Here is a 56508-nt window from a genome sequence, read left to right on the forward strand (position 1 = left end):
ATGGCGGATCTGCTCGGCCGCGAGGGCTACGCCGAGACGGCCGACGAGGCCGAAGCCGATCTCGTCATCCTCAACACCTGCCACATCCGCGAGAAGGCGGCCGAGAAAATCTATTCGGAGCTCGGCAAGCTGGCGCAGGAAAAGCGGGCGCGCGAGGAGTCAGGGCGCGAGCTGAAAATCGTCGTCGCGGGGTGCGTGGCGCAGGCGGAGGGCGAGGAAGTGCTCAAGCGCCAGCGGGCGGTCGATCTCGTCGTCGGGCCGCAGAGCTATCACCGCCTGCCGGCTCTGCTGAAACAGGCGAAGGACGGACGCCGCCTCACCGACACCGAATTCGCGGTCGAGGACAAGTTCGACGCCCTGCCCCAGCCGAGCCGCGCGCAAATCCGCGCCCGCGGCGTTTCCGCCTTCGTCACCGTGCAGGAAGGCTGCGACAAGTTCTGCTCTTTCTGCGTCGTGCCCTATACGCGCGGCGCCGAGATTTCGCGGCCGGTGGCCGATATCCTTGCCGAGACGCGCCGGCTCGTCGACGCCGGCGTTCGGGAGATCACGCTCATCGGCCAGAACGTCAACGCCTATCGGGCCGCGGACGAAAAGGGACGGGAATGGAGCCTCGCCCGTCTGCTCGCCTGCCTCGCCGATTGGGAAGGGATAGACCGGCTGCGCTACACCACCAGTCATCCTGTCGACATGGCCCAGGATTTGATTGACGCGCATGGGTCGATTCCGAAACTCATGCCCTATGTCCATCTTCCCGTGCAATCGGGCTCCGACCGCGTGCTGAAGGCCATGAACCGCAAGCATAGGGCCGCCGACTATCTCGACATCGTCGCCAGGCTGCGGAAAGCGCGGCCGGACGTGGCGATGTCGTCGGATTTCATCGTCGGCTTCCCGGGCGAAACGGACGGGGATTTCGAGGAGACGATGGCGCTGGTGCAGGAAATCGGCTTCGCCTCGAGCTTCTCCTTCAAATATTCGGCCCGGCCCGGCACACCCGGCGCCGAGCGGGACGACCAGATCGACGAAGAGGTCAAGCGCACGCGCCTCGCGGCGTTGCAGGCGCTGCTCGAGGAACAGCGTCAGGCGTTCAACGCGGCGACCGTTGGCCGCGACGTCGAGGTGCTTTTTGAAAAACCCGGCCGCCACGAGGGTCAAATCGCTGGCAAGAGCCCTTATATGCAGGCTGTGCATGTCAGCGGCCCCGCTGACATGATCGGCAGCGTGGCGCGGGTCGCAATTGTCGCGGCGGGCTCCAATTCGCTGGCCGGCCGGCTATCGGGCGAAGGCGAGGAGGCGAAGGCTTGACGACGATTGACGACTTGCGGCTCGGACGCCGGGACGAGGCGGCCGAACCCGACGCGGAAATCACCCTCGCCTTCGAAAACAACAAATACGCATCCCTTGTCTTCGGCCATTACGACCAGAACCTCGCCAAGATCGAACGGCGTTTGAAGATCGCCTCCTTCGCCAACGGCAATCACGTGACGCTGAAGGGCAAGTCCGAGGCCTGCGAGCACGCGCGCCGCGTGCTGGAGGCGCTCTATGAGCGCATCTCCAAGGGGCAAACCGTGGCGCTTGGCGACGTCGACGGCGCCATCGAGGAAACCGCCGGCCAGCGCAGCCTCTTTCCCGACGCGGAGCCCGCGCGCGGCGCCTTCGAGCAGATCATCACCCGAAAGCGCGGCCTCGTGCGCGCCCGCAACGCCGCGCAGGACCAGTATTTGCGCGCGCTGAAGCGCTATGAGCTGGTGTTCGGCGAAGGTCCCGCCGGCACGGGCAAGACCTGGCTCGCCGTCGGCCATGCGGTGCAGCTCATGGAGCAAGGCGCGGTCGAGCGGCTTATCCTGTCGCGCCCCGCCGTCGAGGCCGGCGAGCGGCTCGGCTTCCTCCCCGGCGACATGCGCGAGAAGGTCGACCCCTATCTGCGCCCGATCTACGACGCGCTGCACGACTTCATGGATTCGCGCATGGTCGAGCGCGGGATGCAGACCGGCATCATCGAGGTGGCGCCGCTCGCCTTCATGCGCGGCCGCACGCTCACCCGCGCCTGCATCCTGCTGGACGAGGCGCAGAACGCGACCTCGATGCAAATGAAGATGTTCCTCACCCGCATCGGCGAGGGCTCGCGCATGATCGTGACGGGCGACCCATCGCAGACCGACCTGCCGCCGGGTCAGACCTCGGGCCTCTCGGAAGCCGTCGCGCTTCTCTCCGAGATCGACAGCGTCGGCCGGGTGAAATTCTCGGAAGGCGATGTGGTGCGTCACGATCTCGTGCGCCAGATCGTCGGCGCCTATGACCGCGCCGCCCGGGCCAGATCGAAGCCGCGCGGCGACGCATGAGCCCGGAAATCGACATCATCATTTCCGCCGAGGCCTGGGAGGGCGTCGACGGGCTGGAGACGCTCACGCGCGCCTGCGTCGATGCGAGCCTCGCGGAGAGCGGCGCGGCCCTCGTCGACGGCTGCGAAGTCAGCATCGCCTTCTGCGACGACGCGGAGATCCAGACGCTCAACGCCCAGTGGCGAGGCAAGGACGAGCCGACCAACGTTCTCTCCTTCCCCACGCCCGGTCCCCTCCCGGCGCGGCCGCTCCTCGGCGATATCGTCATCGCCTACGAGACTGTGGCCCGGGAGGCCGGGGAACAGGAAAAAACGTTGCATGAACATACCGCTCACATGGTCATCCATGGATTTCTGCATCTGATCGGCTATGATCACGAGACTGCCGCCGAGGCCGAAGCGATGGAGGGCCTCGAAAGACGGATCGCGTCGCGGTTGGGCTTGCCCGACCCCTATGCCGGCGAATCGGCCGGCGAAGGGGATGGCGCGGGCGAACTGAACGAAGGTCATGTCGACACGATCTGAAAACGCCGAGGAGTCATTAAGACGCAGCCATGAACCGCGTCTGACGCTGCTCGACCGGCTGCGCGGCCTGCTGGGCCTTGCCCCCGCCTCCGTTCGCGAGGACATCGAGGACGCGCTGGAGGAGGCCGCCGGCGACGTCACGCCGCACGAACGCGCGCTGCTCAAGAATGTGCTGGGCCTGCATGATCTGCGCGTCGAGGACGCCATGATCCCGCGCGCCGACATCATCGCGATCTCGATCGACTCGTCGCTGCGCGACGCGCTGAAAATCTTCCGCGACGCAGGCCATTCGCGGCTGCCGGTCTATGCGGGCACGCTCGACGATCCGCGCGGCATGGTTCACATTCGGGACTTCGTGAACCACCTCGCCCTTTGCGCCGAGAAGCGCGCCGCAGCTCAGGAAGCCGGCGGCGCCGAGCCGAAGAAAGTGGATTTCGACACGCCCCTGTCAGCGGCCGATCTGCTCAAGCCGGTGCTGTTCGTGCCGCGCTCCATGCCCGCGCTCGATCTGCTCATCAGGATGCAGACGACGCGCACGCATCTCGCGCTGGTAATCGACGAATATGGCGGCACCGACGGGCTCGTAACCATCGAAGACATCATGGAAATGATCGTCGGAGACATCGAGGACGAGCACGACGTCGCCGAACCGCCGGAAATCGAGGAACTCGACAACGGCGACTTCCTGATCGACGCGCGCGCCGACCTCGATGAGGTGACCACGCGACTTGGCGTCGATTTCCGGCTGGACGACACCCCGGAAGAAGTGACGACCATCGGCGGCCTCGTCGCCTGGCTCGCGGGCCGGGTGCCGATGCGCGGCGAAATCATCGGAACGCCGGTCGAGCAGTTCGAATTCGAGATCGTCGAAGCCGATCCCCGCCGGGTCGGAAAGCTGCGGGTGCGGGCGCGCCAGCATCTCTGAAGCGTATTCCGGGCTTTGCGCCGCCCGGATTCCGAATAAAGTCGAACCGCCGATTCGCGGGAGACTCCGATACGATGGCGCCAGGTGCCGAATTGTCCGCCGCGCGGGCGGAGCTGTCGTCTCTCCCCCAGCGCGTCATTCTCGCCGACGGCTGGACGCGCCGCATGATCGCCTTTGCCGCGGGCGCGGCCGGCGCGCTGGCGCTGCCGCCTTTCGACTTCGCGCCCGCCATGGCCGTCCCGCTGACGACGGCCGTCTGGCTGATCGACGGCGCGGCGGTTCGGGGCGCGCGCTTCAGCTTCGCGCCCCTGCGCGCCGCCGCGGGCGCGGGCTGGTGGCTCGGCTTCGGCTATTTTCTCGCCGGACTGTGGTGGCTCGGCGCCGCCATGCTCGTCGAAGCGGATCAGTTCGCCTGGGCGATCCCGCTGGCCGTCATCGGGTTGCCGGGGGCGCTCGCGCTGTTTCCTGCTTTCGGCTTCGCTCTGTCGCGGCTTCTGTGGTCCTCCGGCAGTCTGCGGATTTTCGCGCTGGCCGCCGGGCTCGGCGCCTCTGAATGGCTTCGCGGCCACATCTTTACCGGCTTTCCCTGGAACGACGTCGGCATGGCGCTCGCGCAGGCCGGGCCGATCGGCCAGGCCGGCGCGCTCGTCGGCCTGCACGGGCTCGATCTCTTCGCCATCGTCATTTTCGCCGCGCCGGCGACAATCGTGGATCGGCGCCCCGGCGAGCGCTTTCTCTCCAATGCAGCGGCCTGGGCCGCCGCTTTTCTTCTCCTGACGCTGTCCGCCTATGGCGCATTGCGGCTCGCGGCGAACGACACCGAATATGTCGACGGCGTCAAACTTCGGCTGATGCAGCCAAATCTGCCGCAGGACGCGAAATTCCGTCCGGAGAACGGGCAGGAAATCCTGCGCCATTACCTGGCGCTCTCGGACCGCGCGACGGGACCGGACCGGACCGGCGTCGCCGACGTCACCCATCTGGTCTGGCCGGAGTCGGCGTTCCCCTACATTCTCTCCCGCGAACCGCAGGCGCTTTCAGCCATCGCGCGCGCGCTACAGGGCAAGATCCTCATCACCGGCGCGGCGCGCGTGGAGGGCGAGGGCGGCGGGCGCCGCGGCAAAATCTTCAACTCGATCGAGGTGTTGCAGGGCGATCGCATACTGGCCTTCTACGACAAGACGCATCTTGTTCCTTTCGGCGAATATCTACCCCTTGACGGGCTCCTGAGGCCGCTGGGCGCAATGCATCTCGTGCCGGGCACGTGGGATCAGGGCCAGGGTCCGAGAAGCCTGTCCGCCCCCGGACTGCCGTCCATCGCGCCGCTCATCTGCTACGAGGCGATTTTTCCCGGAGAAGCGGCCGTCAGGGACCGCGCGGGCAAGCGGCCCCAGATGCTGCTCAACCTGACGAACGACGGCTGGTTCGGAAGAACGAACGGCCCCTACCAGCACTTCGCCCAGGCGCGTCTGCGGTCGATCGAGGAGGGGTTGCCGCTCGTGCGGGTCGCCAACACCGGCATATCAGCCATTGTCGACGCTTACGGACGCACGATCGCCTCCCTGCCGCTCGGCGAAGAAGGGATCATCGACGGCCGTCTCCCCAAACCTGCGCCGGATACTCTGTTCTCGAGGTTCGGCGGCGCAATTTTTCCGGCGCTTTGGGCGTCTTTCTTTTTCCTCGCCCTCTTCGGGCGCTGGCGCGGCTGATTTCCATCGCCCGCGACCGTTCCCCCGCCCGGTATTTTTTACGCAACCAACTTCAGGAGGTTGAGTCTGATTTTTGCCCACATCTTGCGCGAACCGGCCTCCTCGCAGAGGGAGTTTAGTTTTCCCATTCGTTTCTTTCTTGTATTTCATAGAGGTAATAATAAAGGATGTTTGCAATTGGACGGCGTTAGGCTAAAACGCGGCAGGAGGGTTCGCTGTGAAAAAAACGCCAGACCCGATCGACAGACATGTCGGCAGCCGCGTACGGATGCAGCGCATCTTGATGAAGATGAGCCAGGAAAAACTTGGCGAGGCGCTAGGGCTCACTTTTCAGCAGATTCAAAAATATGAGAAGGGGCTGAACCGTATCGGCGCGAGTCGGCTGCAGCAGATTTCCAAGACCCTCAACGTTCCCCCCTCCTTCTTCTTCGAAGGCGCGCCGGGCGTCGGAGCGGCGGAGGGCAACGGTTTCGCCGAGGAGTCCTCATCACAATATGTCGTCGACTTCCTCTCTACGGCCGAAGGCCTGCACCTCAACCGCGCCTTCGCCCGGATAAAGGATCCGAAGGTTCGCAAGCGCGTGCTCGATCTCGTGGCCGCTTTGGCGGAGCAGGACGGAAGCGCCGAATAGCGACGGCACATATTCGTTGATCCGTCCGGTTCTCTAAAACGAACGGTTTTCCGCATTTTGGCTTGACGTAACGAACGCCGACTGGCAGATGACGGCGCGAGCGGCGCAAAGTCGCATGCTTGTCCTGCATCCGGCGGCCATTGGGAGATTCCGAAAGTGACCCGGAAAAATTTTCTTTTCACGAGCGAGTCCGTTTCCGAGGGCCATCCCGACAAGGTCTGCGACCGCATTTCGGATGAAGTCGTCGACGCCTTCTACCGCGAGGGCGCGAAGGAAGGTTTGGATCCGTGGATCATCCGCGCCGCCTGCGAAACCATGGCCACGACCAATCGCGTCATCATCGCCGGCGAGTCGCGCGGCCCGAAGGGCGTCACCGTCCAGATGATCCAGGAGCTGGCGCGCAAGGCGATCCGCGACATCGGCTATGAGCAGGAAGGCTTCCATTGGGCCAACTGCAACATCGAGGTGCTGCTGCACGGCCAGTCGGCCGACATCGCGGCGGGCGTCGACGCCAAGCAGCCGACCAATCAGGAAGAAGGCGCGGGCGACCAAGGCATCATGTTCGGCTACGCCTGCAACGAGACACCGGAACTCATGCCGGCGCCGATCTATTACGCCCACAAGATCCTCTTCGACCTTGCCCAGGCCCGCAAGTCCGGGAAAGGCGACGGCGCCAAGCTCGGCCCCGATTCGAAGAGTCAGGTGACGGTCCGCTATGTCGACGGCAAGCCGGTCGGCGTCACCGAGATCGTGGTGTCGCATCAGCACGTCATCAAGGAACTGTCCTCGGGTCAGGTGCGCGAGATCGTCGAGCCTTACGTGCTCAAGGCGCTGCCTGAAGGCTGGGTGACGAAAGACACCATCTGGCACGTCAACCCGACTGGCGCCTTCTACATCGGCGGTCCCGATGGCGATTGCGGTCTCACCGGCCGCAAGATCATCGTCGACACCTACGGCGGCGCGGCTCCGCATGGCGGCGGCGCCTTCTCGGGCAAGGATCCAACGAAAGTCGACCGTTCGGCGGCTTATGCCGCGCGCTATCTCGCCAAGAACGTCGTCGCCTCCGGCGCGGCGGACCGCTGCACCATCCAGCTGTCCTACGCCATCGGCGTCGCGCGCCCGCTGTCGATCTATGTCGATACGCATGGCACCGGCAAGGTCGATGAAGCCAAGATCGAAGCCGTGCTAAGCGAGGCGATGGATCTCTCGCCGCGCGGCATTCGCGAGCGTCTTGATCTAAACCGCCCGATCTACGCGCGCACCTCCGCCTACGGCCATTTCGGCCGCGCGCCGGAGACGGATGGCGGCTTCTCCTGGGAGAAGACCGACCTCGCGGACAAGCTGAAATTGTGGCTCGCCTGACCGATTTCGCAAGCATCGCATTCAATGGCCGGGCATGTCCCGGCCATTGGCGTTACGCGACGGGAATATGACCGAAGCGGCTAAACCCACACGGCGCCTTTACGGCCGCTCGAAGGGCAAGGCGCTGCGCCCGCATCAGTCCGCTCTGATGGCGGAGCTTCTGCCCAAGCTCGCGATCGACCTCTCAGCGCCGCTTCTACGGCTCGACCGCGAGACGAGGCTCGAGATCGGCTTCGGCGGCGGCGAGCACCTGATCGAAGCCGCCGCGCGCGCGCCGCAGGCGGACTTCATCGGCTGCGAGCCTTTTGTCAACGGGATGGCGAAACTGCTGTCGCGCATCGAGGAGCGCGGGCTGACCAATGTGCGCCTCTATCGGGGCGACGCGGCGGAGGTTCTCGACCGGCTGCCGGACGCGAGCCTGTCGCGGGTCTACATTTTCTATCCCGACCCTTGGCCGAAGCGCCGCCATCGCAAGCGCCGCTTCGTCTCGGAAGAAAACCTGGCCCGCCTCGCCCGCGTCATGCGGCAGGGCGCGGAACTGCGCTTCGCGACGGACATCGACGATTACGCCGCCTGGACCCTCGCGCGGCTGCGCGCCTGCGACGATTTCCGCTGGCGGGCCGAGACGGCGGAGGATTGGCGCGCCCCTTGGGAAGGCTGGACGCAGACCAAATATGAGGCCAAAGCGATGGCGGCGGGCCGTCGTCCGGTCTATCTGACGTTCGTCAGGCGGGCCGGCTAGGAATCGAGAGGGGAGCGGCGAATGGTCGATACGACGAATACGGCGATCGGGGCGACGGCGCCGATCGAGACGACGGTGGCGCGGTTTCGCGGAGACGTCATCGAACCCTCCATGCGCAAACCGGTGCTCGTGGATTTCTGGGCGCCGTGGTGCGGGCCCTGCAAGCAATTGGCGCCGGTGATCGAAAGGCTCGTCGCCGCGACGGGCGGAAAGATCGCGCTCGTCAAAATGAACATTGATCAGGAACCCGAGATCGCCGATCAACTCGGCATCAAGTCCATTCCGGCGGTCGTCGCCTTCCAGCGCGGGCGGCCGGTGGACGGATTCGTTGGCGCGCTGCCCGAAAGCCAGATCAAGGGGTTCCTCGAGCGTCTCGTCGGCCCGATCGAAGACGCGGGCGATCCGCTGGAGGTCGCGCAGGCGCTGCTGGCGGAGGGCGACGTCTCGGGCGCGCATGAACTGCTGTCCGAACTCGCGGCGCAGGAATCGCCAAACCCCAAGGCGATCGCGCTCCTCGCGCGGCTTTACGTCGAGGCGGGGCAGATCGAGCCGGCCCGCGCGCTGATCGAGCGGCTGCCTGAATCCGCGCACAAGGACGTGGACGTGGCGGCGTCGATGGCGGCCATCGTCAACGCGGAGGCGGCGCAGGATCTGGGCGAGATCGAGGATCTCAAGACGCGCATCAATTTCGATCCGAACGACCTTCAGGCCTATTTCGATCTTGCGCTGGCGCTCAACGCCAAGAACAGGCGCGAGGAAGCGGCGAACGCCCTCCTTGAAATCATCCGGCGGGACCGTAGTTGGAACGATGACGGGGCCAGAAAGCAGCTTGTCAAGTTCTTCGAAGCGTGGGGGCCGATGGACGCGGCGGCCGTCGCCGCGCGCCGGCGCCTCTCCACGCTGATCTTCTCCTGAAGGGAGGCGTTTCCGCCGTTCGCCATGAGCCTCAATCGCCCTTATTCGGACATCAGCGAGTTGCCGGGGAGCCTGCCGCTCTTTCCGCTGACGGGCGCGGTGCTCCTGCCGCGCGGCGAACTGCCGCTCAACATCTTCGAGCCGCGTTATCTGGCGATGATCGACGACGCGCTGGCGGGAAGCCGGCTGATCGGCATGATCCAGCCGCTGCCGGGCGGGCCGTCGGCGGCCTTGGCCTCGGATCTCTTCCAGATCGGCTGCGCCGGGCGCCTCACCCGTTTCGCGGAGACGGGAGACGGCCGCTACCTCATCACGCTCACGGGCGTCGCGCGCTTCCGCATTCGCGAAGAGCTCGACGTTATGACGCCCTATCGTCAATTTCGCGTGAATTACGACGGCTTCGACGCGGACTTGTCGCCCGGCGCGGGCGAGAACGCCGTGGATCGCGACAGCATGGTCACGATGTTGCGCAACTTCGCGGAATATTCGAAACTCGAAGTCGACTGGGCGAGCATCGACGCCGCGCCGACGGAGACGCTGGTCAACGCGCTGGCGATGATGTCGCCCTTCGGCGCCAATGAAAAACAGGCGCTGGTCGAAGCGATCGACCTAAAAACGCGGGCGGAGACGCTCGTAGCTCTCGCCAAGCTCGACATGGCCGAGCGGTCGGGCGATAGACAGCAATGGCATTGAGTCATCCACATCGAGGACAGGATCGGGAAGATGAACGAGAATATCGAGGCGGGCGGCGATCAGACGGAAACCAGCGCTGCCGAGGGGACGAAGATCGACCCGCGCCTTCTCGAAATCTTGGTCTGCCCGCTGACCAAGACGACTCTGGAATATGATCGCGCCCGGCAGGAGCTGATCTCCCGCTCCGCCCGTCTCGCCTACCCCATTCGCGACGGCATTCCGATCATGCTGCCGGAGGAAGCGCGGCAGATCGACTGACCGCGCGCTCCGCCATGGAGACGCCCGCCGGCGACCTGCTCGCGCTTCTCGACCTCGAAACCATCGGGGAAGATCGCTTTCTCGGCCACAGTCCGACGTCGGCGGGGCGGCATCTTTATGGCGGACAGGTGGTCGCGCAAGCGCTCGTCGCCGCGACGCGCACCGTTCCCACGGATCGTCCGGTCCATTCGCTGCACGCCTATTTCGTGCTCGCGGGCAATCCCCAAATTCCCATCGACTTCGCCGTGGAGCGCATTCGCGACGGGCGCAGTTTCACGACCCGCCGCTGCGTCGCGACCCAAGAGGGAAGGACCATTTTCTCTCTGGAGGCGTCTTTTCAGGCGCGCGAGGACGGTTTCGAGCATTCGGTCGACATGCCCGCGACCCCGGCTCCCGAAAGTCTAGAGCCGATCGGCGATCTCGTCGACAGGTTCCGCGGGTTTCTGCCCGCGCCCTCCGAGCACTGGATGAAACGCGCCAGCGGGCTCGACATGCGCATCGTCGCGCCGGAGACCCTGCTCGCGCCCAACCGCGCCGGGCAATTGATCTGGTTTCGGGTCGAGGGCCCCCTGCCCGACGATCAGGCGATCCATACGGCCCTACTCGCCTATCTTTCGGACATGACGCTGCTGAACACGGCGCTCACAGTCCATGGCCGCAATATTTTCGATCCTCGCATTCAGGTGGCGAGCCTCGATCATGCGCTCTGGATCCACCGCGCCTTTCAAGTCGACGACTGGCTGCTTTATGTCCAGGACAGCCCGGCCGCCTCGCACGCTCGCGGACTCACCTTCGGCAAGATTTTTTCACGCGACGGACGCCTGCTCGCCTCGGTCGCTCAGGAAGGCCTGATCCGCCTGCGCACTAATATTTAGGCGCCTGTTTATTTTGTAGGCGCCACAGCGCATCTTGCGATGACGCCTAATTCGCAAGCAATTTGCCGCGACTCGTCAGCAAATCCGCGCATTCCCGCTGAAATTCGCACGCTGCGGCGCAGCGCGGCCATCGCGCTCATGCGCGCCCAGTTTGTGGTGGTCCCATAGGATTTCCAACACCTTCGCCGCGGTGGCACGGCATTTGAAGGCAATGGCGCGCGAGCACGCCAGTGCTCGCTCCAGCGACCGCGGCGCTGCGGCGTCCGGCTTTCGAGGAAGCGGCGCCCGTCCAAGGGGTCGGTAACAAACAGGATTGGCAGATGAAAATCGTGACAGCGATCATCAAGCCGTTCAAGCTCGACGAGGTGCGCGACGCGCTGACCAACATCGGCGTGCACGGCCTCACGGTGACGGAAGTCAAGGGCTACGGACGGCAGAAGGGGCATACGGAAATTTACCGCGGCGCGGAATACGCCATCAGCTTTTTGCCGAAACTCAAGATCGAAGTCGCGGTCGCAGCGGATCTGGTCGACAAGGTCATCGACGCGATCACCGCCACCGCCCGCACGGGCCAGATCGGCGATGGCAAGATTTTCGTCAGCCCGCTCGAGCGCGCCATCCGCATCCGCACCGGCGAATCCGACGCCGACGCGCTCTGATCGTCCTCTCCCCGAACATATGGAGCCTTGCTGCATGAAACTTCCTTCGCCTCGGAGCGCGTTCGCGGCTTCGACTCTCGCGGGAGCGGCGCTCGTCGCGCTGGCCGGGCCGGCGCTCGCCGGCAACGATCCCGTACCCAACCCGGGCGACATCGCCTGGATGCTGACGTCGACGCTGCTCGTGCTGATGATGTCGATCCCTGGCCTCGCGCTGTTTTACGGCGGCCTCGTGCGCACGAAGAACATGCTGTCGCTCCTCACGCAGGTGTTCGCCATCGTCTGCCTCGTGGGAGTGATCTGGACCATCTACGGCTATTCCCTCGCCTTCGGCGACGGCGGCTCCCTCAGCCCCTATGTCGGCGGCCTGAACAAACTGTTCCTGAAGGGCGTCGATTCCTCGTCCGTTTCGCCGACTTTCACGCCCGGCAAGGTCATTCCCGAATACGTCTATCTGGTCTTCCAGATGACCTTCGCGATGATCACCCCGGCGCTGATCGTGGGCGCTTTCGCCGAACGCATGAAGTTTTCGGCGGTCATGCTCTTCACGACGCTCTGGGTGACCTTCATCTACTTCCCGATCGCCCATTGGGTCTGGGGCGCGCCTGATCCGAACGCGCTCGTCGATGCGGCGACGAAGCTCGCGGCCGCGGACAGCGAAGAGGCGAAAACCGCCGCACAGGCGACGATCGACTCGCTCGGCGCGAGCGCGGGGTGGCTCTTCGCCAAGGGCGCGCTGGACTTCGCGGGCGGCACGGTCGTCCACATCAACGCCGGCATAGCGGGCCTCGTCGGCGCGATCATGGTGGGCAAGCGCATCGGCTACGGCAAGGAAGTGCTCGCGCCCCACTCGCTGACGATGTCGATGATCGGCGCCTCGCTGCTGTGGGTCGGCTGGTTCGGCTTCAACGCGGGCTCGAACCTCGAAGCCAATGGCGGCACCGCCCTGGCCTTCGTCAACACCATGGTCGCGACCGCCGCGGCCGGCCTGTCGTGGATGCTGGTGGAATGGCTGCTCAAAGGCAAGCCCTCGCTTCTGGGCCTCATCACCGGCGCGGTGGCGGGTCTTGTCGCCGTGACCCCGGCGGCCGGCTTCTCCGGCCCTGTAGGCGCGCTGATCCTCGGCTTCGTCGTGTCGCCGATCTGCCTCTTCTTCGTGGATGTGATCAAGAAGAAGATCGGCTATGACGACGCGCTGGACGTCTTCGGCGTGCACTGCATCGGCGGCATCACCGGCGCGCTGGCCACGGGCCTGCTCGTCAACCCGGCCTTCGGCGGCGCCGGCATCGTCGATTACACCAATCTCGACGGCTTCGCCGGCACATACGACATGATGACCCAGATGAAGGCGCAGGGTATTGCGGTCGTCGCCACGCTGCTCTTCTCCGGGATCGGTTCGGCGATCCTCTACAAGGTCGTCGACGTCATCGTGGGCCTGCGCCCGGCGCCCGATCAGGAGCGCGAGGGCCTCGACATCGCGGATCACGGCGAACGCGCCTACAACTACTGAGCTGTATCCCCCGAGCAAGACGAAACGGCGCCCACGGGCGCCGTTTCATTTGGCGGGCGGACGAACCTCAGCCTCTGTATTGCTCTCGTCACGCTTACGCGCCAACATGCCGGCGTGACTCTCACCCGCGCCATCGTCATCCTCATCCTCCTCGCGCTCCCCGCTTCCGCCGCGGAGCGGGTCGTCGACGTCACCCTCGACGTCTTCAGCGACATCTACGAAATGTCGGAGAAGGACGGGCGCGGGGGCTTCGCCCGCGTCGCAGGCGCGTTGAACGCCGAACGCGCCAGAGCGAAAAACGTCATCGTGGCGCATGCGGGCGACACGATTTCGCCCTCGCTGATGTCGAGCCTCGACAAGGGCGCCCATATCATCGACCTCCTCAACCGCGTGAGGATCGACGTCTTCACGCCCGGCAATCACGAATTCGACTTCGGCGAGGACGTCTTCCGCAAGCGCATGTCGGAATTGCAGGCGACGCGCCTGGCCGCCAACCTGCGCGACGCCGCCGGAAAGCCCTTGCCCGGCTTCGCCGACAACAGGATCTTCGACATCGACGGCGTGAAGATCGGCGTCTTCGGCCTCACCGACGATGAGGCGGCGAAGCGCTCCAATTCTGGTTCGCTGCGATTCTCGCCGACGATCGAGACCGCGCGCTTGCAGGCGCAACGGCTGCGCGAATCGGGCGCCGATCTCGTGGTCGCGGTCACACATTCGGAATGGCAGGACGATCTCCGCCTCGCCAGGACCGGGCTCATCGACGTCGTGCTCTCTGGTCACGACCACAATCTCTTCGTCGCCTATGACGGCCGCGCGGCCATCGGCGAAACGCAGGCCGACGGGGCGCAGATTGTCGCGGTCGATCTCGAGATTACGATCGACGACAGCGGTAGGCGAAAAACGACCTGGACGCCCAAGTTCCGCGTGATCGACACCGCGGACGCGACGCCCGATCCCGCGGTCGCCGCGCGGGTCGCGGAATATCAGGCGAGTCTGGACAAGGATCTCGATACGGTCGTCGGCGTCACGAAAACGCAGCTCGACAGCCGCAAGGCGATGGTGCGCGGACAGGAGACCGCCATCGGTAATTTCTTCGCCGACGCGATGCGGGCGGCGAGCGGGGCCGACGTCGCCGTCCTCAACGGCGGCTCGATCCGCGGCGAGGCGATCATTGCGCCGGGATCGCCGCTAACGCGCAAGACGGTCCTCGCAGCGCTCCCCTTCGCCAACAAGCTCGTCACGCTGGAAATGAGCGGCGCCGATCTGCGCGCAGCTTTCGAAAGCGCGCTGTGGAGCCTGGGCAAGGATGCGGGGCGTTTCGCGCAGATTTCCGGCGCCCGCATCGTTGCGCGGCGCGACGCGGTCCCGGGGTCGCGGCTCGTGTCCGTCGAGATTGGCGGCAAGCCGCTCGACGACGCGCGGCGCTACAAGGTCGCGACCAATGATTTTCTCGCGCGCGGAAAGGACGGCTACGAAGCCTTCTCGCGCGCCAGGCCGATCGTCGGCGAGACGGATGCGCCGTTGTTGACGACAGTGGTGATCGACGCGATTCAGAAGGATGGCGTCATCGCGCCGGCGATCGACGGGCGCATAACGCTGCGCTGATTACGCCGGCCGCGCGAGACGCGCCCGCAGCTCCGTTTCAGCCCGCGTCAGATTTTCGCGCGCGGGCGTCAGCCACAAGGCGCGCGTTTCAGGCAGGCGATAGAGCCCGTCCCCTGCGCCAAGAAAGCTCTCCAGCATTTGAACGCGGCCGAGATAGAAGGCGCGTTCCGGCGCCCAGCCGAATTCGAAATGAATATCGTCGAGATTTTTCTCGAAAACCGGCCAGGGCGCGGCGAGCGACGACAGGTCGAGGTCGAGAAAGAAATCCAGATCGCGCGCGAAGCCCGCGTAATGCTCCTGCATCGCCTTCGACTTCATGTGGTTCGCGGTCGCCATGATCATGTCGTAGACCGCCCGCTCGTCGGGCTCGCCGAACTTCCCGTGGAACTCGAAAAGAACCGCGCTGGCGCGGACGTTTTCCGGATCGGTCCGCGGCCGTCCGTCGGGGTCGCGCGTGAGATAGACGGAATCGTGCCAGAAGATGGCGGCGGCGACGAGATCGGGACGCACGGCCAGATGCGAAAGCCGGTCGAGCTTCGTCAGCAGATCGATGATATGGCCCCAGGCGTGATAGGCGCGCTGCGGCTCGCGATAGGCCGAGTCGAGAGTCGCGAAAGCGTCGGCGTCATGGCGCGCGGCGAGCAAGCCCCAATATTTCTCGACGATAGCTTGTGTCATGCGCTGGCGGCGGTCCTTAGGTGAGGCCAATGAGGAGTCCGGAGGGTCGCAGACGGCGGTCGGGGGGTCACTTGCTCTGGAGATTCCATATCGAAGACCAGCCCTCTTGCAAGCCCTCGCGGGCGAGCCCCGAATATCGTTTCTCCAGCGCCACATAGAGAGAAGCCCAGGCGCCGGGGACCGACTGCGCGAGAGCCGAGGCGCGTGCGGCGGCGGCGGCGAATCGACCCATTTCATATTCCTCCCGCATCTCGTCATGCGCTGTGCGCCAGCGCACATACGTGTCGGATTGCGTAAATTCAGCGTCTCCAGCGAGCGCGAAAACATGCGTGGCCTCGCTGCGTCCTACGACGACGATGCGTCCGAGATCGAGCCACGCCATGTCGGGAACGACGTCACGAATGGCGCTCGAGACGATGATGTCCGTCGCGAAAGCCTTGCTGGCCCCTTCGAGACGCGAGGCGAGATTGACGTTGTCGCCGAGGATCGAATAATCGAAACGGCGGATCGAGCCCATATTGCCGACGCTGCACGGCCCGAAATGCAGGCCGAGACCCATCGCCGCCTCGACGTGGCTCCGGCACTCGGCTCTGGCGGCGCGGGCGCGCGTTTCGTTGAGGCGCGCGAGCGCGGCGCGCATCGCCAGAGCGGCGCGAACCGCCTTGCGCGGGTGATCGGCGATATCGAGCGGCGCGTTCCAGAAGGCGAGAATGGCGTCGCCCATATACTTGTCGACCGTGCCCTCGCATTCGAGAATGGCGTCGGTCATGGGCGTCAGATAATCGTTCATGAACTGCGTGAGCTCACGCGCGCTCATCCCCTCGGAAATGCCTGAGAAATTGCGCAGATCCGAGAAGAGCACGGTGAGTTCCCGCGTCTCGCCGCCCAGCACGAGACGCTCCGGGTGCTCGGCGAGCCGGTCGACGACGGCCGGCGCGACGAATTTGCCGAAGGCGCGCCGCACCTGACGGCGCGCCAGCGTTTCCGCGCGCCATAGCGTCACTGCGCCCACGACATAGGATCCCACGACGACGAGGCTCGGATAGGCGGGATCGAGAAGCAGCCCCTGCTTCTCGAAAAAATAAAATGACGCGCCGAACAGTCCGGCGATCGCGAGCGGCGGGAACGCGGCGGAAACGAACGGCGGCGCCACAAACAGCAGCGGCATGGTGAGCACGAACGCCGCGAAGGCGACGAAGAATTCGAGCCCCGGCGCCCAGTCCGGCCGCGACAGCAGAGCCCCGGTCGTCAGCGACTCGACGATCTGGGCGTGGACGTCGACGCCCGGCACGACCGCCTCGAGCGGCGTGGCGCGCACGTCGCCGAGGCCCACCGCGAGGGCGCCGACGAAGATGATGCGTCCCTCGATCTCACTGCGCGGCACGCGCCGTTCCAGCACTGCCCTCGCGGAAATGTCGCGCGCCGGATTGCTGAAGCTGTATCGCGGGCGCACATCGGCGGCGGGGCCGGTCGCGATCTGAAAGGCGCCGACCTTGATCGCGTTAACCCCCGTCTTGGCGCCGTAAGCGGTTTCTCCGCTGGCGTTGGACGAGCGGACGACGAAGCTCTGCTCGCCCTGCGCGACGCGCAGCGCCTCCAGAGCGAGCGAGGGCGCCAGCGATTGTCCCACGCGCGTGAGGAGCGGCACGCGACGCACGACGAGATCACGATCCGGCAACCAGTTGGTCGCCCCGAGCCCCTGCGCATTTTCGACAAGGCTTGGGAGGGGGAGCACGGCGGCAGGGAAAGACACCAGAAAAGGCGCCGGATCGTCGCCAGCCGAGACAAAACCCGCCTTGGCGGGAAAATTCCTCGCGCCTTCGAGCGCCAGCGTGGCGCCGAGCGCCACGGGCGCCCTGCGCAGCGCGGCGGCGAGAACGGCGTCGCTGTCCGGCGCTTTGGCCGCGAGTCGGGAAATCTCCGCGCGCAGACGCAAATCCGGCACCGCGTCGACCAGCGCGCGGGCGCTCGCCCTGTCCGCCTCCGAAAAAATGAAGTCGAAAGCGATCGCCGCCGCGCCGAGATCGCGCAGCCGTTCCACGAGTTCGGCGACGCGCGTCCTCGGCCATGGCCACTGGCCATAGGCTTTCAGGCTCTCCTCGTCGACGCCGACGACGCGGGCCGGCGTCTCGGGGTCGTAGACGCGCGGGGAAATGCGCTGGAAATTGTCGAAGACATGATTGCGCAGGTCTTCCAGCGGGCGCGGCTGAAGAAGGCCCCATGGGAGAACCAGCGCAGCGGCGACGATTGTCGCGATAATGAAGACTCGCCGTCGGCTCAGCATCCCCGATCCGCTTCGCGACGCGCGCCGGGCGCCGCCGCCCGACCCGTCTCTATCGCCGTCACTCGCCCTAATCGAGCGGCCCGTCGCGATACTCCTGCTGCGGCGGGGTCGCGACCGGGGCGGGCTGGTTCACGATATTGGCGGAACTCTGCACGAGCGCATTGCCCGACCACATGGGAGCCAGCGCTTCGAGCCCGGGCGGCGCCTCGACGCTCGCCGCGCGGTCGTTCCCGAGCGCGAGATTCGCTTCCTCGTTTTCGGGCTGGCGTTTGGCGCCGCCCCTCTGGCCGCCCCGGCTCGCCATCTGAGCCATCATGGCGGCGATGGTCTCGGCGGGCACGCGGAAGGGCTCCGAGATCCCGGCGCGCCGGGCGCAGACGCCGAACCCGGCGCGATTGAGGATTTGCGAGTCCCCCGCCCCGCCGGCAATCTCGATCACGCCATATTGGTGCACGACGAGCGTTTCGCATTCGCCGCCGACGCGCACCATGGCCGAGCCGCCGCGCACGCCGATGGAGGCCGTGGGAGTCTTGAGATTGGCGCCCGATCCATGGCTGACGCCGCCGCCGACGAAGCGCATCACGCCCTTGGCGATCGAAACGCCCTGACTGCCGCTTTCGCCGTTGTAAACGAAGTCGTCGATCACGATCGAGCTGTTGCGCCCGACCGTCATCGTCGACGTGTCGTTGAAGACGATCTGGGCGCTGCCGTCCGCGGAAGTCTCGATGCGCTCACGCTTTTCGACGCCGAGACCGACCGTGAGCGCCCGTTTCGCCGCGCCGGGCGGCGTGCCGTGCGCGGCGACATTGACGGCGCCGACATTGCCGACTTTCTCGGCCAGGGCGGGAAAGGCCGCGAGCGACAGGACGGCGGCGGGAAGGAAAATCCGGATCATGCGCGCCCCTCCCTCAGAATTTCGCGGTCGGGCCGAAAGACACGGAAACGTTCTGCGTCTTGAAGTTCGGCAGGTTCGAGTCGTTGCGCGCGAATTCGAGATGGCCGGCGAAGCCGAAGGTTTCGGTCACGGGAGAGTCCAGCATGATCCCATATGTCCAGACGGCGTCCCGGCGCGCGACGAAGGGGTTGACCAGAAGATTGGCGGCGTCGAAAGCAAGCTGCGTGAAGCGCGCATAAGGCGCGATCGTCCAGCGCCGCGCGATCATCGGATGCGGCGGATCGACCTCCACCCGCAGCATCGCCTGCACGTCGACCTGATCGGAGCTCTGCGCCGCGTAGCCGGCGTTGGCGCGCGAATAGCCGACGCGGCCGTCGAAGCGCACATCGTCGAAGATCCGGTAGGAGCCGCTCAGATAGCCCGTGATCACGTCGCCCGTCGCGAGGGTCGAGAGCGTCGCGTAGGGGTTGAAGCCCAGAAAACCGCGGGCGGGATCGACCCAAAGCCCGCGCCATTCGGCGCCGGGTTCGAGCCAGATGTCCGGACCGAATTCGGCGCGGAAGCTCGCGCCGGCGCCGCCGGTGTTGAGATAGTTGTTCGAGCCGAGCATCGTCACGGCGCCCGTCAGATAAGGGCGAACGGAGAAGCTGTGAAAGATGTCCTGCGGCACAAAGAAGCGGGGGCCGATCGCGCCCGAGAAGAGCGCGACGCTGTATTGCGGCAGTTGGAATTGCTGCGTGGCGTATGCGGTGACGCGCGTCTCGAGACGATCGCCGCGCTGGTTCCCAAACTCGTAGTCATGCGCCGCCTGCACGAGCTGGAAGGTATTCACGTCGTCCCGCTTGCCGCCGGCCGGCGCGACGCCGACGCCGCCAGCCTGGATCAGGCTGTTGACGGGGAAGAAATTGGCGTTTGACTGCGCGCGAACACCAAAATGCATCCGCACCGAGAGACGGCTTGTTTGCGTGCGTTTCTCAATGTCAGGCAGTTGCGCGTCGATCTGCGCCATCTGCACAGGATCGAGATCGCCGGCGGCGCGGGCGGCGCGCAAATGTTGGGCGGCGAGTTCCCACGCGCCCAGCCGGGCGTAAAGGAAACCCAGCTCCTTTTCGGCGCGGGAAAGCTTCGGGTTGAACATCAAAAGCCGTTCGAGCGCGCCGACGCCGGCTTCATAATCCCGCAACTCGGTCGTCACCCGGACAAAGCGATAGGTGGCGTCGAAATCCTCGGGATGGCTCTGGATATGCGCCGCAAGCTGGTCGCGTTCGGCTTCCGTATCCAACGCCGGCGCCGGAGTCGCCAGCGCGACAGTCGCGCACAGCGCCCCGACAATCTTCCATGAAAGATCAGAAAGCGACATTAAAACGCGCCCCTCGTTGAAATTTCCGGCCCGCCCACCGCGCCGAAGCTGACTCAAAGCCCGCGCCGCCGCAAGCAGCCGGAAAACGCCGCCCTTTTGCAGTCTTTGGCCGTAAGGCTCTGAATCTCAATCGACTGGCTAAATTGATTCGCCGGCTTGCAATTCGGGCGACTGTTTTAAAATCGACAAACAATTCCTGACTGTGGCGTTCAAACAACAGGGTCGGCCGCGCCATTCGCGGGCCTTGAAGGGAAGGGAATCACCTTTGCGCCGCTTGCCGTCGGAACCCGCGTCTTCGAGAGCCCGGCGCGCCAGACGCTCCTCTCGCGCGACGCGCCCCTCCGCCGCCGCGTTCCCGGCGCGCGGCGCCCGCGCTCACGGCCCGGCGAATGTCGGCGACGAGCTTCACGCGCGCCGCCGCCCGGGAGCGGCGGGAGCGGTATCGCTTCAACAGCCGTTCATGCTTTTCCGAGGGGGTCACTCCGACCACGATCTCGTGCGGCCGCAGCCCCGCGACCTCCGAGCAGCGGTCGATCGGCGTCATCAGGCGGAACATCTGCCTTGCCTCCATCGTTCCGCTCGCCGGGTCTTTTGCCCCATTTGCGAGCAGGGCGATGGTAGGAGCCGTTTACCAAGAGGTTTGTGCGCGCCCGCACAGGCGTCATTCGGCCTCGTTCATCGCGTCGCGCACGCGCTTCTCCAGCACGCCCGGACGCATCAGCACGAGGCCGCCGCGCACTTTCTCGGCCAGGCCCTCGTCGACCATGGCGCCGAGTTCGCGGCTGACCTGCTCGCGGCGGCAGCCGATCCGGGCCGCGAGGTCGTGCTGGAACGGCGGCGGCGACACGATCGCCTGCCCGTCATGGCCCTTGCGCGGCGCCGACATGCGCAGAAGCTCGGCGTAGAGCCGGTGGCGCAGATCGAGCACGGAACGCTCGAAGAGGCGCATGTTGAGCTCGCGGACGCGAGAGGTGAGCAGGCGCAGCAGACGCTCGCAAATGTCCGGCGAGTGGAGCACGATCTCGCGAAAAACTGAGGGCGGAACGAGCAGAAGCTCGGCGTTGGTGAGCGCGGTGACGTTCGCGGATCGCTTGGCGCCGTCGATCGCCGCCATTTCGCCGAAGAATTTGCCCGCCCCGAAATCGCCGAGGATCATCTCCTTGCCCGCCGCCGTGCGAATGAGCACGCGCACGTCGCCGCTCACGATGAAATAGACGTCCGTCGAGGGGTCGTCGAAATCGAGAACGAGTTCGTGCTCGTTGAACCTCTTGCGGATGCACTGACGCGCGAAGGTCTCCGCGCGCGCGGGATCAAGCCCGGCGAAGAAGGGTATGCCCTCGAAAACGGACACTGACGAGCGCTCCAGGATCGGTAAAGAAAATCGCGAAGATAGTGACCCCAAAAACCTCCAGCGTCGAGTCGCGGGCATTCGAATCGAGCCCCGCGGCGTAAGAAATTTGCCGCGCCTTTGGCTTTGCCGGACAGTCTGGCGCGACATGGCGAACCGCGCGAAGATTGAGGATGGACTTCCGGCTCGCCACCTTCAATTTGGAAAATCTTAACTGGGCCGCGACGCGGCAGGCGGAATTCGACCGCCGCCGCGCCGCGCTCCTGCCCTTGCTCGACGCGCTCGACGCAGACGTGCTCTGCCTTCAGGAGGTCGGGGCGCAGAAGCCGCGCAAGCACGGCGCGCGCGACTATCTCGCGCTCGACCGCCTGCTCGCGGGCACGGCCTACGCCGGCTTCCAGCGGGCCGCGACGGTTCGGCCCGGCGCCAACGCGCCCTCCGACGTGCACAATCTCGTCATCCTCAGCCGCTGGCCGATCCGCGCGCGACGGCAGCTCCATCACGACATCGTCGATCGCTGGAGCTGGCCGCCGCCTCGCGAGGGAGACGCGCGGCCGGAGCCGATCGTCATCGAATGGGACCGGCCAGCGCTCTATGCGGCCATCGAGCCCCCGTCCGGCCCCCTGCTCCATGTCGTCGACCTCCACCTGCGGGCGCCGCGGCCCGCGCCCGTCGCGACGGCGCGCGGCGAAGGCTCCAGCAAGGCGCAGATCGAAGGGCAATTCGTCGCCGCGCAGAAACGCGAGGGTCAGGCGCTGGAGACGCGGCTCTTCGTCGAAACCCTGTTCGACGCGGAACCGGAGGCGCGCATCGCCATCTGCGGCGACTTCAACGCGGATGAACACGACGCGCCGACCCGTCTCCTGCGCGGCGGCGACAATGAATTGCAGCAGGGCGCGCGCGCGCTCACGCCGCTCGAAGCGCGCGTCGCGCCGGCGCAGCGCTATACGGTGCTGCACGCCGGCGCGCCGAAACTGATCGACCACCTGCTCGCCTCGAACGCGCTCGCGGCGGCTTGGCGCGAGACGCGCATTCTGAACGAGGGATTGCAGGACGAGGTCTTCGCGCAGGACCCCATTCTCGGATCGCTGCACGCGCCGATCGTGGCGACTTTCACGTTTTGACGGCGCTGGCTTGCCCCCGAAACGTTACGCTGCAGGCAATCGCCGCCCGTCCATTCCGATGCGGTGCATGAGATAGCACAGGCAGTCTTGCTTCACCGCCTGCGGATCGACCGTGAGCATGGCCGGGATCGCCGCGCGGGTCAAAATGATTTCCCCGCCCGAATAGTCGAAATATTCGCCGGGCGCGCTGTCGTCCCCGTCGCCCGGCAGAATGTCGAGCTTCATGCCCGCGCGCGCGACGCCGAAAGACGCGCCGGGCGCGAGTTCGCTGAAATTCATGTGGTCGATGTCGGCGCGGAACATGAAATCGGCCGGCGCGCCGTCGAAAGAGAAGGTCGCCTCCGCCGGGGGCTTCACGATGGCGTAGGTGCGCAGCAGATCGACGTCGTGCGGCGGGGGCGCATGGTCCGGCAAATGGGAGATGGACAGCGCCGCCTCGACCAGTTCGATCGCGTGCTGCGTCGCCGAACCCGCGCCCGCCTTGCCGCATTCGACGGTGATCGCGGGACAAAGATCCGCGAAAGCCGCCGCATGCGTGCCCACCGGCCGCTGAAAATGCACCACGATGCGCGAGAACAGCTGCGCCAGCGCGATGAATTTCGGCTCGAGTTTCGTCACGCAACTATAGTGCGGATTGAAGCCCGTGTTGTTGTGGATGTCGACGCTCGCGAAAAGGCCGCGCCGTGCGGCGTAGTCGTAAACCCAGCGCGCCAGCTCCGCCTGCTTCTCCCCTGGATAGAGCGTGCCGGGCCAGACGCGGTTGTAGTCGCGTTCGCCGGGCAGCGTACGGACATTGGCGGCCGCCGCGCGAATATTGCCGACGAAGAACATCAGCGCGCGGGGCAAGCCCCGCGCCGCGTGACGGCGCAGCACCGCCTGCATGGCGTCGAGCCCGCTGTATTCGTTGCCATGCAGCAGCGTCGAGACGAAAAGCGGATTCGGGTCGCGGCCCGGCAGCTCGAACAGCGTCGGGCCGGGCAGCAGGTCGACAAGCCTGTCGGCGGGGCAGTCGAGAAACCCCTCCGGGAGCCTGTCCATCACGGCGCAGGGCGCGTCGATCGTCTCCATCGTCATGCTTCCCATTCGTGCACGGGCGCGCCGCTGCGTTGCGCCTCACAATAGGCGGCCATCAGCGCATAGAGATCGCCGCCGCAAGCGGCGAGCGCCTTGCGCTGCCACGCCGCGCCGGTCTGCCGCGTGCGCACGCGCGCCTCCAGAACGTCGAGATAGCCGCGCGGATCGGCGGCGCCGAAATCGGCGAGCCCTTCGCGCGCCGCGGGAATGATCCGCTCCAGCAACAGCCGGTCCGCGGCCATCTCGCCGACGCTCGGCCAATCGAGCACGGCATCGAGGCCAAATCGCGCCGCTGCGTAGAAATTCCGCAGGGCGTCCTCGAAGGAAAGGCCGATCGTTCCGTCCTCGCTCCCCAGCGCGAGCGTGCGCGCCAGACCGATGTAGAGGGCGGCGTTGGCCATCATGTCGACGAAACTCGGCCCGGCGGGCAGGATGCGGTGCTCGATGCGCAGATGCGGCGCGCCGTCGTCGTCGAAACCGATCAGCGGCCGGTTCCAGCGCCAGATCACGCCATTGTGCAGGCGCAGGTGGCGCATCGCCTCCGGAGCGTCGTCGAAGCCGATGGGGAGCAGCGCGTCATAGTCGCGCAAATTCTCCTCGAACACGTCGAGAAGCGACCGCGCATAGCCGGAGCCCATGGAGACGCGGGCCGGCCCCGGCACGTCGACGGCCTGCTCGAACAGCGGAATGCGCGTCTCCTCCCAGAGAGATTTGCCGAAGAGGAACGGCGCGTTGCCGCAGGCGGCGAGGATCGGCCCGGAGGCGGCGATGGAGGCGTTGTAATAGCGGTGCGCGAGATCGGCAGGCGCCTTGAGATGCACCTGGAAGGAGGTCGTCGCCGCCTCCAGCATCACGTCGCGATGCTCGGACACGAGATGGTCGCGGCCGAGAATGTCGACCCGCAGGGGCCGCCCGCCGCGCAGACGGAGAACCTCGCTGTTCAGCGCATAATACCGGTTGAGCGGCGACATATTGGCGAGGGTGAGGTCGTCGTCGCGGATCGTCGGCAAAGTGCCGATGAGGACCAGATTGGCGTCGAGCCGGTGGGCGACTGCGTTGCAGGCCGCCCAAACCTCCGCGAGCGCGTCATGCGCGCGGCCGACAACGTCGCCCTGAAGCGGCAGCGGATCGCAATTGAGCTCGAGATTGAAGCGCGACAATTCCGGCACGACGAGCGGATTGTCGAGCGCTTCGAGAAGCTGTTGATTGATCGAGGCGGGGAAATAATTGTGATCGAGAATCCAGGTTTCGATTTCGAACCCGATCATATGGCCCGCACGGGAGAATTTCTCGCCCGAGAAGAGCGCCCGGGCGACGTCCGTTTCCCGCGCCAGACGCTCGGCGAAACGCGCCTTGTCCGCGCCCGTGAAGCCCGTCGCCCCGATTTCCTCGCCCATGTCGCTCCCGGCCGCCCCGCCCCGTCCGTCCGGTTTTATTACGGGGCGGGATCGCGCGAAAGCGGCGAAGGGTCGCGCCCGAGCGCGTTTCTCGCTAAAGAGCCCCCGACATCCCGCCCGGAGCGCTTCCCTTGCCCGACATCGCCTATGTCAACGGCGTCTTCACCCCGATCGACGACGCCAGAATCTCCATCCTCGACCGTGGCTTCCTGTTCGCGGACGGCGTCTACGAAGTCGCCGCCGTCATCGACGGGCGGCTCGTCGACAACGACGCCCACATCGCCCGACTCGCACGCTCGCTGAAGGAGCTGCGCCTCGAGAGCCCCCTCCCGATGGCCGGGATCGTCGACATCGAAAAGGCGCTCGTCGCCCGCAACGAGGTGCGCGAGGGCATGGTCTATCTCCAGATCACGCGCGGCGCGGCGGAGCGGGATTTCTCTTTTCCGAAGAGCGTAAAGCCGACGTTGATCGGTTTTACGCAAAAGAAAGGCATTCTGGCGTCGCCCTACGCAGAAAAGGGCGTCAAGGTCAGGACCCTGCCCGACATGCGCTGGGCGCGCCGCGACATCAAGAGCGTCGCCCTGCTCGCGCAGGTGCTCGCCAAGCAGGCGGCGACGGAGGCCGGCTGCCAGGAAGCCTGGATGGTCGACGCCGACGGCTTCGTGACGGAGGGCTCTTCCTCAACCGCCTTCATTCTCAACAAGGCGGGCGCGATCGTGACCCGCCCCAATTCCAGCGCGATCCTGCCCGGCTGCACACGCCAAGCCATACTCGCGCTCGCCGCGCGGGAGAAACTGGCTATCGAGGAGCGCCCCTTCACCGTGGACGAAGCAAAGGCGGCCGCCGAGGCGTTCCTCACGAGCGCGTCAAATCTGGTTCTGCCGGTGGTCGCGATCGACGGCCGTCCTGTCGGCGAGGGCGTGCCCGGACCTTGCGCCAGGCGGCTGCGCGCGCTTTATCTCGAATTCGCGCGCGCAACCGCGATTTGATCAACCTTGCGCCTGCACGCTGTCCATATCGGCGCTCCGCTCGCTCTCAATCGCGAGCGCGAGCATCACGCTGAAGACGGCCGCCGCCAGGCACCAGAGCGAGTACCAGGCCGGCCGGTTCTCGACGAGCGCGAAGACGAATGTGCCGAACACCGCCCATCCGAAAAGCGCGACGCCGCGCCGCTGGCTGAATATGAGCGGCACGACCGTGAGCAGCACATAGAGGAAATGCACGACCAGCGGCGGCCGGTCGAATTGCGGCTCATAGGCCAGGGAATGCCTGACGATCGTCAGGTCGATCCCGTCCGCGACCGCCAGCTTGAAGATGAGATAGAGGGCGAGGACGATCCCCACGCCGCCCATCGTCCGCCACAGACGCTGTCGTTCGGCATCCGTCTCAGCATAGGCGGCTGCAAAGGGCGTGAGCACGGGCCAGACCACGAAAGCGATGAACGTATAGAGATATCTGAACGGCTGGCCGGCCTGCCGATCGCCGACCGTCCACCACACGCCGGCTTCCGAGAACTGGTGCAATGCGAATACGAGCGGAAAGGCCGCGAAGACCAGCATCCGGCGGTCGACCTTTCGAGCCTTCGACAACATGCCCAGCCCCGCCGTCCCGAGGCCGATCCCAGCAATGACGCTTGCTTCGAGTGAGTAGCACATGGATCGAACGCCCTCCCTAAGATGACGATTTATTTTCAACCCAACGGACGATTTTTACCGTCGCGCGACCCGCGGGCAAGACCCCGGCGCCGCGCGGTCGATTGGCCGGGTTCGGGACGGTAAGGCGGGGAAAAGTCGCGTCAGAAAAATTCTGTTGAACAACAACTTTCGATGCCCGCGCCAGCGACTCTTCGCCGTCACGGCGCGTGATTGGCGTTGAGCGCGCCGCCTTCGAAATGTTTCCAGGTTGACGATGCGCCGGCGCCGCTGGCGAGAGAAGGCCGGATTTGACGAACGTCCGATCGTGGAAGGGGTCGGCGAAACCCGCCGCCGGGAGAACGCCCTGGTTTGCCGGCCCTCCCGAATCAGGGGATGTCGGCGAGCGCCGAAAGCCACGCCTCCGGCGAGGAGTCGCTCGGCGCGCGCCAGTCGCCACGCGGCGAGAGCGAACCGCCGGAGCTGACCTTCGGGCCGTTGGGGAGCGCCGAACGCTTGAACTGGCTCGTTGCGAAAAAGCGGCGCAGGAACACCGTCAGCCAGTGTTTGATCTCGGGAAGATCATAGGCGACCCGGTCGCTTTCCGCGATGACAGAGGGCCATCTGCCGTGGCTCGCATCGCGCCACGCGCGCCATGAGAGGAAGGCGACCTTTGCGGGCGCGAACCCATAGCGGGTCGTGTAAAACAGGTTGAAATCCTGCAACGCATAAGGACCGACGAAGGCCTCGGTGCGCTGCGCCGTGTCGCCGGGAACGAGCTCCGGCGAGATTTCCGTTGCGAGAATATCCGTCAGCACCGCAACCGTTTGAGCCCCGAAGCGGGCGTCGCGCGCGCACCAGCGGATGAGATGCTGAATGAGCGTCTTCGGCACGGAGGCGTTGACGTTGTAATGCGCCATCTGATCGCCGACGCCATAGGTGCACCAGCCGAGCGCGAGCTCCGACAGGTCGCCGGTGCCGACAACGATCGCGTCGTGAAGATTGGCGAGGCGGAAGAGCAGAGACGTGCGCGCCCCCGCCTGGACGTTCTCATAGGTCGCGTCATAGACCGCTTCGCCCCGCGCGGCGGGATGTCCGATGTCTGCGAGCATCTGCCGGCAGGCGGCGGAGACGTCGATTTCCTGCGCCGAGACGCCGAGCGCGCGCATCAGCCGCCAGGCGTTGGCCTTCGTGCGGTCCGTCGTCGCAAAGGCGGGGAGCGTATAGGCGAGGATGTTGGCGCGCGGCAGGCCGAGCCTGTCCAGCGCCGTAACGGCGACGAGCAGCGCTTGCGTGGAGTCGAGTCCGCCGGAAACGCCGATGACGACTTTTTCCATCCGCGCGGCGCGCAGTCTCTGCCCCAGCCCGTGCGCCTGAATGTTGAAGGCCTCGAAGCAGAGCTCCGCCAGCCGCGCCTCGTCGTTCGGCACGAAGGGAAACCGCGGGACGTCGCGCATGAGGCCCAGATCCGCGTCGCGGGGCGCGGCGAGTTCAAAGGTCGCGCGGCGATAGCGCGCTCCGGCCGCCTCGACGTCGGCGCAATCGCCGAAAGTTCCCTGCCGCCCGCGCTCCGCTCTCAGGCGCCCGAGGTCGACGTCCGCCAGGACGAGTTGCGGCTCGTCGGAGAAGCGCGGCGCCTTGGCGAGCAGATCGCCGCATTCGTGAATCATCGCTTCGCCGTCCCAGGCGAGATCGGTCGTCGATTCCCCCTGCCCCGCGGCCGAATAGAGATAAGCGGCGAGGCACCGCGCCGAGTGGGTGGCGCACAGCGTCCGCCGGTAATCCGATTTGCCCACGATCGCGTTGGAGGCGGACAGATTGAGGAGCACCGTCGCCCCCGCGAGCGCCGCCCGCGACGATGGCGGAATCGGCGCCCAGACGTCCTCGCAAACCTCCATGTGGATCACGAGCCCGTCGAAGTCGCTTGCCGCAAGCAGAATGTCGGACCCGAACGGCGCGGTCTGGCCCGCAAGGGAGATCTCCTCGCCTGCGATATGGGCGCCGGAAGCGAAGTGGCGGCGCTCGTAGAACTCTCGGTAGTTGGGCAGATAGGTTTTCGGCGTCACGGCCAGGACGCGCCCGCGCAGGATCGCGACGCCGCAGTTGTAGAGCCGTCCGCGATGACGCAGCGGCGCGCCGACGACGACCAGCGGATGCAGCGCGCGCGAGGCCTCGATCAAGTCGCTCAGCGCCATCTCGACCGCGCCGAGGAGCGCGTCCTGCTGCAGGAGATCGTCGATCGCATAAGCGGAAATTCCCAATTCTGGAAACAGGACGAGCGACGCCCCGCGCTCATGCGCCTGGCTCGCCATGTCGATCGTGCGGGCGACGTTGAAGGCCGGATCGGCCACGCGCACGCGCGGACAGGCGACGGCGGCGCGGATGAAACCATGGGTGTGGAGCGAAAAGAACGGGTGGGTCATGTCAGCCCGAAAACGTCCGGCGTGGCGGGGAGATCGAAAACGGCCTCGATCGGCGGAAGGGGATAATGCCGAGACCCGAAGACGATGTCATTCCTGCCCACGGCCGGGGATTGCGGCGCAGGAGCCCAGGCGGCGACGGGCACAATCCATTTGTTTAATCTATGGGTGAAATTGAGTTTTTCTATGCACTCCAGTGACTTCCGCGCGCTACATTCCTTTTTTGAAATGTTCTAAAGCGAGGCTGGACGCCCCGAAAATCGGCACTAGGCTTACCGGTTGGGCAAAATCCGGTCGGGCGAATGAAGTTAACCGAGGGGGAAAGGACTTTCGACATGTGGTCCGAAATACGCGGCCTCAAGGACGATATCGACTACGGCACGCCGCCGCGCGACGGCGCGCCCGTCAGGCTGGAGATCGACCGCGTCACCGTTACGGTTCCTGCGGGCAGCTCCGTCATGCTGGCGGCGGCGGCCGCCGGCCGGCCGATCCCGAAGCTCTGCGCGACCGATATGCTCGAAGCCTTCGGCAGCTGCCGGGTTTGTCTCGTCGAGATCGAGGGACGCGGCGGCTTCCCGGCAAGCTGCACAACCCTCGTCGCCGACGGCATGAAGGTCCGCACGCAATCCGAGAACCTTCAACGCCTGCGCAAGGGCGTGCTGGAGCTCTACCTCTCTGACTTCCCGGAAAGCGAGATCGCGGACGGCTGGAGCGAGTTCCACGAGACGCTGAAAGCCGAGGGCGTGACGTCGCACCCCTATGGCGAAGGCGCGAACCATTTCGATGCGCCCGTCGATCAGTCGAACCCTTATTTCCTGTTCGATCCCGCAAAATGCATCGTGTGCTCGCGCTGCGTGCGCGCCTGCGCCGAGGTGCAGGGCACATTCGCACTGACAATTATGGGTCGGAGCTTCGAGTCGAAAGTCGCCGCCGGACAGGATGAGCCGTTCTTCGAGTCCGAATGCGTGAGTTGCGGCGCCTGCGTGCAGGCCTGCCCGAGTCATGCGCTGGTCGAAAAGAGCCTCTTCGAGGGAGAGTATAAACATGCCGAACCCGCTGAAGCCTGAAAAATCGGTCGTCACGACCTGCGCCTATTGCGGCGTCGGCTGCGGCTTCAAGGCCGAGACGCGCGGCGGCAAGATCGTGCGCATGACGCCGTGGAAGGAAGGCAAAGCCAATCACGGCCATAGCTGCATCAAGGGCCGCTTCGCCTACGACTATTACAATTCGCCGGATCGCGTGAAGACGCCGCTGATCCGCGCCTCGATCGACGATCCGTGGACGCCGGTGAGCTGGGACGAGGCGTTCGCCTACGCGGCCAAAGAGTTCAAGCGCATTCAGGCGAATTATGGCGTGAAGTCGGTCGGCGCCGTGTCGAGTTCGCGTTGCACCAATGAGGAGATTTTCCTCACGCAGAAATTTGCGCGCGCGGTGCTCGGCAACAACAATATCGACAATTGCGCCCGCATCTGCCACTCCCCGACTCAGTTCGGCCTGACGAACACCGTGGGCGCGGGCGCGGCGAGCCAGCACTTCGACTCGATCCTTCAGGCCGACGTCATCATGGTCGTCGGCGCCAATCCCACCGAAGGCCATCCGGTGTTCGGCTCGCTGATGAAGCGGCGCATCCGTCAGGGCGCGAAGCTCATCGTCATCGATCCGCGCAAGACGGAGACGGTGGAATCCCCGCATGTCAAAGCCGACGTGCATCTCGCCATCCGTCCCGGCACGAATGTCGCGATCCTCGACAGCATCGCTCATGTGATCGTGCGCGAAAGGCTCTACAACGAGGAATTCGTGCGCGCCCGCTGCGAAGTGACCGAGTTCGAAAACTGGAAGGCGCTCGTCGGCTCCGACAAATATGCGCCCGAAGTCATTGGCCCGCTCGCCGGCGTCGATCCCGAGGATATCCGCAAGGCGGCGCGTCTCTACGCGGGCGGCCCGAACAGCGCAATCTACTACGGTCTTGGCGTTACGGAGCATTCGCAGGGCTCGACGGGCGTGATGTGCCTTGGCAATCTCGGCCTCGCCTGCGGCATGCTGGGGCGCGAAGGAGTCGGCGTGAATCCGCTGCGCGGCCAGGGCAATGTGCAGGGCGGAAGCTGTCTCGGGAGCTGGCCGCATGTCTTCAGCGGCTACCGCTTCGTAACGGATTACGCCACCCGCTCGAGTTTCGAGGCCGAATGGGGCGTGACGCTCGACCCTGAGCCTGGCCTGCGCCTGCCCAACATGCTCGACGCCGCCGTCGCCGGCTCTTTCAAGGGCATGTATATCATGGGCGAAGATCCGGTGCAGAGCGACCCCAACCAGCACCACGTCATCGCCGCGATGAAGAACATGGAGTGCGTCATCCTCCATGACCTCTTCCTCAACGAGACGTCGAAATACGCCCATATCTTCCTGCCCGGCTCCTCGTCGCTGGAGAAGGACGGCACCTTCACCAACGCCGAACGCCGCGTCTCGCGCGTGCGCAAGGTGATCGAGCCTCTCGCCGGCCTTCAGGACTGGGAGATCACGGTAAAGCTCATGAACGCCATGGGCTACGATGTTTTCTATTCCAATCCCGGCGAAGTGCTGGACGAGATCGCGCGGCTCTCGCCCAACTATCGCGGCATAAGTTTTGCGCTCATCGACCGCATCGGCTCGGCGCAATGGCCCTGCAACGAGGAGGCGCCCGAGGGCACGGAGGTGCTGCACCGCGAGAAGTTCCCGCGCGCCAATGGGCTCGGCACCTTCATGCTCACCGAATATGTGCCCACCGCCGAGCGCACCAACGACAAATATCCGCTGCTGCTGACGACGGGCCGCATTCTTACGCAATACAATGTCGGCACGCAGACGCGGCGCACGCCGAACTCGCTTTGGCACCCCGAGGACGTGCTCGAGATCAACGAGCACGACGCGATTTCGCGCGGCGTGACGGATGGCGACTGGGTGAAAGTGTCAAGCCGCTTCGGCCAAATCGAGTTGCGCGCGCGGATTTCCGAGCGCGTGAACCCCGGCGTGGTCTACACGACCTTCCATCACGCGAAATCCAAGGCCAACGCCGTGACGTCCGACCTCTCCGACTGGGCGACGAACTGTCCCGAATATAAGGTGACGGCGGTCGATGTCGTGCGCACGAACGGCCCCGCCTCGGATAACGCTCGCGATGCGGAAGCCCCGCGCGTGGAGGAGCTGGAGGCCGCTGAATGAACATGACACAGCAACAGTCTGGCGCCGGCGTCCCGGTCATGGCGCTGGATCGCATCGTCATGATGGCCAACCAGATCGGCGATTTTTTCGCGCCCTATCCCCCCGAGCGGCGCGCGGAAGGCATTCGCAATCATCTCCGGACCTATTGGGATCCGCGGATGCGCGAGGAGCTTCTCGCGTTAATCGACGCCGGCGGCGCAGGGCTGGCGCCGCATGTGATCGACGGCGCGAAACTGCTTCGCGACGAGACCCACGCCAAACCTGGCTATTACGGGCCGCCGAAGGCCTGAAGCGGCGCGCAAGAGAAGCGCAATCCCCGTTGCGCTCATGTCGCCGCGGAAAGGGCGGGGAGCCCCTCCCCCGCCCTTTTTCTATTGCCGGGGTTCCTGCGTCTTTAAAATCGCGCGCGCGTCAAAGACCGGATTTGAGCCCTGCTCGCCGTAGCGAAACATCACCACCGTAACCGCGAAATTGGCGACGGCAGGCTGGCCGGGCTGCTGAATCCGAACCTCTCCCGCGCTCCAGTCGATGAAGCGAAAGAGGTCGTATCCAAGCGCGAGCGTCTCCTTCGCCCCGAGAACCAGCGCCTCCTTCAACGCCTGCTCATCGCTCGGCGCGTCGGCGCCTTGCAGCGTCACGCGGACCATATTGGGGGCGAGCAAGGAGACTTTCGTCGAGAGGCAGTCGGATAGCGCGAGGGAGGCGGCGAGCAAAGCCGTCAGAGCTAGAACCCGTTTCTCGCATGCCACGAACATGCCTCCATGTCTCATAGATGCGCAAAAACAAAAAGGGCGGGGTCTCCCCCGCCCTCGCCCTTTCTTTTCCGAACCGTGGGCCCGATCAACCCCAATGGGCCAGGATCGCCAGCATCAGCAGCGCGACGATGTTGGTGATCTTGATGGCCGGGTTCACGGCCGGGCCGGCGGTGTCCTTATATGGGTCGCCGACGGTGTCGCCCGTGACCGATGCCTTGTGCGCCTCGGAGCCCTTAAGGTGCTTCACGCCGTCCTTGTCGACGAAGCCGTCCTCGAAAGACTTCTTGGCGTTGTCCCAGGCGCCGCCGCCCGAGGTCATCGAGATGGCGACGAAGACGCCATTGACGATCACGCCGAGCAGCAGCGCGCCCACCGCCGCGAGAGCGTTGGCCTTGCCGCCGCCGAGGACAAGCACGACAATGAACATCACGAGCGGCGCGGCCACCGGCAGCAGCGAGGGGACGATCATCTCCTTGATCGCCGCCTGCGTCAGCATGTCGACCGCGCGGCCGTAGTCCGGACGGGCCGAGCCGTCCATGATGCCGGGCTTCTCGCGGAACTGGCGGCGCACTTCCTCGACAACGGAACCCGCCGCGCGGCCCACGGCCGTCATGGCGATGCCGCCGAAGAGGTAAGGAATAAGGCCGCCAAAGATCAGGCCCGCGACGACGAAGGGGTTCGACAGGCTGAAGTCGATGTTCTCGAGGCCCTTGAAATACCCGACGCCGGTCTCGGCGAAGTGGCGGATGTCGTTCGTATAGGCCGCGAACAGCACCAGCGCGCCGAGTCCCGCGGAGCCGATGGCGTAGCCCTTCGTCACCGCCTTGGTCGTGTTGCCTACCGCGTCGAGCGCGTCGGTCGACTGGCGCACTTCCTTCGGCAGGCCCGACATTTCGGCGATGCCGCCGGCGTTGTCGGTCACTGGGCCAAAGGCGTCGAGCGCGACGATCATGCCGGCGAGGCCGAGCATGGTCGTGACCGCGATCGCAGTGCCGTAGAGGCCGCCGAACTGATATGTGAGGATGATGCCGAGCACGATCACGACCGCCGGGGCGGCCGTCGACTCGAGCGATACGGCGAGGCCCTGAATGACGTTGGTGCCATGGCCCGTCACTGACGCCTGGGCGATCGACACCACCGGGCGCTTGCCCGTGCCGGTGTAATATTCCGTGATGTAGACGATGGCGCCGGTCACGATCAGGCCGATGATCCCGCAGAGGAAGAGCATGAAGCCGTTGATCGACTCGCCGTTGACCTTGCCGACTTCGCCAAGACCGACGGTGAAGAGCGTGGCGAGAAAGAGGCCGGGGATCGAGAGAACGCCCGTGGCGATGAGGCCCTTATAGAGGGCGTCCATGATCTGGTCGTCCTTGAGGCCGAGCTTCTCGAAGTAGGGCGCGGCGATCTGGCCCCACTGCGTGTCGTCCTTGCCGAGCTTCACGAAATAGGTGCCGGCGATGGAGGTCAGGATCGACAGGCCGCCAATGGCGAGCGGATAGATCACGGCTCCGTGCAGGCCTTCCTGACCGGAAAAGAAGATCGCGGCGAGAACCATGGTCGCGACGACCGTGACCGCGTAGGTCTCGAAGAGGTCCGCCGCCATGCCCGCGCAGTCGCCGACATTGTCGCCGACGTTATCGGCAATCGTCGCCGGGTTGCGCGGATCGTCTTCCGGAATGCCCGCCTCGACCTTGCCGACGAGGTCGGCGCCGACATCGGCGCCTTTGGTGAAGATGCCGCCGCCGAGACGCGCGAAGATCGAGATGAGCGACGCGCCGAAGCCGAGCGCGACGAGCGCATCGACGAGAACGCGATCAGCAGGCGTATAGCCCACGAACCAGGTGAGGATCGCGTAGTAGATCGCGACGCCCAGCAGCGCGAGGCCCGCGACGAGCAGACCCGTGACGGCCCCCGCCTTGAAGGCGATGTCGAGGCCGCCGGCCAGCGACTTGGTCGCCGCCTGCGCGGTGCGGACGTTGGCGCGCACCGAGACGTTCATGCCGATATAGCCGGCCGCGCCCGAGAGCGCCGCGCCGATCGCGAAGCCGAAGGCGACCGCCCAGCCGAGCAGAATGACGAGCAGCACGAAGATCACGGCGCCGACGTAGCCGATGGTCTTGTACTGGCGATTGAGATAAGCCTGCGCGCCCTCGGCGACGGCGCCCGAGATTTCCTGCATGCGCTGCGAGCCGGGATCAGCCGCGAGCAGCTCCTGCGACGTTTTCACGCCGTAGGCTACGGACATGAGTCCGAAGACGATGGTAAGAAAAAGGACCATTGGGTTCGCCTTTTCGTTCTTCGGCCGGAGGGCGGCCGAAAATGACCGCGCCACAAAGGGGTGGGCGCGCAACGGAAAAAAGGAAACACGGCCGGACGCGACGAATCGGCCGGACGCGCGAGAATTTTCCGCGCGCTTTCTGCCAGAAACCGGGCGAACCGGCAATGGCGCCGCCCTTTGCAGTCAGAAGTGGCTGAAGGACAATTTCCCGAAATTCAGGGGCTTTTTTGCCGCGTCGCGAAACAGGGGCGGCGCCGTTCCGGCGACGATCTCGCCGATCCGGGCGACCCCCTCCCCCGCGCGGAAGGCGGAGCCGGCGGCGAACAGGATTTCATAATCGTCGCCGCCCGTCAGCGCGGTTTCGAAGAGTTCGGGCGCCAGGGCCATGGCCTCGCGCGCGGCGGGAGAAAGCGGAACAAGGGGCGCCTCCACGATCGCGCTCACCCCGGAGACGCGGCAGAGTTTCGCGAGGTCGCCCGCGAGCCCGTCGGAGACGTCCATGGCGGCGCTGGCGTGGGCGCGCAGCAGCGGCGCGAGGTCGAGGCGCGGGCGCGGCAGGAGGTAGCGGTCCAGCAGATGATCGCGGGCGGCGGGAGAAAGCCGCGCCGCCAGCGCCGGGTCTCGGCGCAGCGCAAGGCCGACGGCGGCGTCGCCGATCGTCCCGGAGACGTAGATCGCATCGCCGGGCCGCGCGCCTGTGCGCGGGACGAAGCGCGGCGCGCGGCCCAGGGCGGTGATCGAGATGGTCAGCGGCCCCGGCGTCGCGGCCGTGTCGCCGCCGAGAAGCGGCGCGGCATAGCCGCGGGCGTCTTCCGCGAGACCGGCGGCGAAGGCGGTCAGCCAGTCGTTGGTCCAGTCGCCCGGCAAGGCCAGCGAGAGCAGAAAGCCGACCGGCTCGGCGCCTTTGGCGGCGAGATCGGAGAGATTGACCCGCAGCGCCTTCTTGGCGATGAGCGCAGGCGGGTCGTCGGGGAAGAAATGCACGCCGCCGACAAGCATGTCGACCGTGGCGACCGTCGGCTCGGCGGACGCCGCGATCAGCGCCGCGTCGTCTTTCAGACCCAGCGCCGCAGGCCCGGCGATGGGCGCGAAGATGCGGGCGATGAGTTCGTCTTCGGTGTAGCGGTCGGACATTGCCCCTGCGCCCCCTCCCTGTCCCCCCCCCCCCCCGCTCCGCGAGAGAGAGGGACACTCGCGATCAGCGATGTGGATGAAGGCCCGGATCCGCCCCTTCTCCCGCGCAATCGGGGGAGGGTTGGGGAGGGGGCTACCCCATTTCCCCCGCCCGCTCCTCGCGCGCGATTTTGTCGAGTACGGCGTTCACCATGCCCGACTCCATCGACCCGAAAAAGGCGCCGGCGACGTCGACATATTCCTTGATCGCAACGCGGGCCGGGACGTCCTTGCGCGACCGCAGCTCATAGGCGCCCGCGCGCAGGGCGGCGCGCATCACCGCCTCGACGCGCGCGAGCGGCCAGCCGCCCGACAGGACGCGATCGATCTGACGGTCGATGGCCACCTGATCCGTGAGCACGCCCTGCAGCACGTCGCGGAAGAACGCCACCTCGGCAGGCTTGTATTGCACGCCCTCGATCTCGCGGCCGATCCAGTGCGACTCGAATTCCGCGAAGACCTCGTTGAGGCCCTTCCCCGCGACTTCCATCTGATACAGCGCCTGCACGATGGCGAGGCGCGCGGCGGAGCGCTGGTCGAGACTCATGCGAGACTCCGTTTCAGGCGGATGAGCGCGAGCGCCGCGAGGGCTGCGTCGGCGCCCTTGTCGCCCTGCTTCGGATCGGCGCGCACGATCGCCTGCTCGTCATTTTCCACGGTGAGGATTCCATTGCCCAGAGGGAGGCGGCGCGAGACCGAGAGGTCGGTCAGCGCACGCGAGCTTTCATTGGCGACGATCTCGAAATGATACGTCTCGCCGCGAATGACGCAGCCGAGCGCAACGAGCCCGTCATAGGGCGCGCCCGCCTTTTCCGCGGCGTCGAGCGCGATGGCGGCGGCGGTCGCGATCTCCAGCGCGCCAGGAACCTCGATCACGGTCGCGCGCGCGCCGAGCCGCTCGATCGCGGCGATCGCGCCTTCTTTCAGTTGGCCGACGATGTCGGCGTTGAACTTTGCCGCGACGACGAGGATGCGCGCGCCGGGAACCGGCGTCGCATCAAGGTCGTCGGGTGCAAAACCTGCCATTTTCGAACTCCGAAAGGCCCCTCCCCAACCCTACCCCCGCCAAAGCCCGTCAAAGACGGGCGTCTTCCGACGCCCTTTGTCGAAGAGGGAGTGACGGCGCGGCCTTCATATACGCCGCCGATCGCAAGCGTCCCCCTCACTCGCGCGCAGCGGGAGAGGGACGGAGAGGGGGTAGCGTTTCCGCGGATATTTTTGGTTTTGGCGCATCTTATGTCACAGCGGCTGCGGCTTGTCAGCCAGCGCCGTCATTTTCCGCTCAACCGCGCCGCATATCGCGCCATCATATCCACCTCGATGTTCAAGGCGTCTCCTGCCCGGCGCGCGCCGAAGGTGGTCACGGCCAGCGTGTGCGGAATGAGCAAGATCGAAAATCGGTCGCCTTCGACCTCATTCACGGTGAGCGACGCGCCGTCCAGCGCGACGGACCCCTTTGGCGCAATGAAGCAGGCAAGGTCGTGCGGGGCCTCGATCCAGAAGCGGGCCATCGCGTCAAAGTCGTCTCTCGACAGAATGTGCGCCACTCCGTCGACATGGCCTGTGACGATATGGCCGCCGAGTTCGTCGCCGACCCGGAGCGCGCGCTCGAGATTGACGCGCGTTCCCGGCGCCCATGCTCCCACAGTCGTCTTCGCCAAAGTCTCGGCCGCTGCGTCGACGTCGAAGACGGTGCGCCCGCCCTCGCGTGCGACGGCGACCACCGTCAGACACACCCCGGAATTGGCGATGGAGGCGCCGAGCGCGATCGTATCGGCGTCATAGGCGCAGCCGATGCGCAGGCGCTTCAGATCGCCGCGCGGGTCGACGGAAAGAACTTCGCCGATGTCGGTGACGATGCCGGTGAACATGAAAAACTCCAAGACGGCCTCGTCATGGGAGGCGTAAACCTCGCACGCGCCCTGCGTCCAATCGGCGAGGCCGTTTCAATCCATTCTCGCGTAGCGCGTCATCTGATCTGCGCCGAGCGTTCGGCTTTCGATCATGCGATAGCGCGAGACATTCTCCAAAGCCGCGCGCGCCGCGGGGGTGAGGGCCGGACGGCCTGGACGGCCGAGCGGCTTCACGCCCTTGTGAAGGATGACCTCGTCCGCGAGCCCGGCGACGAGCAGACTTTCCGCTACGCGGGGCCCGCCCTCGCTGAAGACGCGCGTGATTCCCCGGTCGGCGAGCAGACGCAACGCCGCGAGCAGATCGAGCCGGCCGTCGATCGTAGGGATGCGCGCGACTTCGGCGCCGGTCGCCTCGGCGAAAGCGCGCGCGGCGTCCTCCCCCACATCCTCGCCGACGATCACGAGCAGCGGCGTCTCGCGCGCCGTCGCGGCAAGCCGCGATCGCGGCGACATGGTCAACCGGCGATCCAGCACGACGCGCAGCCGTCTGGGTCCGTCGACGCCCGGCGCACGCACGGTCATCAGCGGATCGTCCTCCCGCGCCGTGCCGGAGCCGACCATGATCGCGTCGTGAAGCGAGCGCTGCACATGGGTGAAAGCGTCGGCGATGGGTCCGGTGATGCGCAAGCGTGGGTCGTGCGCGGCGCCCGCCGCGTAGCCGTCCGCCGTCTGCGCCAGCTTCAGCGTCACCATCGGCCGATGTTTAGTGACGCGCAGAATATGGCCGAGATGGTCGCAGCGCGCGGCAGCCGCCTCTGCCCCGACCGCGACGTCGATTCCCGCCTCGCGCAGAATGGCGTGGCCCCGCCCCGCGACGCGCGGATCCGGGTCTTCCATCGCCGTGACGACGCGCGCCACGCCCGCTGCGACGATGGCGTCGACACAGGGCGGCGTGGCCCCGTGATGCGAACAGGGTTCGAGCGTGACGTAGAGCGTCGCGCCGCGCGCCGCCTCCCCCGCCGCCGCGAGAGCGATGGCTTCCGCATGCGGACGCCCCCCGACGGCCGTATAGCCGCGCGCGACGACGACGCCGTCGCGCACGACGAGCGCGCCGACCGCCGGATTGGGCGCCGTGCGGCCCATGTTGCGCCGGCCGAGCGCCAGCGCCGCCGCCATATAGGCGTCGTCGGTCGCGGCGAGTGGAAAGGTCTCGTGCAGGCTCATCTAGTCGTCGGCGCCTTCCGCAAATTCGCCGCCGCTCTCGAGTTCGTCGATGATCGCGTTGAAATCGCGCGCTTCCCGAAAGTCGCGATAGACGGAGGCGAAGCGGACAAAGGCCACGGCGTCGAGGGAACGCAAGCCTTCGATCACCAATTCGCCGATTCGATGGCTTTCCACCTCGGCTTCCCCTGCGCTTTCGAGCTGGCGGACGATGCCCGAAATCATCCGCTCCACGCGCTCGGGCTCGACGGGACGCTTGCGCAACGCGATCTCGACCGAGCGGGTGAGCTTGTCGCGGTCGAAGGGCGCGCGCTTGCCCGATTTCTTGACGACGACGATCTCGCGCAGCTGCACGCGCTCGAAAGTGGTGAAACGGCCGCCGCAGGTCGGGCACACGCGCCGGCGCCGGATGCAGGCGGAGTCCTCGGCCGGGCGCGAATCCTTCACCTGCGTGTCGAAGGAGCCGCAATAGGGACAGCGCATCAAAACCCTCGGCGCTCTTTCACCCCCTCGGGAGGAAGGGTCGAACGGCGAAGCCGTTCGGGGTGGGGCGATGACCCGAACGCTCGCCGAATTTGCCTAAAGCAGAAGGCGCAGGGTCCGGGGCGACTCCCGAAGTTCGGAAGTCCGCCCCACCCCGCGCCTTTGGCGCGACCCTCCCCTTGAGGGGAGGGCGCAAAACAGTCCCGATTACGGATAGATCGGGAACTTGGCGGTCAGCGCGTGAACCTTTTCCTTCACCGCCGCTTCCGTGCCCGCGTTGCCCTCTTCGCCCTTCGACGACAGGCCGTCCAGCACCTCGACGATCAGCTTGCCGACCTCGGCGAACTCGCCCGTGCCGAAGCCGCGTGATGTCGCCGCCGGCGTGCCGAGACGAATGCCGGAGGTGACGAAGGGCTTTTCCGGGTCGAAGGGGATGCCGTTCTTGTTGCAGGTGATGTGGGCGCGGCCGAGCGCGGCTTCCGCCGCCTTGCCGGTGATCTTCTTCGGACGCAGATCGACCAGCATGAGGTGGTTCTCCGTGCCGCCGGAGACGATCGCGAGGCCCGCGTCGACCAGCGTCTGGGCGAGGGTCTGCGCATTGTCCTTCACGCGCTGCTGATAGGCCTTGAATTCCGGCGTCAGCGCCTCTCCGAAGGCGACCGCCTTCGCGGCGATGACGTGCATCAGCGGGCCGCCCTGCAGGCCGGGGAAGATAGCCGAATTGATCTTCTTGGCGATGTCTTCGTCATTCGTCAGCACCATGCCGCCGCGCGGGCCGCGCAGCGTCTTATGCGTCGTGGTGGTGACGACATGGGCGTGCGGGAACGGCGAGGGATGCAGGCCCGCGGCGACGAGGCCGGCGAAATGGGCCATGTCGACCATGAAGTAGGCGCCGACTTCGTCCGCGATCTTGCGGAAGGCCGCAAAGTCCCAGATGCGCGAGTAGCCCGAGCCGCCGGCGATGATGATCTTCGGCTTGTGCTCCTTGGCGAGCTTCTCGACCATCTCCATGTCGATGCGGTGATCGTCCTTGCGCACCGTGTAGGGGATCGGCTTGAACCACTTGCCGGAGAGATTCACGGGCGATCCGTGCGTCAGATGGCCGCCCGCTGCGAGGTCGAGGCCCATGAAGGTGTCGCCCGGCTGCGCGAGCGCGAGGAAAACGCCCTGGTTCGCCTGCGAGCCGGAGTTCGGCTGCACATTGGCGAAGCCGCAACCGAAGAGCTTCTTGGCGCGCTCGATCGCCAGGTTCTCGGCGATGTCGACATACTGGCAGCCGCCGTAATAGCGCTTGCCCGGATAGCCTTCCGCGTACTTATTGGTCAGAACCGAGCCCTGAGCCTCCATCACCGCCTTGGAAACAATGTTTTCCGACGCGATGAGCTCGATCTCGTGCTTCTGGCGGCCGAGTTCGAGTTCGATCGCCTTGGCGAGTTCCGGATCGGACTGCGCAAGGGAGGTGGTGAAGAAACCGGACTGGCTCATGGAATGTCCTCTAGCCTGAGCGCGCGAAAGATAAGCGAAAAAGGCGGCTTCCCCGATTCTCGCGGCGAAACCGGCTCTCCATGTCGCGCATCGTTGAGGCGTCCGCCTTATCACGGCGCGGGCGCAACGGGAAGAGTGGCGGATTGGCGCGGGACATCGGTCCGGACCAGATTTCAGGGGCGCCGTTCAGCCCGCAAACCGGCCGCGGCCGCAATCGCCTCCCGCGCCGCCTCCAGCTCCCCTGCCCGCATATCCCTGATCTTCTCCGCCATTCCCGCCGGCGGCCGCTCGGGCGACCCGGCGTCGGAAGGCGGCCGCGGATCGTATTCCACCGCAAGCTGCAGCATCTTCGCATGGTCTTCGCCCCGCAGCACCGCCGCCAGCGTCAGGCCGAAATCGAGGCCCGCCGTCGCGCACCATCCAATAGCTCGTAGCCTTGTAGCCCTTGAGCAGACCCGCCGCGCCGAGCAGCAGCGAGCCCGTGCACGCGCTCGTGACATATTTCGCGCGAGAACCGCGGTCGGCGAGAAAGTCGAGCACGGCGCGGTCGCGCATCGCGGGGATCGTCCCCGGCTGACTTGGCGGCTTGATATGGACTTGGCGGCTTGATACGGACCCGATTGTTCCCTTGAGGGAGAAGGCGCCATTGCCGGCTCAGGCCGAGCTTTTCTGATAGTCCTTCACGTCCGAGAATTTGATCGCCGGGTTGCGCTCCGCGTCATAATTCAGTTGAAACGCGGACGTGCTCATGAACACCGGGGCGCCGTCGAGATCGTCCGCGATGCTGGAGCCGTTGGAGTCGATGAAGCTTTTCAGCTTCGCCGGCTCGTCCGACGCAATCCAGCGGCAGATCGTGAAGCGCGAGGTTTCGTAGCGCGTCTGCAAGCCATATTCGGCCTCCAACCGCGTCGCGAGCACATCGAGCTGCAGCGCGCCGACGACGCCGACGATGGAGCCGGAGCCGTCATGCGGGGTGAAGACCTGCACGACGCCCTCCTCGGCGAGTTGCTGCAAGGCCTCGCGCAGCTTCTTGGCCTTCATCGCGTCGCTGATGAGAATGCGGCGCAGGATTTCAGGCGCAAAGCTCGGCACGCCGCGAAAGCGGATGTCCTCGCCCTCCGTGAGCGTATCGCCGATGCGAAGTTGCCCGTGGTTCGGCAGACCCACCACGTCGCCCGCGAAAGCCTCGTCGGCGATCGAGCGGTCGCGCGCGAAGAAGAATTGCGGCGCGTTGATGGGAATGTTCTTGCCCGTGCGGATGAGCTTCGCCTTCATGCCGCGCGTTAGCTTGCCCGAGCAAACGCGCATGAAGGCGATGCGGTCGCGGTGGTTCGGGTCCATATTCGCCTGGATCTTGAAGACGAAGCCGGTCATTTTCGGCTCGCTCGCCTCCACCATCCGCTTGTCGGCCTCCTGCGCGCGCGGGCTCGGCGCATATTCGGCCATGGCGTCGATGAGATCGCGCACGCCGAAATTGCGGAGCGCCGAACCGAAGAAAACGGGCGTGAGATGGCCCTCGCGGAAAGCCGCGAGATCAAAGGGTTTGCTGCCCTCCTCCGCCAGCATCGCCTCCTCGCGCCAATGGTCGGCGTCGGTCGGCAGAAGCTTGTCGAAGAGCGGATCGAAAATGCCTTCCGTCTTCAACTCGTCGCCGTCCTTGTCGATCTGGCGAACGGTCTTCGTCGCGAAGCGATAGGTTCCGGCGAAATTCTTGCCGCCGCCGATGGGCCAGGTGATCGGCGTCGTGTCAAGCGCGAGCGTCTTCTCGATTTCGTCGAGCAGCTCGAAGGGATCGCGGCCTTCGCGGTCGAGCTTGTTGACGAAAGTGACGATCGGAATGTCGCGCAGGCGGCAGACTTCGAAAAGCTTGCGCGTGCGCGCCTCGATGCCCTTGGCCGCGTCGATCACCATCACCGCCGCGTCGACCGCGGAGAGCGTGCGATAGGTGTCTTCCGAGAAGTCCTCGTGGCCCGGCGTGTCGAGCAGATTGAAGACGCAATCGGCGTATTCGAAGGTCATCACCGAGGTGACGACCGAAATGCCGCGCTCGCGCTCGATGCTCATCCAGTCCGAGCGCGTCTGCTGGGCGTTGCGCTTGGCCTTCACGGCGCCGGCAAGCTGAATGGCGCCGCCGAAGAGCAGGAGCTTCTCGGTGAGCGTGGTCTTGCCGGCGTCAGGGTGCGAGATGATCGCGAAAGTGCGGCGCCGCGAAACGGGGTCGCGATGGGTGGAGGCGGTCAAGGTCGATCCATAGAGTCGAGAGGCGGCGGGCGATTCTCGGGAAACCGCGCCGCCGATGGCATTTACAGCAAAGCGGCCGAAGACGAGAGCGAAATCCGCGAATCGCGGCGGGCCGCGGCGCTTCCGGCCCCCGCCCGGAAATGCGCCCCGGCGTTCGGCGCGGGCGCAACCAGATATACGGGTTCACACGCCTGGGTTGAATTGGATTCCAGCCGGCTAAATATTGAAAACATGGAAGATCCCGAGATTGCATCTTGTGTTTTAACGAAAAGTTAGCCAATGCTGGTCTCGACGCGAGCGGGGCCAGAAGCGAAGCGTTCTTTATTTTTTTGCGCTGATCGCGAGCGCGCGCCTCCCGAAATCGCTCGAACGGATGAATGCGGCGACCTGCGCGAAGGCGCGCGCCTTTTTGTGTAGTTTGTAAAGAGAAGGGTAGTTCCATGAAATCTGCGAGGGGCTGGGCGCTCAATGGCGCCATGATCGCGGCGATGGGTCTTTTCCCGGCCGCCGCGACGGGAGAGGAAACGACCGTCAACGCTGCGGATGCGCGGCGGGCGTTCGTCGCGCCGCTGAAGACCTGGCCGAGCGCCACGCCCGCCTCGGCCCCGCAGACCCGCGACGAGCCGCTCACCCGGGGCCAGATGTCGTCGATCACGCCGCACGGCATGCCCGTGCTTAAACGGGGCGAATACGGCACGGACATCGACAACGAGAACAATGCGAACACCCATACGCCCGACGGCGATATGGACGCCTATCTTTTCAATACGGCCGCCAATGCGCCGATCGAATATAATATTGTCCTTCCGGCCGGCTCGGCCGGTAAAGCCGCCACGCTGCGTATGGACGTCTTCGATGTGGACGCCGCCGCGGGCGAAGCGGACATCGTCTATGTCAATGGCGTCAGGGTCGGCGTTCTGAACGGCAGCGACAGCGCTTGGGGCGTGAACATCTTCGCCATTCCGCCCGGCGTGCTCGTCGATGGGCGCAATCTGGTCAGGATCGACATCGACACGCGGAACCCTGGGCGCGCGATCTGGGCGGTGATGGTCGACTGGGGCATCATCTCCCTGCCGACAAGCACAACGCCGGGCATCACCCGCTGCTGGGTGACGCCCGCTCGTCAGACAAGGGGCGACTATGTGAACTTTTTCGCCGAGACGACGGGGTCGCTGGACACAGTCAGCGTCACAGTCGCCGGCCGCACGCTCCCCCTCACGGACCCTGACCGCGACGGCGTCTGGTCCGGCCAGTGGCAGATCCCCGCAGCCTTGCCGCCAGCGGCCTACACAATGCGCTTCGGCGCAACGAAGGCCAGCTCGGTCATATCGACCTGCCCAACGCTCAAGGTCGACTGAGCATTCCAAACGTCAGGAAGCGGGCGCATTTCGGCGCCCGCAGCCAGATCGCGCACAGGGCTTGCGCGCCAGGCCGAGGGCGCGGCCTTCTCAGGCGAAATCCCCTGCAAGCGCTTCCCGCGTCGCCTCCGACATCACGGCCATGTGGCTGTAATTGGGATGGGAGAGGCCCAGAATCACCCGTGCGTTCGGCGCGCGGAAAGCTTCTGCCTGCGCGTCGGTGAAGGGGAAGTGCACGAATTGCACGCTCGACGCCTTGCCGTCGGCCGTGGTGCGGTCCTGATCGGCCTCGGCCGCGCCCTGGATCCGTTCGCCGCCGACCTCGATGAAGGCCGTGTCCTCGATGCCGCCCAACCCCGCGAGCACGCGGGCGCGGCGTAGCGGATCGTCGATCTCGATCATGAAAGTCGCGACGAGTTCCCGGCCCTTCGGGATGAGCGGATTATAGGCCGCGAGTTCCTCCGGAATCTGCGCCTCGCCGCCGCGCTCGATGTGCAGCATCTCCTGCACCTGCAGCCACATCGTATCGAAGCTCTCGAAATAGAAGGTCACATAGGGACCAACCTCGACGCGCCGGTTGCGCTTGACCGCCGTGATCCTGCGCCGATGCTCCGCGCGTCCCTTCGCATATTCGGCCCAGGGGAGAATATCGTCTCGGGTGATTTCGGTTTTGATGGACATGTCGTTTCTCTCGACTCCCGTCCTCCCGACTATTCGCCGGAAGACGAAATCCCATACGCCCGCGCCATCAGCACGATCGGATGGCCGACGCGCTCGGGTTTTGGCGCGTCGCCGCCAAGCGCCTCAATCCCCTGCTCCAGATGAATGCCCGCGAGCGGACATTCCGACACGACGTGCTTCTTGCCCGCCGTGTTGAGCTGACGCATCGCCGGCTTGCCGACCTTCATCGCGGTTTCGAAATTGCCCTTCTTGTAACCCCAGGCGCCGCCGTGGCCCGAACAGCGCTCGACAACCGCAACATCCGCCTGCGGAATGAGCTTGAGAAGCTCGGCGCCCTTCTGGCCGAAATTCTGCGCGCGCGAATGGCAGGACATGTGGAAGGCGACGCCGCCGTCGATCGGCTTCATGCCCTCAGCGAGCCCCTCCTTCTTCGCGATGTCGACGATATACTCGGAGAGGTCGAAGGTCGCTTTGGACAGCTTCTTCACGCTCCCGTCGTCCGGCAGAATGAGCGGCCACTCGAATTTAAGCATCAGCGCGCAGGAGGGCACCGGCGCCACGATATCGTAACCCTCGTCGATATAGGGCGCGAAGGCGGCCGCGACCTTTCGGGCGGCGTCGGCGACTTCGCCGATCAGACCCTGCTCCAGCTTCGGCATTCCGCAGCAATGCGGATGCACGACTTTCGTCTCGACGCCGTTCTTCGCCAGCACGGCCAGCGCCGCCATTCCGATCGACGTGTCGTTGTAATCTCCGTAGCAAGTGGCGTAGAGCGCGACCTTGCGGCCCTTCGCAGGGCCGGCCGCGTTGCGCGCGGGCGGCGCCGCCTTGGCGCGCGCTTCGAGCGTTTGGCCCGCATATTCCGGAAGCGCCGCGTTCTTGTCGATGCCGGCGTATTTCTCTTCCAGTCCGCGCAGGGGGCTCCCGCGACGCGTCGCCCAATTGACGGCGCCCGAGATCAGCGTCGCCCATTTGCCGTTGCGGTCCGTCTCGGTCAGCGCGCGATCGGCGGCGGAAATCCCGCGCTTCTTCGCCTCGACGGCGCGATAGCGCAGCATCAGATGCGGAAAATCGAGATTGAATTCGTGCGGCGGAACGTAGGGGCACTTCGTCAGGAAGCACATGTCGCAGAGCGTGCAGGCGTCCACGACCTGTTTGAAATCCGCGCTCGGGACAGAATCGAGTTCGCCCGTCTTCGATTCGTCGACGAGATCGAAGAGCCGCGGGAAAGAGTCGCAGAGATTGAAGCAGCGGCGGCAGCCGTGACAAATGTCGAGGACGCGGCGCATTTCCGCGTCGAGCTTCGCCTCGTCGTAGAAATCGGGATTTTCCCAATCCAGCGGATGCCGGATCGGCGCCTCGAGACTGCCTTCTCTCATGGTCGTCCTGCTATGACGGAAAAGGATCCCCTCCCCCCGCGAATCTGCGGGAAGAGGGGATTTGCGGGCGTTACTTCAGCTCGTCGAGCGCCTTCTGGAAACGCCCGGCGTGCGAGCGCTCTGCCTTGGCGAGCGTCTCGAACCAGTCGGCGATCTCGTCGAAGCCTTCTTCGCGCGCCGAACGCGCCATGCCCGGATACATGTCGGTGTATTCGTGCGTCTCGCCGGCGACGGCGGCCTTGAGGTTGTCGGCGGTCTTGCCGATCGGGAGGCCGGTGGCCGGATCGCCGACGGACTCGAGGAACTCGAGATGGCCGTGGGCGTGGCCGGTCTCGCCTTCCGCGGTGGACCGGAACACGGCGGCGACGTCATTGTAACCTTCGACGTCGGCCTTCTGAGCAAAATAGAGATAGCGGCGGTTCGCCTGCGATTCGCCGGCGAAAGCGGCCTTCAGGTTCTCTTCGGTCTTGCTGCCCTTGAGCGATGCCATTATTGCCTCCAAAGGAGAATTGACGGCGCGCGGCGCCTCCCGCGAGAGGCCCCGGCGTCACTTCCTTAGAATAATTCAAAACTACGTCCCGTCCAACTGAAATCGGACAATCCCCGGGCAGTTTCCGCCCCGGCCGCCGCCATGGACCGGCATTTCGCGCGGCGCTCGCCCTAAATTGATTCCGATCGCCAGGGAATCCGGGCCGACGAGATGCCCGACGCGCGTCTCCCTGAAGCCTGCCGCCTTCATCCAGCCCCCCAACAATAGGCGCCCGTGAAATCGAAACCGCTGGCGGTTTCGATGAGCATGTCGAGGCTCATCAGCAGGCTGAAGGGGTTCTCGCGGCGGCCGTCGTCGATCAGCGCCTCATGGGCGATGAGCGCGCCGCCCGCGGGCAGGGCGTCATAGGCTTTGCGAAGCAGCATATGCTTCTGGCCGAAATCCCGGTCGTGAAGGATATGGCCCATGGCGATCACATCCGCATCGGGCAAGGCGTCGGCGAAGAAGCGGCGAGCAGCGCCTTGGGGTTCCACAACGACATCCCGAGCGAGAGGGGCTTTTCGGGCGACGGCTTCATGCTCATGACAAACTCCCCGTTGCGCGGCTAATCTGAATGCATGGCCGACCAGTACGACAGTTTCGCAGCGCTCGCCGCGCGCGAGATCGAGGACGTTCATTATCGCATTCACGTCGCCGTTCGCCCCTCGCCCGTCGTCATCTTGGCGCCGCATGGCGGCTGGATCGAGCCGGGCACCTCGGAGGCGGCGACGGCGATCGCGCACGAGACGCATTCGCTCTATTGCTTCGAAAGCCTCACGATGCGCGCGAAAGGCGACGGCCTGCACATCACCTCGACGCGCTTCGACGAACCCTGTGCGCTGCGGCTCGTCGCGGGTTCGGAGGTCGCGATCGGCGTGCACGGCCGCAAGGACGGCGCGGACGACGCGTCGATCTGGTTGGGCGGCCTGCACGAGCCGTTGCGCGACGCGATTTCTCTCGCGCTGCTCGACGCCGGCTTTCGGGCGAAGGCGGTCGGCGAGGGTCATCCGCTCGCCGGCCGCGATCCGAGGAACATCTGCAACAAGGGGCGACGAGGCGCCGGGGCGCAGATCGAAATCCCGCGCGCGTTGCGGATCAAATTTGCTCGTGACGCGCCGCATCTAGACGTTTTCGCTGAAGCGGTGCGCGCCGCGCTGACGGCGGCGCTCGTCGCGCCGTGACGCGACGTTAGTCGCGCTCTCTCTTGCGGGAGAGAAGATTGCCCGTCCACGGGTCGAACAGAAGCTCGTACTTCCTTCCGTCGCGCTCCACGACGTCGACCTCATAGACCCACCGGCCCTTCTTGCGCTCCAGCTCGATTTCAGTGATCGCGCCATCGGCGGCCTCGCGCGCCCGTGCGAGAATATCCTCCATCGGCAGCATCTGGCCGTTTTCGGGCGGCGAAAAGACGTCGAACAGGCTTTGGGCCGGCGCGGCGCCAGCGGGAAGAACGGCCAGAGCCGCTGCGAACATGACTTTTTTCAACATGGGTCCCCCTTTTTAGTCGTTGCGTTTCAGCTCTTTTTCTTTCCCGCGAAAGGATTGTCCCCCGCCTTCCTTGAAATGCGGATCGGCACGCCGGGCAGATCGAAGGTCTTGCGCAGCCCGTTGATGAGAAACCGCTCGTAACTTGCGGGCAACTCCTCAAGCTGATTGCCGAAGAGCACGAAATGCGGCGGACGCGACTTCGCCTGAGTCATGTAGCGGATCTTGATGCGCCGTCCAGAGACGGCGGGCGGCGGCGTTTCCTCAACCGTCTGCAACAGCCAGCGGTTGAGCCGCGCCGTGGCGATGCGCTTGTTCCAGACCGCGTGCGTCGAGACGATCGCCTCCATTAGCCGGTCGAGCCCCTGCCCCGTCGCGCCGGAGACGGGGACGACCGGACAGCCGCGCACTTGCGGCAGCAGGCGCTCGGCGTCCTCGCGCAGTTTGACGAGCGTTGCGCCCTTGTCCTCGATGAGATCCCATTTGCCGAGACCGATGACGAAGGCGCGGCCCTCGCGCGCGGCGAGATCGGCGATGGTCAAATCCTGCTTCTCGAAGGGAATGGTCGAGTCGATGAGCAGCACGACGACTTCCGAGAAGCGCACCGCGCGCAGCGCGTCGGCGGCGGAGAGCTTTTCCAGCTTGTCCACGACCCTGGCCCGCTTGCGCAGTCCCGCCGTGTCGAAGAGCTTCATCTTGCGGTCGCGCCACCGGAAATCGACGCCGATGGAGTCGCGCGTTATGCCCGCCTCTGGCCCCGTCAACAGGCGCTCCTCGCCGAGAATGCGGTTGATGAGCGTCGATTTGCCGGCGTTGGGGCGCCCGACGACGGCGATGCGCAAGGGCTTCGTCACGTCGAGGTCGCTGCCGTCCTGCTCGTCGTCGTAGAGATTTTCTTCCTGCCGCGCTTCTTCCTCGGCGGGTTCGGCGGTCTCCTCAGGCAGCGCCTCGCGCAGCGCCTCATAGAGCGCGCCCATGCCTTCGCCATGCTCCGCGGAAAGCGGCACAGGATCGCCGAGGCCGAGCGAAAACGCCTCATAGGCGCCCGCCTCGCCCGCCTTTCCTTCCGCCTTGTTGGCGACGAGGATCACGGGCTTGCCGGCGCGGCGCACGAGATCGGCGAAATATTTATCCTCCGGCGTCACGCCGACGCGCGCGTCGACGACAAACAGGACGCCGTCGGCGGAGAGAATGGCGTTCTCCGTCTGGGCGCGCATCCGGCCCTCGAGAGTCGCGCCGGCGCCTTCCTCGAGACCCGCCGTGTCGATGATGGTGAAGCGAAGATCGGCGAGCTTCGCCTCGCCTTCCCGGCGGTCGCGGGTGACGCCGGGCCGGTCGTCGACGAGCGCGAGCTTCTTGCCGGTCAGCCGGTTGAACAGCGTCGACTTGCCCACGTTCGGGCGTCCGATGATGGCGAGCGAAAAAGACATGTCGGGACTCTGCGAGAAGCGCTCCGGGCGCCCTCTAGTAACGCAAAACCCTCTCCCACAGGGAGAGGGCTCGGCAAATGCACATATCGCGGCGCGCCGCGCTATTTGGCGGGCGTCGCCTCGAGCGGCGCCGTTCCCGCCGGCGTCGCTCCGCCGGACTCCGGCTCGATCACGGGGACGACGTCGATCTTGCCGCCGTCCGTTCCGCCGCCCGCCGCCGCGCCGGCCGCAGGTTTCGGGCCGCGCTTGGCGTGCAGCAGGCCCTTATAGGCGGAAGCGCGCTGGCGCATGGATTGCGGCGCGTCGCCGTTGTTGAGCACCTGCTCGAACACGCGCTCCGCTTCGTCGAAGTCGTCGTTGAACAGCGCATCGAGGCCGTTCCACTCCTGCGCCGAGAAACGGAAGGCCCCGTCCGACGTCATCAACGGGCCGAGCGCGCGCTCGAGCTTCTGGCGGTCGTCGCCCTCGAGCACCATGAGCGCCGCGCGCAACAGCGCGATCTGCTGGGTCAGCTTGTCGACGTTGGGGTCTTCGCCGATGGCGTTGAGCTCCTCCAGCGCTTTCGCCGGGTCAGGCCGCGCTTCGGCGGCGCGGATGCGGGCGAGCCCCGCATAGCCCTTTGGGCCAGTTCTAGCGATCTCGTCGAAGGCGGCGGCGGCCTCGGCATTCTTGCCCTCCTCGGCCAGCGCGACGGCGGCGATGAACTGGGCGTTCGCCGCTTCGGCGGCTTTCTGCCGCTTGTCCTGATAATAGCTCCAGGCCCCGGTCGCGGCCACGATCAGAAAGGCGAGGACGAAAATCGGCGTCTGATAACGGCGCCAGAATTCGGCGGCCTTGTCCCGACGGACGTCCTCGTCGACCTCATGGAAAATGTCCGACATCTCTCGCGCGACCCTTTAAGGTTTCCAGCCCGGATTTTCTTGTCCCCTTGGGGGAGGCGTTCCGGTTAGCACAGCCAGGCGGGAAAGGCGAGCGAGCGCCCCGCCCCGGCGGCAAAGCGGCGCACGGCTCGGGACTTGTGGTCCGAGGGCTTTATTTTTCAAGTCGAAGGGCGTTTAACCCTCGTCGAGGATTCGAGGAACGGACATGGACAAGCCAGTCGCCAAGCGAGAGTGGCGTTTCGACGTCGGCTATTTTCTGCTCGCCATGATCGCCATTCTGGTTCTCCACCAATTCTGGGAAACGCACAGCCAGACGGAGGTCGTGCCCTATAGCGAGTTCACTCATCTGTTGCGCGAGGACAAGGTCGAGGAAGTGACGGTCGGCGAGAAAGCGATTCGCGCGAAGCTTAAAGAGCCCCTCCGTGACGGCCGCAAGGAAATCTTCACGGTGCGCGTCGATCCCGAATTCGCGCAGGAGCTGGAATCCGCGAAGGTCAAATATTCCGGCGCCGTCGAAAACACCTGGATCGCCACCCTCCTGTCCTGGGTTTTGCCGATCGCCTTCTTTTTCTTCCTGTGGAGCCTGCTCTCGCGCCGGATCGGGGAAGGACTGGGCTCGGTCATGTCCGTCGGCCAGAGCCGCGCGAAAATCTTCATGGAGACGGACATCAAGGTGGGTTTCGCCGACGTCGCCGGCGTCGACGAAGCCAAGGAGGAGCTTCAGGAGATCGTCGCCTTCCTGAAAGATCCCGCGACCTACGGCCGTCTCGGCGCCCGCATCCCCAAGGGCATTCTCCTCGTCGGCCCGCCGGGCACCGGCAAGACGCTGCTCGCGCGCGCGGTCGCGGGCGAGGCGGCCGTGCCTTTCTTTTCCATCAATGGCTCCGAATTCGTCGAGATGTTCGTCGGCGTCGGCGCCTCGCGCGTGCGCGACCTCTTCGCCCAGGCGCGCGCGGCGAAGCCCTGCATCATCTTCATCGACGAGCTCGACTCGCTCGGCCGCGCCCGCGGCTTTCCGGGCCTCGGCGGCGGCGGCCACGACGAGAAGGAGCAGACGCTCAACCAGCTCCTGAGCGAACTCGACGGCTTCGATCCCATGGTCGGAATCGTGCTGCTCGCCGCGACGAACCGCCCCGAGGTGCTCGACCCCGCCCTGCTGCGCGCCGGCCGCTTCGACCGGCAGATTTCGGTCGACCGGCCGGACAAGAACGGGCGGGCGGCGATCCTGAAGGTGCATCTCGCCAAGATCAAGCTCGCGGCGGACGTCGACCCCGCGCAAATCGCCGCCCTGACGCCCGGCTTCACCGGCGCCGACCTCGCGAATCTCGTCAACGAGGCGGCGACGCTCGCGACGCGGCGGAGCGCGCAATCTGTCTCGATCGACGATTTCACCGCCGCGGTCGAACGCGTCATCGCGGGGCCGGAGAAGCGCAAGCGCCTGCTCAATCCGCATGAGCGGGCCATCGTCGCCCATCACGAAATGGGCCACGCCATCGTCGCCATGGCGCTGCCGCACGCCGACCCGATCAAGAAAGTGTCGATCATTCCGAGAGGGATCGGCGCGCTCGGCTATACGATGCAGATGCCCGCGGAAGACCGTTATCTCATGACGCGCTCCGAACTGCTCGACCGAATGACGGTGCTGCTCGGCGGCAGGGCCGCGGAGGTTCTCGTGTTTCAGGAAGCGACGACCGGCGCCGCGGACGACTTGCAGCGCGCGACGGAGATGGCGCGAGCCATGGTCACCCGCTATGGCATGGAGCCCGAGATCGGACAGGCGAGCCTCTCGGCCGAGCGCAGCCGCTATCTCGACATGGACGGGTTGACGGCCCTGCGCTCCGAGATCAGCGACGACACCACGGCGAAAATCGACGCCGCGATCGAGAAACTGATTGGAAGCGCCTTCGAACGGGCGACGGCGATATTGAAAAATTGCGCCGCCATCCACCGGCAGTCATCCCAGCAACTGCTGGAGCGCGAGACCTTCACGGAGGCGGAACTGGCGCCGATCGGCGTCGCGGTTCGCCAATGCGTCGACGGTTCCCCAAAGCTCGAGGGCGCAGCCTGAGCCGGCGCCCCGAAAATTCCAAAACCTTACCCGCCCCGACTCCCTCCGGATGGGGATATGAGGGTTCTGCATGATCTACTACGTGGTAAAAGTTCTCGTTTCAGCCATGGTCATCGTCGCCGTCTCCGAGATCGCGAAGCGGTCGACCGGATTCGCGGCCTTCGTAGCGTCGCTGCCGCTGACGTCTCTCCTCGCCTTCGTCTGGATGCGGATCGAGGGAACCGAGGCGGAGAAGATCGGAGAACTCTCCGGCCAGATTTTCTGGCTGATCATCCCCTCGCTCGCGCTCTTCCCGCTGCTGCCGTGCCTCATCAGGAACGGCTTAGGCTTCTGGACCAGCCTCGGCGCGTCGGTCGTCGCGACGGCGGGAGCCTATTCCCTGATGCTGCCGCTCCTGCGCCGCTTTGGCGTCTTCCTCTAAAGGGGCGCCGGCGATGCGCCGGTATTCAGCGTCGACCGCCTCGCGCAGCTCCCGCCAGACCGGATCGATCCGCACGTCAGATCCCCAGTTGTAGACAGCCTTCGCGACTTCGGCGATGGTCTCGTTGATGGGCTCGCTCCCGCCCTCCTCCAGTTCGTCCGAGAAAAGCCGGGGCGGCGCAGCGGCGCGCCAGGCGTCCCAATGTTCGTTCGAGTAGGGCGAGACGCCGCGGCGGGCGGCCAGAAGTTGCGGCGTGAAGGCCGCGAAACGGCGATGCAGCGGGCCGTCCGGCGGCTCGGCCGCATAGGCGTCGCGGACGACGAAATAGCGCAGATGCTGGAGTTCATGCGCAAGACAGCAACCAAGCCGAGCGTCGCTCATATGCGGATCGTAATAGATCGTCACACGACCATCCGGGGTCGCCTCGCCTTCCGAATCGAAACTCTGGCCAAGGAAATGAAACGGCTTCTTCTCCGGGCTCAGGGCCACGGCCGCAGGATCATGGCCGAAGTCGCGCGCAAGCGCGCGAAGCGTCTCCTGCTTTCTCAAAAAGTCCGGCGAGCGTGAAACGTCGTCTTCAGCGGAAGGCGGCGACGATTTTGGCGGCGCGCGATGCGTGGAGTCTTCGTCATGGGTGATCAGCCAATCGAAGTCGGGGTAGCCGTCCGCAACATTCTCCCACCAGCGCCGACCGTCCTTCTGGAGGGGCGACAGATCGTTGACCCGCACGCGGGGAAAGACGCCCGGCTGCGTCCGCAGCCCGTCGAGCGCTGCGGCGACCATCTTGCGGCCCAGGCCGCGCTCGAGGGAATTGATCTGCTCGAAGATGAGAGACGGCGGATCGTAGCGGCGAGCGAGCAGCAGGGCCACGCCCGAGGCTTCCGTTCCGTCGGGGGTGGTGATGAGCTTCGGCGAGGTCGAGGCCCTGATTTCGCAAAACCCCCATCCGTAGGCCCTCGCCTCGACATGGAGCCCGAGGGCGCGCAGATTGCCGCAGATCGCCCCCGCGATCTCGCGCGTCGCCGGATCGCTCTCGTCGCGCCGCCCGCGTCGCAGAAAATCCCAAAAGCCCATCCAACTCGCCCTCCGACCGCGTCGCACGGCGCGCTCAGCGATGATACAGTCCCGTCAGCCTCGCCTCGCCGAGCACATGCTTCATCGCCTCGGCCTCGACCTCCTTGCAGCTCGGATGCGTGCGAATCGGCAGTTCCTCGCAGCCGAGCGCCAGCAGCCGGAAACGGTAGCGATGCGTTCCGTGTCCGTGCGGCGGACAGGGGCCATTGTAGCCCAGTTCGCCGAAATCGTTGACCCCATGTCGGAAATCCTCGAACCCCTCGGGGCGTCCCGCCGCCTCGACGAGTCCGGTGTGGTGGGCGGGAATGTCGTAGCAGGCCCAGTGATGGAATACGCCGCGCGGGGCGTCGGGATCGTCCACCAGGAGCGCGAAACTCTTTGTTTCCCTCGGGACGCCGGCCCATTGCAACGCGGGCGACAGGTCTTCGCCGTCGCAGGTAAAATGCCGCGGGATCGTCCCGCCGTCGACAAACGCCTCGCAAGTCAGTCGCATGACCCGTCCTCTCGCAAAATCCCAGCCCTCCTAACACCCGTAGATAGCGCCGCGCTGGACTGTGGCTGCGCTCCGCGGCAATCGGCGCCCCACGCAGGCCCTTCCCCGGGCGATGCGTTTTTCATAGTCTCTGCCTATGGATTTGCGCACTTCCCAAACGAATCGACAGGGGCGAGGAGAACCGCCGGATGAGCCGCGCGCAATTGATCTGGAACATACTGGTCGGGCTGGTCTCCGGTCCGATTCTGTCAGCGCTGGTCTTTCTGATCCCGCTGGGGGTGCTGATCGGCATATCCACAGCCCTCGATCCATCGCTCGCCATCGGCGAATATGAATATGCGCCCGAGGAGGATCTGTTCCTCCCATGGCTCATTCTGGCGGCGTTGATCTCGGCCGCCAATGTGCGCCTGGCGATCATCATGTCCAAGGACCGCAATATCGGGCGGATCTTCGAAGTCGTGACGGACCGCTACCTCGACGACCCCAGCGGCGCGGAAAATATCCACGGCCACCGCGGCAAGCGGTTCGCCGAAGAGTTCATCCGCTATCTCGGCGAGCGGGAGGGGGACGAGGTGGCGGCCGGCGACCCGGTCGGAGAGGACTATGGCTGGGGTTTCTGGATCGGCGAGAAGGGCTATTCGCCGCTTTGGGTCGCCATCGCCCACGCCGGACCGGCGGAAGGGAATGAAAAGATGGAGGAATATGTCCTCGCCGTGACGCTGGAGCCCCCTGTCCTGCCCTGGCGGCGCCTCCGCTACACTCCGGATTTCGCCTTGCGGGACCGGATCGAAAGACACCTCGAGGATTTCTTGAAGAGCAACAAACTGGCGTATACGCGCGAGGCCGAGGACTGGGTCGATCCCGAACCCAAGACCCAGCCGGCCGCGCGCTTCTGATCAGCCGACGATGGCGTGCGGCGTGAAACGCGAGCGGTTCGACGTCACGGGCGAGGAGTCCTCGCGGATGCCCACGCCCGCCGGCGCGCCGCCCACGAGCCAGGAGCCAACGACCGGATAGCGTCCGTCGAAACAGGGCAGCAGGCGCAGCGCCTGCCGGACATGGCCCTCCGC

The 56508-nt window shown here is 65.7% G+C and carries 53 protein-coding genes and 1 pseudogene (2 of these 54 cut by a window edge); 24 read left to right on the forward strand and 30 right to left on the reverse strand.

The features are described 5' to 3' along the window. The 15 genes from miaB to ACV959_RS10445 form a co-directional block, all read left to right on the forward strand. Window positions 1-1302: the 3' portion of a tRNA (N6-isopentenyl adenosine(37)-C2)-methylthiotransferase MiaB gene (gene miaB, locus ACV959_RS10375; RefSeq protein WP_475739643.1), read on the forward strand. The gene continues 48 nt to the left of window position 1, outside the view; only the last 1302 of its 1350 coding nucleotides appear in the window; the start codon falls outside the window, past its left edge; the stop codon is at window positions 1300-1302. Next, on the forward strand, window positions 1299-2339 hold the full coding sequence (locus ACV959_RS10380; protein WP_475736532.1) for a PhoH family protein: 1041 nt from the start codon (window positions 1299-1301) through the stop codon (window positions 2337-2339). Before miaB ends, ACV959_RS10380 begins: the two co-directional genes overlap by 4 nt. Further along, window positions 2336-2863: an rRNA maturation RNase YbeY gene (gene ybeY, locus ACV959_RS10385; RefSeq protein WP_475736533.1), complete on the forward strand. Its 528-nt coding sequence runs from the start codon at window positions 2336-2338 to the stop codon at window positions 2861-2863. The genes ACV959_RS10380 and ybeY overlap by 4 nt, the downstream gene beginning before the upstream one ends. Next, window positions 2847-3788 (forward strand): hemolysin family protein, encoded by a 942-nt coding sequence (locus ACV959_RS10390; protein ID WP_475736534.1) that lies wholly within the window; start codon window positions 2847-2849, stop codon window positions 3786-3788. The genes ybeY and ACV959_RS10390 overlap by 17 nt, the downstream gene beginning before the upstream one ends. A 74-nt stretch (window positions 3789-3862) precedes the next feature. After that, window positions 3863-5497, forward strand: coding sequence for an apolipoprotein N-acyltransferase (gene lnt / locus ACV959_RS10395; protein WP_475736535.1), 1635 nt, complete (start codon window positions 3863-3865; stop codon window positions 5495-5497). A 268-nt stretch (window positions 5498-5765) separates the two neighbouring features. Next, window positions 5766-6128, forward strand: coding sequence for a helix-turn-helix domain-containing protein (locus ACV959_RS10400; RefSeq protein WP_475739645.1), 363 nt, complete (start codon window positions 5766-5768; stop codon window positions 6126-6128). Between the two features lie 156 nt (window positions 6129-6284). Continuing rightward, window positions 6285-7490, forward strand: coding sequence for a methionine adenosyltransferase (metK, locus tag ACV959_RS10405; protein ID WP_475736536.1), 1206 nt, complete (start codon window positions 6285-6287; stop codon window positions 7488-7490). Between the two features lie 67 nt (window positions 7491-7557). Beyond that, on the forward strand, window positions 7558-8232 hold the full coding sequence (gene trmB / locus ACV959_RS10410) for a tRNA (guanosine(46)-N7)-methyltransferase TrmB (protein WP_475736537.1): 675 nt from the start codon (window positions 7558-7560) through the stop codon (window positions 8230-8232). A gap of 21 nt (window positions 8233-8253) precedes the next feature. Further along, the gene (gene trxA / locus ACV959_RS10415) at window positions 8254-9147 is read left to right on the forward strand and encodes a thioredoxin (RefSeq protein WP_475736538.1); all 894 of its coding nucleotides are present in this window, start codon (window positions 8254-8256) and stop codon (window positions 9145-9147) included. Window positions 9148-9171: 24 nt separating this feature from the next. Then, the gene (locus ACV959_RS10420; protein WP_475736539.1) at window positions 9172-9840 is read left to right on the forward strand and encodes an LON peptidase substrate-binding domain-containing protein; all 669 of its coding nucleotides are present in this window, start codon (window positions 9172-9174) and stop codon (window positions 9838-9840) included. A gap of 30 nt (window positions 9841-9870) precedes the next feature. Next, entirely contained in the window at window positions 9871-10098 is a 228-nt protein-coding gene (locus ACV959_RS10425; protein ID WP_475736540.1) for a Trm112 family protein, read from the forward strand. A 14-nt stretch (window positions 10099-10112) separates the two neighbouring features. Then, window positions 10113-10973: an acyl-CoA thioesterase gene (locus ACV959_RS10430; protein WP_475736541.1), complete on the forward strand. Its 861-nt coding sequence runs from the start codon at window positions 10113-10115 to the stop codon at window positions 10971-10973. Window positions 10974-11293: 320 nt separating this feature from the next. Then, window positions 11294-11632: a P-II family nitrogen regulator gene (locus ACV959_RS10435; RefSeq protein ID WP_475736542.1), complete on the forward strand. Its 339-nt coding sequence runs from the start codon at window positions 11294-11296 to the stop codon at window positions 11630-11632. Window positions 11633-11666: 34 nt separating this feature from the next. Beyond that, the gene (locus ACV959_RS10440; RefSeq protein WP_475736543.1) at window positions 11667-13139 is read left to right on the forward strand and encodes an ammonium transporter; all 1473 of its coding nucleotides are present in this window, start codon (window positions 11667-11669) and stop codon (window positions 13137-13139) included. A 114-nt stretch (window positions 13140-13253) separates the two neighbouring features. After that, window positions 13254-14744, forward strand: coding sequence for a bifunctional metallophosphatase/5'-nucleotidase (locus tag ACV959_RS10445; RefSeq protein ID WP_475736544.1), 1491 nt, complete (start codon window positions 13254-13256; stop codon window positions 14742-14744). Here the strand turns inward: ACV959_RS10445 and ACV959_RS10450 are convergent, their stop codons facing one another. The 5 genes from ACV959_RS10450 to ACV959_RS10470 all read right to left on the reverse strand — a co-directional run bounded on the left by ACV959_RS10450 (window position 14745) and on the right by ACV959_RS10470 (window position 21312). Next, complete coding sequence (locus ACV959_RS10450; protein ID WP_475736545.1) at window positions 14745-15422, reverse strand: HD domain-containing protein; 678 nt, start codon at window positions 15420-15422, stop codon at window positions 14745-14747. A 67-nt stretch (window positions 15423-15489) separates the two neighbouring features. Next, on the reverse strand, window positions 15490-17706 hold the full coding sequence (locus ACV959_RS10455; RefSeq protein WP_475736546.1) for a CHASE2 domain-containing protein: 2217 nt from the start codon (window positions 17704-17706) through the stop codon (window positions 15490-15492). Window positions 17707-17773: 67 nt separating this feature from the next. Beyond that, window positions 17774-18601, reverse strand: a complete 828-nt coding sequence (locus ACV959_RS10460; RefSeq protein ID WP_475736547.1) for a FecR family protein — start codon at window positions 18599-18601, stop codon at window positions 17774-17776. 13 nt (window positions 18602-18614) lie between these two features. Continuing rightward, complete coding sequence (locus ACV959_RS10465; RefSeq protein WP_475736548.1) at window positions 18615-19961, reverse strand: tetratricopeptide repeat protein; 1347 nt, start codon at window positions 19959-19961, stop codon at window positions 18615-18617. Between the two features lie 661 nt (window positions 19962-20622). After that, a complete protein-coding gene (locus ACV959_RS10470) occupies window positions 20623-21312 on the reverse strand; it encodes a Crp/Fnr family transcriptional regulator (protein WP_475736549.1) in 690 nt (229 codons plus the stop codon). A 170-nt stretch (window positions 21313-21482) separates the two neighbouring features. On the opposite strand from ACV959_RS10470, the gene ACV959_RS10475 reads away from it, so the two are divergent. Next, window positions 21483-22433, forward strand: coding sequence for an endonuclease/exonuclease/phosphatase family protein (locus tag ACV959_RS10475; RefSeq protein WP_475736550.1), 951 nt, complete (start codon window positions 21483-21485; stop codon window positions 22431-22433). Window positions 22434-22457: 24 nt separating this feature from the next. Here ACV959_RS10475 and ACV959_RS10480 read toward each other — a convergent pair whose 3' ends face one another. Continuing rightward, window positions 22458-23507 carry a M14 family metallopeptidase gene (locus tag ACV959_RS10480; RefSeq protein WP_475736551.1) on the reverse strand — a complete coding sequence of 350 codons (1050 nt, stop codon included), beginning with the start codon at window positions 23505-23507 and terminating at the stop codon, window positions 22458-22460. Then, window positions 23504-24904 (reverse strand): hypothetical protein, encoded by a 1401-nt coding sequence (locus tag ACV959_RS10485; protein ID WP_475736552.1) that lies wholly within the window; start codon window positions 24902-24904, stop codon window positions 23504-23506. The genes ACV959_RS10480 and ACV959_RS10485 overlap by 4 nt, the downstream gene beginning before the upstream one ends. Window positions 24905-25035: 131 nt before the next feature. Here ACV959_RS10485 and ACV959_RS10490 point away from each other — a divergent pair, with 131 nt between their 5' ends. Next, entirely contained in the window at window positions 25036-25893 is an 858-nt protein-coding gene (locus ACV959_RS10490; RefSeq protein ID WP_475736553.1) for a D-amino-acid transaminase, read from the forward strand. On the opposite strand, the gene ACV959_RS10495 is transcribed toward ACV959_RS10490, so the two are convergent. Then, window positions 25894-26559, reverse strand: coding sequence for a DUF6629 family protein (locus ACV959_RS10495; protein ID WP_475736554.1), 666 nt, complete (start codon window positions 26557-26559; stop codon window positions 25894-25896). Between the two features lie 365 nt (window positions 26560-26924). Then, a complete protein-coding gene (locus ACV959_RS10500; protein ID WP_475736555.1) occupies window positions 26925-28958 on the reverse strand; it encodes an NAD(+) synthase in 2034 nt (677 codons plus the stop codon). A 332-nt stretch (window positions 28959-29290) separates the two neighbouring features. On the opposite strand from ACV959_RS10500, the pseudogene fdhF reads away from it, so the two are divergent. Both fdhF and ACV959_RS10510 read left to right on the forward strand, forming a co-directional pair. Next, a pseudogene (fdhF, locus tag ACV959_RS10505) lies at window positions 29291-32150 on the forward strand (formate dehydrogenase subunit alpha). After that, entirely contained in the window at window positions 32147-32440 is a 294-nt protein-coding gene (locus ACV959_RS10510) for a formate dehydrogenase subunit delta (protein WP_475736556.1), read from the forward strand. The pseudogene fdhF and the gene ACV959_RS10510 overlap by 4 nt, the downstream one beginning before the upstream one ends. An 81-nt stretch (window positions 32441-32521) precedes the next feature. Here ACV959_RS10510 and ACV959_RS10515 read toward each other — a convergent pair whose 3' ends face one another. The 11 genes from ACV959_RS10515 to ACV959_RS10565 form a co-directional block, all read right to left on the reverse strand. Then, window positions 32522-32899, reverse strand: coding sequence for a hypothetical protein (locus ACV959_RS10515; protein ID WP_475736557.1), 378 nt, complete (start codon window positions 32897-32899; stop codon window positions 32522-32524). A gap of 91 nt (window positions 32900-32990) precedes the next feature. After that, on the reverse strand, window positions 32991-35183 hold the full coding sequence (locus tag ACV959_RS10520) for a sodium-translocating pyrophosphatase (RefSeq protein ID WP_475736558.1): 2193 nt from the start codon (window positions 35181-35183) through the stop codon (window positions 32991-32993). Window positions 35184-35366: 183 nt separating this feature from the next. Continuing rightward, the gene (gene thiL / locus ACV959_RS10525) at window positions 35367-36317 is read right to left on the reverse strand and encodes a thiamine-phosphate kinase (protein ID WP_475736559.1); all 951 of its coding nucleotides are present in this window, start codon (window positions 36315-36317) and stop codon (window positions 35367-35369) included. Between the two features lie 133 nt (window positions 36318-36450). After that, window positions 36451-36903, reverse strand: a complete 453-nt coding sequence (gene nusB, locus ACV959_RS10530; RefSeq protein WP_475736560.1) for a transcription antitermination factor NusB — start codon at window positions 36901-36903, stop codon at window positions 36451-36453. Then, the gene (gene ribH, locus ACV959_RS10535; protein WP_475736561.1) at window positions 36900-37382 is read right to left on the reverse strand and encodes a 6,7-dimethyl-8-ribityllumazine synthase; all 483 of its coding nucleotides are present in this window, start codon (window positions 37380-37382) and stop codon (window positions 36900-36902) included. Before ribH ends, nusB begins: the two co-directional genes overlap by 4 nt. Before the next feature lie 245 nt (window positions 37383-37627). Continuing rightward, window positions 37628-38227 (reverse strand): riboflavin synthase, encoded by a 600-nt coding sequence (locus tag ACV959_RS10540; RefSeq protein WP_475739647.1) that lies wholly within the window; start codon window positions 38225-38227, stop codon window positions 37628-37630. 75 nt (window positions 38228-38302) lie between these two features. Then, a complete protein-coding gene (ribD, locus tag ACV959_RS10545; protein WP_475736562.1) occupies window positions 38303-39433 on the reverse strand; it encodes a bifunctional diaminohydroxyphosphoribosylaminopyrimidine deaminase/5-amino-6-(5-phosphoribosylamino)uracil reductase RibD in 1131 nt (376 codons plus the stop codon). Beyond that, window positions 39434-39913 (reverse strand): transcriptional regulator NrdR, encoded by a 480-nt coding sequence (gene nrdR / locus ACV959_RS10550; protein WP_475736563.1) that lies wholly within the window; start codon window positions 39911-39913, stop codon window positions 39434-39436. A 207-nt stretch (window positions 39914-40120) separates the two neighbouring features. Continuing rightward, window positions 40121-41398, reverse strand: coding sequence for a serine hydroxymethyltransferase (glyA, locus tag ACV959_RS10555; RefSeq protein WP_475736564.1), 1278 nt, complete (start codon window positions 41396-41398; stop codon window positions 40121-40123). A gap of 173 nt (window positions 41399-41571) precedes the next feature. Next, window positions 41572-41745 (reverse strand): hypothetical protein, encoded by a 174-nt coding sequence (locus tag ACV959_RS10560; protein ID WP_475736565.1) that lies wholly within the window; start codon window positions 41743-41745, stop codon window positions 41572-41574. A gap of 307 nt (window positions 41746-42052) precedes the next feature. Next, window positions 42053-43639 carry a peptide chain release factor 3 gene (locus tag ACV959_RS10565; protein ID WP_475736566.1) on the reverse strand — a complete coding sequence of 529 codons (1587 nt, stop codon included), beginning with the start codon at window positions 43637-43639 and terminating at the stop codon, window positions 42053-42055. Window positions 43640-44079: 440 nt separating this feature from the next. Between ACV959_RS10565 and ACV959_RS10570 the strand changes: the two genes are divergently transcribed. Continuing rightward, window positions 44080-44997 (forward strand): hypothetical protein, encoded by a 918-nt coding sequence (locus ACV959_RS10570; RefSeq protein ID WP_475736567.1) that lies wholly within the window; start codon window positions 44080-44082, stop codon window positions 44995-44997. Between the two features lie 90 nt (window positions 44998-45087). Here ACV959_RS10570 and ACV959_RS10575 read toward each other — a convergent pair whose 3' ends face one another. The 4 genes from ACV959_RS10575 to ACV959_RS10590 form a co-directional block, all read right to left on the reverse strand. Beyond that, the gene (locus ACV959_RS10575) at window positions 45088-45678 is read right to left on the reverse strand and encodes a DUF3501 family protein (RefSeq protein WP_475736568.1); all 591 of its coding nucleotides are present in this window, start codon (window positions 45676-45678) and stop codon (window positions 45088-45090) included. 29 nt (window positions 45679-45707) lie between these two features. After that, window positions 45708-47057 (reverse strand): (Fe-S)-binding protein, encoded by a 1350-nt coding sequence (locus ACV959_RS10580; RefSeq protein ID WP_475736569.1) that lies wholly within the window; start codon window positions 47055-47057, stop codon window positions 45708-45710. A gap of 70 nt (window positions 47058-47127) precedes the next feature. Beyond that, entirely contained in the window at window positions 47128-47547 is a 420-nt protein-coding gene (locus ACV959_RS10585) for a rubrerythrin family protein (protein ID WP_475736570.1), read from the reverse strand. Window positions 47548-47792: 245 nt separating this feature from the next. Beyond that, entirely contained in the window at window positions 47793-48080 is a 288-nt protein-coding gene (locus tag ACV959_RS10590) for a methyltransferase (protein ID WP_475736571.1), read from the reverse strand. 84 nt (window positions 48081-48164) lie between these two features. Between ACV959_RS10590 and ACV959_RS10595 the strand changes: the two genes are divergently transcribed. After that, on the forward strand, window positions 48165-48767 hold the full coding sequence (locus ACV959_RS10595) for a poly-gamma-glutamate hydrolase family protein (protein WP_475736572.1): 603 nt from the start codon (window positions 48165-48167) through the stop codon (window positions 48765-48767). 7 nt (window positions 48768-48774) lie between these two features. On the opposite strand, the gene ACV959_RS10600 is transcribed toward ACV959_RS10595, so the two are convergent. The 3 genes from ACV959_RS10600 to ACV959_RS10610 all read right to left on the reverse strand — a co-directional run bounded on the left by ACV959_RS10600 (window position 48775) and on the right by ACV959_RS10610 (window position 51382). Further along, on the reverse strand, window positions 48775-49074 hold the full coding sequence (locus ACV959_RS10600) for a PepSY domain-containing protein (protein WP_475736573.1): 300 nt from the start codon (window positions 49072-49074) through the stop codon (window positions 48775-48777). 26 nt (window positions 49075-49100) lie between these two features. Continuing rightward, entirely contained in the window at window positions 49101-50501 is a 1401-nt protein-coding gene (gene der, locus ACV959_RS10605; RefSeq protein WP_475736574.1) for a ribosome biogenesis GTPase Der, read from the reverse strand. A 101-nt stretch (window positions 50502-50602) separates the two neighbouring features. Beyond that, window positions 50603-51382 carry a tetratricopeptide repeat protein gene (locus ACV959_RS10610; protein ID WP_475736575.1) on the reverse strand — a complete coding sequence of 260 codons (780 nt, stop codon included), beginning with the start codon at window positions 51380-51382 and terminating at the stop codon, window positions 50603-50605. A gap of 205 nt (window positions 51383-51587) precedes the next feature. Between ACV959_RS10610 and ftsH the strand changes: the two genes are divergently transcribed. Further along, on the forward strand, window positions 51588-53450 hold the full coding sequence (gene ftsH / locus ACV959_RS10615; RefSeq protein ID WP_475736576.1) for an ATP-dependent zinc metalloprotease FtsH: 1863 nt from the start codon (window positions 51588-51590) through the stop codon (window positions 53448-53450). 70 nt (window positions 53451-53520) lie between these two features. Next, complete coding sequence (locus ACV959_RS10620; RefSeq protein ID WP_475736577.1) at window positions 53521-53871, forward strand: DUF3147 family protein; 351 nt, start codon at window positions 53521-53523, stop codon at window positions 53869-53871. On the opposite strand, the gene ACV959_RS10625 is transcribed toward ACV959_RS10620, so the two are convergent. After that, window positions 53773-54945, reverse strand: a complete 1173-nt coding sequence (locus tag ACV959_RS10625; RefSeq protein ID WP_475736578.1) for a hypothetical protein — start codon at window positions 54943-54945, stop codon at window positions 53773-53775. The two genes, ACV959_RS10620 and ACV959_RS10625, sit on opposite strands and share 99 nt — an antisense overlap. 34 nt (window positions 54946-54979) lie before the next feature. After that, window positions 54980-55438 (reverse strand): YbhB/YbcL family Raf kinase inhibitor-like protein, encoded by a 459-nt coding sequence (locus ACV959_RS10630; RefSeq protein ID WP_475736579.1) that lies wholly within the window; start codon window positions 55436-55438, stop codon window positions 54980-54982. Window positions 55439-55626: 188 nt separating this feature from the next. Here ACV959_RS10630 and ACV959_RS10635 point away from each other — a divergent pair, with 188 nt between their 5' ends. Continuing rightward, window positions 55627-56334: a hypothetical protein gene (locus tag ACV959_RS10635; protein WP_475736580.1), complete on the forward strand. Its 708-nt coding sequence runs from the start codon at window positions 55627-55629 to the stop codon at window positions 56332-56334. Here the strand turns inward: ACV959_RS10635 and ACV959_RS10640 are convergent, their stop codons facing one another. Next, on the reverse strand, window positions 56335-56508 hold the 3' portion of the coding sequence (locus ACV959_RS10640; protein WP_475736581.1) for a glutathionylspermidine synthase family protein. The gene runs 984 nt beyond the window's last position; 174 of the gene's 1158 nt are visible here — the last part of the coding sequence; the start codon falls outside the window, past its right edge; it ends in the stop codon at window positions 56335-56337.

The sequence above is a fragment of the Methylocystis sp. Se48 genome, assembly GCF_056269425.1.

Bases quoted from the DNA above. Each gene is read 5' to 3' on its own strand.
- ybeY (WP_475736533.1), top strand. From the start codon at position 2,336: ATGAGCCCGGAAATCGACATCATCATTTCCGCCGAGGCCTGGGAGGGC.
- ACV959_RS10390 (WP_475736534.1), top strand. From the start codon at position 2,847: ATGTCGACACGATCTGAAAACGCCGAGGAGTCATTAAGACGCAGCCAT.
- lnt (WP_475736535.1), top strand. From the start codon at position 3,863: ATGGCGCCAGGTGCCGAATTGTCCGCCGCGCGGGCGGAGCTGTCGTCT.
- ACV959_RS10400 (WP_475739645.1), top strand. From the start codon at position 5,766: ATGCAGCGCATCTTGATGAAGATGAGCCAGGAAAAACTTGGCGAGGCG.
- trmB (WP_475736537.1), top strand. From the start codon at position 7,558: ATGACCGAAGCGGCTAAACCCACACGGCGCCTTTACGGCCGCTCGAAG.
- trxA (WP_475736538.1), top strand. From the start codon at position 8,254: ATGGTCGATACGACGAATACGGCGATCGGGGCGACGGCGCCGATCGAG.
- ACV959_RS10420 (WP_475736539.1), top strand. From the start codon at position 9,172: ATGAGCCTCAATCGCCCTTATTCGGACATCAGCGAGTTGCCGGGGAGC.
- ACV959_RS10425 (WP_475736540.1), top strand. From the start codon at position 9,871: ATGAACGAGAATATCGAGGCGGGCGGCGATCAGACGGAAACCAGCGCT.
- ACV959_RS10430 (WP_475736541.1), top strand. From the start codon at position 10,113: ATGGAGACGCCCGCCGGCGACCTGCTCGCGCTTCTCGACCTCGAAACC.
- ACV959_RS10435 (WP_475736542.1), top strand. From the start codon at position 11,294: ATGAAAATCGTGACAGCGATCATCAAGCCGTTCAAGCTCGACGAGGTG.
- ACV959_RS10440 (WP_475736543.1), top strand. From the start codon at position 11,667: ATGAAACTTCCTTCGCCTCGGAGCGCGTTCGCGGCTTCGACTCTCGCG.
- ACV959_RS10450 (WP_475736545.1), bottom strand. From the start codon at position 15,422: ATGACACAAGCTATCGTCGAGAAATATTGGGGCTTGCTCGCCGCGCGC.
- ACV959_RS10455 (WP_475736546.1), bottom strand. From the start codon at position 17,706: ATGCTGAGCCGACGGCGAGTCTTCATTATCGCGACAATCGTCGCCGCT.
- ACV959_RS10460 (WP_475736547.1), bottom strand. From the start codon at position 18,601: ATGATCCGGATTTTCCTTCCCGCCGCCGTCCTGTCGCTCGCGGCCTTT.
- ACV959_RS10465 (WP_475736548.1), bottom strand. From the start codon at position 19,961: ATGTCGCTTTCTGATCTTTCATGGAAGATTGTCGGGGCGCTGTGCGCG.
- ACV959_RS10475 (WP_475736550.1), top strand. From the start codon at position 21,483: ATGGACTTCCGGCTCGCCACCTTCAATTTGGAAAATCTTAACTGGGCC.
- ACV959_RS10480 (WP_475736551.1), bottom strand. From the start codon at position 23,507: ATGACGATGGAGACGATCGACGCGCCCTGCGCCGTGATGGACAGGCTC.
- ACV959_RS10485 (WP_475736552.1), bottom strand. From the start codon at position 24,904: ATGGGCGAGGAAATCGGGGCGACGGGCTTCACGGGCGCGGACAAGGCG.
- ACV959_RS10495 (WP_475736554.1), bottom strand. From the start codon at position 26,559: ATGTGCTACTCACTCGAAGCAAGCGTCATTGCTGGGATCGGCCTCGGG.
- ACV959_RS10500 (WP_475736555.1), bottom strand. From the start codon at position 28,958: ATGACCCACCCGTTCTTTTCGCTCCACACCCATGGTTTCATCCGCGCC.
- ACV959_RS10510 (WP_475736556.1), top strand. From the start codon at position 32,147: ATGAACATGACACAGCAACAGTCTGGCGCCGGCGTCCCGGTCATGGCG.
- ACV959_RS10520 (WP_475736558.1), bottom strand. From the start codon at position 35,183: ATGGTCCTTTTTCTTACCATCGTCTTCGGACTCATGTCCGTAGCCTAC.
- thiL (WP_475736559.1), bottom strand. From the start codon at position 36,317: ATGTCCGACCGCTACACCGAAGACGAACTCATCGCCCGCATCTTCGCG.
- nusB (WP_475736560.1), bottom strand. From the start codon at position 36,903: ATGAGTCTCGACCAGCGCTCCGCCGCGCGCCTCGCCATCGTGCAGGCG.
- ribH (WP_475736561.1), bottom strand. From the start codon at position 37,382: ATGGCAGGTTTTGCACCCGACGACCTTGATGCGACGCCGGTTCCCGGC.
- ACV959_RS10540 (WP_475739647.1), bottom strand. From the start codon at position 38,227: ATGTTCACCGGCATCGTCACCGACATCGGCGAAGTTCTTTCCGTCGAC.
- ribD (WP_475736562.1), bottom strand. From the start codon at position 39,433: ATGAGCCTGCACGAGACCTTTCCACTCGCCGCGACCGACGACGCCTAT.
- nrdR (WP_475736563.1), bottom strand. From the start codon at position 39,913: ATGCGCTGTCCCTATTGCGGCTCCTTCGACACGCAGGTGAAGGATTCG.
- glyA (WP_475736564.1), bottom strand. From the start codon at position 41,398: ATGAGCCAGTCCGGTTTCTTCACCACCTCCCTTGCGCAGTCCGATCCG.
- ACV959_RS10560 (WP_475736565.1), bottom strand. From the start codon at position 41,745: ATGCTGCAGCTTGCGGTGGAATACGATCCGCGGCCGCCTTCCGACGCC.
- ACV959_RS10570 (WP_475736567.1), top strand. From the start codon at position 44,080: ATGAAATCTGCGAGGGGCTGGGCGCTCAATGGCGCCATGATCGCGGCG.
- ACV959_RS10575 (WP_475736568.1), bottom strand. From the start codon at position 45,678: ATGTCCATCAAAACCGAAATCACCCGAGACGATATTCTCCCCTGGGCC.
- ACV959_RS10580 (WP_475736569.1), bottom strand. From the start codon at position 47,057: ATGAGAGAAGGCAGTCTCGAGGCGCCGATCCGGCATCCGCTGGATTGG.
- ACV959_RS10585 (WP_475736570.1), bottom strand. From the start codon at position 47,547: ATGGCATCGCTCAAGGGCAGCAAGACCGAAGAGAACCTGAAGGCCGCT.
- ACV959_RS10595 (WP_475736572.1), top strand. From the start codon at position 48,165: ATGGCCGACCAGTACGACAGTTTCGCAGCGCTCGCCGCGCGCGAGATC.
- ACV959_RS10600 (WP_475736573.1), bottom strand. From the start codon at position 49,074: ATGTTGAAAAAAGTCATGTTCGCAGCGGCTCTGGCCGTTCTTCCCGCT.
- der (WP_475736574.1), bottom strand. From the start codon at position 50,501: ATGTCTTTTTCGCTCGCCATCATCGGACGCCCGAACGTGGGCAAGTCG.
- ACV959_RS10610 (WP_475736575.1), bottom strand. From the start codon at position 51,382: ATGTCGGACATTTTCCATGAGGTCGACGAGGACGTCCGTCGGGACAAG.
- ftsH (WP_475736576.1), top strand. From the start codon at position 51,588: ATGGACAAGCCAGTCGCCAAGCGAGAGTGGCGTTTCGACGTCGGCTAT.
- ACV959_RS10620 (WP_475736577.1), top strand. From the start codon at position 53,521: ATGATCTACTACGTGGTAAAAGTTCTCGTTTCAGCCATGGTCATCGTC.
- ACV959_RS10625 (WP_475736578.1), bottom strand. From the start codon at position 54,945: ATGGGCTTTTGGGATTTTCTGCGACGCGGGCGGCGCGACGAGAGCGAT.
- ACV959_RS10630 (WP_475736579.1), bottom strand. From the start codon at position 55,438: ATGCGACTGACTTGCGAGGCGTTTGTCGACGGCGGGACGATCCCGCGG.
- ACV959_RS10635 (WP_475736580.1), top strand. From the start codon at position 55,627: ATGAGCCGCGCGCAATTGATCTGGAACATACTGGTCGGGCTGGTCTCC.